The 57,671-nt window shown below is 59.8% G+C and carries 47 protein-coding genes (2 of these 47 cut by a window edge); 8 read left to right on the top strand and 39 right to left on the bottom strand.

Annotated elements, in window-relative coordinates; translation table 11 throughout:
- Positions 1 to 2,299: the 5' portion of an acyl-CoA dehydrogenase gene (locus J122_RS09405; RefSeq protein ID WP_061332000.1), read on the bottom strand. 206 nt of this gene lie to the left of the window's left edge; the window shows 2,299 of its 2,505 coding nt (coding positions 1-2,299); its start codon is at positions 2,297 to 2,299; the stop codon falls past the left edge of the window.
- 206 nt (positions 2,300 to 2,505) lie between these two features.
- On the opposite strand from J122_RS09405, the gene J122_RS09400 reads away from it, so the two are divergent.
- Positions 2,506 to 4,149: a methyl-accepting chemotaxis protein gene (locus J122_RS09400; RefSeq protein WP_061331999.1), complete on the top strand. Its 1,644-nt coding sequence runs from the start codon at positions 2,506 to 2,508 to the stop codon at positions 4,147 to 4,149.
- Between the two features lie 37 nt (positions 4,150 to 4,186).
- Here the strand turns inward: J122_RS09400 and J122_RS09395 are convergent, their stop codons facing one another.
- Positions 4,187 to 5,074, bottom strand: a complete 888-nt coding sequence (locus tag J122_RS09395) for an AEC family transporter (protein ID WP_061331998.1) — start codon at positions 5,072 to 5,074, stop codon at positions 4,187 to 4,189.
- Between the two features lie 197 nt (positions 5,075 to 5,271).
- Between J122_RS09395 and J122_RS09390 the strand changes: the two genes are divergently transcribed.
- Positions 5,272 to 6,453 carry a MalY/PatB family protein gene (locus J122_RS09390; RefSeq protein WP_061332083.1) on the top strand — a complete coding sequence of 394 codons (1,182 nt, stop codon included), beginning with the start codon at positions 5,272 to 5,274 and terminating at the stop codon, positions 6,451 to 6,453.
- On the opposite strand, the gene J122_RS09385 is transcribed toward J122_RS09390, so the two are convergent.
- Genes J122_RS09385 through J122_RS09375 form a run of 3 tightly spaced genes read right to left on the bottom strand, consistent with a single transcriptional unit; the run spans position 6,448 to position 9,405 of the window.
- On the bottom strand, positions 6,448 to 6,975 hold the full coding sequence (locus J122_RS09385; protein WP_061331997.1) for a carbohydrate-binding protein: 528 nt from the start codon (positions 6,973 to 6,975) through the stop codon (positions 6,448 to 6,450). The genes J122_RS09390 and J122_RS09385 overlap by 6 nt on opposite strands.
- Positions 6,972 to 7,940: a DMT family transporter gene (locus J122_RS09380; protein WP_061331996.1), complete on the bottom strand. Its 969-nt coding sequence runs from the start codon at positions 7,938 to 7,940 to the stop codon at positions 6,972 to 6,974. Before J122_RS09380 ends, J122_RS09385 begins: the two co-directional genes overlap by 4 nt.
- A gap of 46 nt (positions 7,941 to 7,986) precedes the next feature.
- On the bottom strand, positions 7,987 to 9,405 hold the full coding sequence (locus J122_RS09375; RefSeq protein WP_061331995.1) for a succinylglutamate desuccinylase/aspartoacylase family protein: 1,419 nt from the start codon (positions 9,403 to 9,405) through the stop codon (positions 7,987 to 7,989).
- A 191-nt stretch (positions 9,406 to 9,596) separates the two neighbouring features.
- Between J122_RS09375 and J122_RS21140 the strand changes: the two genes are divergently transcribed.
- Positions 9,597 to 9,755 (top strand): YqaE/Pmp3 family membrane protein, encoded by a 159-nt coding sequence (locus J122_RS21140; RefSeq protein ID WP_068351496.1) that lies wholly within the window; start codon positions 9,597 to 9,599, stop codon positions 9,753 to 9,755.
- 13 nt (positions 9,756 to 9,768) lie between these two features.
- Here the strand turns inward: J122_RS21140 and J122_RS09370 are convergent, their stop codons facing one another.
- Complete coding sequence (locus J122_RS09370) at positions 9,769 to 11,397, bottom strand: MBL fold metallo-hydrolase (protein WP_061331994.1); 1,629 nt, start codon at positions 11,395 to 11,397, stop codon at positions 9,769 to 9,771.
- 288 nt (positions 11,398 to 11,685) lie between these two features.
- Here J122_RS09370 and J122_RS09365 point away from each other — a divergent pair, with 288 nt between their 5' ends.
- Positions 11,686 to 12,114: a thioesterase family protein gene (locus tag J122_RS09365; protein ID WP_061331993.1), complete on the top strand. Its 429-nt coding sequence runs from the start codon at positions 11,686 to 11,688 to the stop codon at positions 12,112 to 12,114.
- Here J122_RS09365 and J122_RS09360 read toward each other — a convergent pair.
- From J122_RS09360 to J122_RS09315, 10 genes are all read right to left on the bottom strand, one after another.
- Positions 12,111 to 12,440 carry a Na+/H+ antiporter subunit G gene (locus J122_RS09360; protein WP_061332081.1) on the bottom strand — a complete coding sequence of 110 codons (330 nt, stop codon included), beginning with the start codon at positions 12,438 to 12,440 and terminating at the stop codon, positions 12,111 to 12,113. The two genes, J122_RS09365 and J122_RS09360, sit on opposite strands and share 4 nt — an antisense overlap.
- An 11-nt stretch (positions 12,441 to 12,451) precedes the next feature.
- Positions 12,452 to 12,721 carry a K+/H+ antiporter subunit F gene (locus J122_RS09355; RefSeq protein ID WP_058090815.1) on the bottom strand — a complete coding sequence of 90 codons (270 nt, stop codon included), beginning with the start codon at positions 12,719 to 12,721 and terminating at the stop codon, positions 12,452 to 12,454.
- Positions 12,714 to 13,208 carry a Na+/H+ antiporter subunit E gene (locus J122_RS09350; RefSeq protein ID WP_061331992.1) on the bottom strand — a complete coding sequence of 165 codons (495 nt, stop codon included), beginning with the start codon at positions 13,206 to 13,208 and terminating at the stop codon, positions 12,714 to 12,716. Before J122_RS09350 ends, J122_RS09355 begins: the two co-directional genes overlap by 8 nt.
- On the bottom strand, positions 13,205 to 14,734 hold the full coding sequence (locus J122_RS09345) for a monovalent cation/H+ antiporter subunit D (RefSeq protein WP_061331991.1): 1,530 nt from the start codon (positions 14,732 to 14,734) through the stop codon (positions 13,205 to 13,207). The genes J122_RS09350 and J122_RS09345 overlap by 4 nt, the downstream gene beginning before the upstream one ends.
- On the bottom strand, positions 14,731 to 15,069 hold the full coding sequence (locus J122_RS09340) for a Na+/H+ antiporter subunit C (protein WP_061331990.1): 339 nt from the start codon (positions 15,067 to 15,069) through the stop codon (positions 14,731 to 14,733). Before J122_RS09340 ends, J122_RS09345 begins: the two co-directional genes overlap by 4 nt.
- On the bottom strand, positions 15,069 to 17,876 hold the full coding sequence (locus tag J122_RS09335) for a monovalent cation/H+ antiporter subunit A (protein ID WP_061331989.1): 2,808 nt from the start codon (positions 17,874 to 17,876) through the stop codon (positions 15,069 to 15,071). The genes J122_RS09340 and J122_RS09335 overlap by 1 nt, the downstream gene beginning before the upstream one ends.
- A 123-nt stretch (positions 17,877 to 17,999) precedes the next feature.
- On the bottom strand, positions 18,000 to 19,331 hold the full coding sequence (locus J122_RS09330; RefSeq protein WP_227510156.1) for an MATE family efflux transporter: 1,332 nt from the start codon (positions 19,329 to 19,331) through the stop codon (positions 18,000 to 18,002).
- A gap of 247 nt (positions 19,332 to 19,578) precedes the next feature.
- Positions 19,579 to 20,076, bottom strand: coding sequence for a thiol peroxidase (gene tpx, locus J122_RS09325; protein ID WP_061331988.1), 498 nt, complete (start codon positions 20,074 to 20,076; stop codon positions 19,579 to 19,581).
- A 328-nt stretch (positions 20,077 to 20,404) separates the two neighbouring features.
- Complete coding sequence (locus J122_RS09320) at positions 20,405 to 21,625, bottom strand: multidrug effflux MFS transporter (protein WP_061331987.1); 1,221 nt, start codon at positions 21,623 to 21,625, stop codon at positions 20,405 to 20,407.
- A 311-nt stretch (positions 21,626 to 21,936) separates the two neighbouring features.
- The gene (locus tag J122_RS09315; RefSeq protein WP_061332077.1) at positions 21,937 to 22,848 is read right to left on the bottom strand and encodes a LysR family transcriptional regulator; all 912 of its coding nucleotides are present in this window, start codon (positions 22,846 to 22,848) and stop codon (positions 21,937 to 21,939) included.
- Positions 22,849 to 22,988: 140 nt separating this feature from the next.
- Here J122_RS09315 and J122_RS09310 point away from each other — a divergent pair, with 140 nt between their 5' ends.
- Positions 22,989 to 23,666: a haloacid dehalogenase type II gene (locus J122_RS09310; protein WP_061331986.1), complete on the top strand. Its 678-nt coding sequence runs from the start codon at positions 22,989 to 22,991 to the stop codon at positions 23,664 to 23,666.
- 135 nt (positions 23,667 to 23,801) lie between these two features.
- Here J122_RS09310 and J122_RS09305 read toward each other — a convergent pair whose 3' ends face one another.
- Positions 23,802 to 24,953 (bottom strand): alpha/beta fold hydrolase, encoded by a 1,152-nt coding sequence (locus tag J122_RS09305; RefSeq protein ID WP_061331985.1) that lies wholly within the window; start codon positions 24,951 to 24,953, stop codon positions 23,802 to 23,804.
- Positions 24,954 to 25,133: 180 nt separating this feature from the next.
- On the opposite strand from J122_RS09305, the gene J122_RS09300 reads away from it, so the two are divergent.
- Positions 25,134 to 26,033 carry an acyltransferase gene (locus tag J122_RS09300; protein WP_061331984.1) on the top strand — a complete coding sequence of 300 codons (900 nt, stop codon included), beginning with the start codon at positions 25,134 to 25,136 and terminating at the stop codon, positions 26,031 to 26,033.
- A 10-nt stretch (positions 26,034 to 26,043) separates the two neighbouring features.
- Here J122_RS09300 and J122_RS09295 read toward each other — a convergent pair whose 3' ends face one another.
- From J122_RS09295 to folE, 11 genes are all read right to left on the bottom strand, one after another.
- Positions 26,044 to 26,247 (bottom strand): hypothetical protein, encoded by a 204-nt coding sequence (locus J122_RS09295; RefSeq protein WP_061331983.1) that lies wholly within the window; start codon positions 26,245 to 26,247, stop codon positions 26,044 to 26,046.
- A 61-nt stretch (positions 26,248 to 26,308) separates the two neighbouring features.
- Positions 26,309 to 28,294 carry a ribonuclease R family protein gene (locus tag J122_RS09290; RefSeq protein WP_061331982.1) on the bottom strand — a complete coding sequence of 662 codons (1,986 nt, stop codon included), beginning with the start codon at positions 28,292 to 28,294 and terminating at the stop codon, positions 26,309 to 26,311.
- 72 nt (positions 28,295 to 28,366) lie between these two features.
- Positions 28,367 to 30,085 carry a sensor domain-containing diguanylate cyclase gene (locus J122_RS09285; RefSeq protein ID WP_061331981.1) on the bottom strand — a complete coding sequence of 573 codons (1,719 nt, stop codon included), beginning with the start codon at positions 30,083 to 30,085 and terminating at the stop codon, positions 28,367 to 28,369.
- Between the two features lie 157 nt (positions 30,086 to 30,242).
- A complete protein-coding gene (locus J122_RS09280; RefSeq protein WP_058090796.1) occupies positions 30,243 to 30,692 on the bottom strand; it encodes a DUF411 domain-containing protein in 450 nt (149 codons plus the stop codon).
- Positions 30,693 to 30,824: 132 nt separating this feature from the next.
- The gene (locus tag J122_RS09275) at positions 30,825 to 33,410 is read right to left on the bottom strand and encodes a heavy metal translocating P-type ATPase (RefSeq protein WP_061331980.1); all 2,586 of its coding nucleotides are present in this window, start codon (positions 33,408 to 33,410) and stop codon (positions 30,825 to 30,827) included.
- On the bottom strand, positions 33,403 to 33,846 hold the full coding sequence (locus J122_RS09270; protein WP_061331979.1) for a MerR family transcriptional regulator: 444 nt from the start codon (positions 33,844 to 33,846) through the stop codon (positions 33,403 to 33,405). Before J122_RS09270 ends, J122_RS09275 begins: the two co-directional genes overlap by 8 nt.
- 243 nt (positions 33,847 to 34,089) lie before the next feature.
- Positions 34,090 to 34,410 carry a hypothetical protein gene (locus tag J122_RS09265; protein ID WP_058090794.1) on the bottom strand — a complete coding sequence of 107 codons (321 nt, stop codon included), beginning with the start codon at positions 34,408 to 34,410 and terminating at the stop codon, positions 34,090 to 34,092.
- Between the two features lie 53 nt (positions 34,411 to 34,463).
- Positions 34,464 to 36,731, bottom strand: coding sequence for an EAL domain-containing protein (locus J122_RS09260; RefSeq protein WP_227510154.1), 2,268 nt, complete (start codon positions 36,729 to 36,731; stop codon positions 34,464 to 34,466).
- 151 nt (positions 36,732 to 36,882) lie between these two features.
- Positions 36,883 to 37,320, bottom strand: coding sequence for a CoA-binding protein (locus J122_RS09255; RefSeq protein ID WP_061331978.1), 438 nt, complete (start codon positions 37,318 to 37,320; stop codon positions 36,883 to 36,885).
- A 19-nt stretch (positions 37,321 to 37,339) separates the two neighbouring features.
- Entirely contained in the window at positions 37,340 to 37,714 is a 375-nt protein-coding gene (gene folX / locus J122_RS09250) for a dihydroneopterin triphosphate 2'-epimerase (RefSeq protein WP_061331977.1), read from the bottom strand.
- A gap of 25 nt (positions 37,715 to 37,739) precedes the next feature.
- Complete coding sequence (folE, locus tag J122_RS09245) at positions 37,740 to 38,309, bottom strand: GTP cyclohydrolase I FolE (protein WP_058090792.1); 570 nt, start codon at positions 38,307 to 38,309, stop codon at positions 37,740 to 37,742.
- Positions 38,310 to 38,487: 178 nt separating this feature from the next.
- On the opposite strand from folE, the gene J122_RS09240 reads away from it, so the two are divergent.
- Entirely contained in the window at positions 38,488 to 39,408 is a 921-nt protein-coding gene (locus tag J122_RS09240; RefSeq protein WP_061331976.1) for an alpha/beta fold hydrolase, read from the top strand.
- Positions 39,409 to 39,414: 6 nt separating this feature from the next.
- Here the strand turns inward: J122_RS09240 and J122_RS09235 are convergent, their stop codons facing one another.
- Positions 39,415 to 40,494 (bottom strand): GGDEF domain-containing protein, encoded by a 1,080-nt coding sequence (locus J122_RS09235; RefSeq protein WP_227510153.1) that lies wholly within the window; start codon positions 40,492 to 40,494, stop codon positions 39,415 to 39,417.
- Between the two features lie 139 nt (positions 40,495 to 40,633).
- On the opposite strand from J122_RS09235, the gene J122_RS09230 reads away from it, so the two are divergent.
- Positions 40,634 to 41,716, top strand: a complete 1,083-nt coding sequence (locus J122_RS09230) for a patatin-like phospholipase family protein (RefSeq protein ID WP_061331975.1) — start codon at positions 40,634 to 40,636, stop codon at positions 41,714 to 41,716.
- Here the strand turns inward: J122_RS09230 and J122_RS09225 are convergent.
- From J122_RS09225 to J122_RS09180, 10 genes are all read right to left on the bottom strand, one after another.
- Positions 41,704 to 42,720 carry a PAS domain-containing protein gene (locus J122_RS09225; RefSeq protein WP_061331974.1) on the bottom strand — a complete coding sequence of 339 codons (1,017 nt, stop codon included), beginning with the start codon at positions 42,718 to 42,720 and terminating at the stop codon, positions 41,704 to 41,706. The two genes, J122_RS09230 and J122_RS09225, sit on opposite strands and share 13 nt — an antisense overlap.
- 82 nt (positions 42,721 to 42,802) lie before the next feature.
- Positions 42,803 to 43,615: a zinc ABC transporter permease subunit ZnuB gene (gene znuB / locus J122_RS09220; protein WP_061331973.1), complete on the bottom strand. Its 813-nt coding sequence runs from the start codon at positions 43,613 to 43,615 to the stop codon at positions 42,803 to 42,805.
- Positions 43,602 to 44,375: a zinc ABC transporter ATP-binding protein ZnuC gene (gene znuC, locus J122_RS09215; protein ID WP_061331972.1), complete on the bottom strand. Its 774-nt coding sequence runs from the start codon at positions 44,373 to 44,375 to the stop codon at positions 43,602 to 43,604. Before znuC ends, znuB begins: the two co-directional genes overlap by 14 nt.
- A complete protein-coding gene (locus J122_RS09210) occupies positions 44,368 to 44,859 on the bottom strand; it encodes a Fur family transcriptional regulator (protein WP_061331971.1) in 492 nt (163 codons plus the stop codon). Before J122_RS09210 ends, znuC begins: the two co-directional genes overlap by 8 nt.
- A gap of 74 nt (positions 44,860 to 44,933) precedes the next feature.
- Positions 44,934 to 45,395: a chemotaxis protein CheW gene (locus tag J122_RS09205; protein WP_061331970.1), complete on the bottom strand. Its 462-nt coding sequence runs from the start codon at positions 45,393 to 45,395 to the stop codon at positions 44,934 to 44,936.
- Between the two features lie 11 nt (positions 45,396 to 45,406).
- A complete protein-coding gene (locus tag J122_RS09200; protein ID WP_061331969.1) occupies positions 45,407 to 46,459 on the bottom strand; it encodes a chemotaxis protein CheB in 1,053 nt (350 codons plus the stop codon).
- The gene (locus J122_RS09195; RefSeq protein WP_061331968.1) at positions 46,459 to 54,057 is read right to left on the bottom strand and encodes an Hpt domain-containing protein; all 7,599 of its coding nucleotides are present in this window, start codon (positions 54,055 to 54,057) and stop codon (positions 46,459 to 46,461) included. The genes J122_RS09200 and J122_RS09195 overlap by 1 nt, the downstream gene beginning before the upstream one ends.
- An 11-nt stretch (positions 54,058 to 54,068) precedes the next feature.
- Positions 54,069 to 54,968, bottom strand: a complete 900-nt coding sequence (locus J122_RS09190) for a CheR family methyltransferase (RefSeq protein ID WP_061331967.1) — start codon at positions 54,966 to 54,968, stop codon at positions 54,069 to 54,071.
- 27 nt (positions 54,969 to 54,995) lie between these two features.
- Positions 54,996 to 57,071, bottom strand: a complete 2,076-nt coding sequence (locus J122_RS09185; RefSeq protein ID WP_058090782.1) for a methyl-accepting chemotaxis protein — start codon at positions 57,069 to 57,071, stop codon at positions 54,996 to 54,998.
- A gap of 94 nt (positions 57,072 to 57,165) precedes the next feature.
- Positions 57,166 to 57,671, bottom strand: the 3' portion of a protein-coding gene (locus J122_RS09180; protein ID WP_061331966.1) for a chemotaxis protein CheW. It continues 40 nt past the right edge of the window; 506 of the gene's 546 nt are visible here — the last part of the coding sequence; its start codon lies off the right edge, out of view; the stop codon is at positions 57,166 to 57,168.

Here is a 57,671-nt window from a genome sequence, read left to right as displayed (position 1 = left end):
TCAGCAGGGCAATGCCGTCCAGTTCGTCTTCGTCGCGGCTGCGAATCGCTTCGTGCAGGCGCTGGCGCATCTCGGCGGTTTCGTTGGCCAGTTTGTAGGCATTGAGTACCCGGCCCAGCGGGTCGTCTGGATCCATGTTGATAAAGGTGCCGCGGCTAATGCGTTGGCGCACCGGGGTGTCTTTCACGATGGTGGCAGCCACCCTGGCGCCGAGCTTGTCATCCGGGCCGTTCAGGCCGGTGGCGCCGAGCGGGAACACCAGTATCCGCAGTGGCCAGCGCAGGGCCGGGACCGGGAAGTTGATGATGGCATCGCGCATGGAATCCTGCAGGTCGTGCAGGCAGGTTTGCAGGCACCATTCCACCAGGTCTCGCTGGTCGTCCGGGTAGCCTTCTTCATGCCATTGCTTGATCACCGCGGTGGCGTAATACAGATGCACCAGGCAGTCGGCCATGCGGCCAGACAAGCGCTGGCGGGCTTTCAGGCCGCCGCCGACGGTCAGCAGGGTGACGTCGGTCATTAATGCGAAGGCAGCGGAGAATCGGCCCAGCTGGCGGTAGTATTTCTGGATGTCGCCCTGGCGTGGCGCGGTTTCCAACCAGCCCTTGCTCAGGCCCAGTACGAACGCCCGCAGGGCATTGCGGGTGGTGTGGGCCAGGTGGCGGTAGAAGATGCCATCGAATTGTTTTGCAGCCTTGTCCTGGTCTTCCATGCCGGCGGCTTCGATTTCTTCCACGATAAACGGATGGCAGCGAATGGCGCCCTGGCCGAAGATCATCAGGCTGCGGGTCAGGATGTTGGCGCCTTCCACGGTAATGCCGATGGGCACGGCCTGGTAGGCCCGGGCCAGGAAGTTACGGGGGCCGGTGATCACGCCCCGGCCGGCCACTACATCCATGGCGTGGTTAATGACTTCCCGCATCAGGTCGGTGTTGCGGTATTTCAGTACCGCCGAGGGCACGGATGGGCGAACGCCCCGGTCCAGCATGCCGGCGGTGAGCAGGCGGGCGGCATCCATCATGTAGGTGTAGCCGGCGATGGGCTCCAGGGCTTCCTGAACGCCTTCGAACTGGCTGATGGTGCGGCCGAACTGTTCCCGGGTGTAGGCGTAGGCGCCAGTGGCAAGGCTTGCAAACTTGCCGGCGCCGGTGCCGAGAGCCGGCAGGGAGATGGAGCGGCCGATGGACAGGCATTCCAGCAGCATTTTCCAGCCTTTGCCGAGCATGTCTTGCCCACCAATCACCTGTTCCATGGGGATGAACACTTCGGTACCCCAGGTGGGGCCATTCATGAATACGGTGTTCATGGGCAGGTGGCGGGCTCCGGCGTTCACGCCGTCGGTCTCCCGGGGCACCATCACACAGGTCACGCCGATGTCGTCCTGATCGCCGATCAGGTGTTCAGGGTCATAGACCTTGATGGCCAGGCCAATCAGGGTCGCTACCGGGGCGAGTGTGATGTAACGCTTGTTCCAGGTGACCTTCAGGCCCAGCACTTCCTTGCCGTTCCATTCGCCCTTGCAGACGATGCCTTTGTCCGGAATGGCACCCGCGTCGGAGCCGGCCACCGGTGAGGTCAGGGCAAAACAGGGGATTTCCTTGCCCTTGGCCAGGCGCGGCAGGTAGTGGTGTTTCTGGTCGTCGGTGCCGTAGTGCATCAGCAGCTCACCCGGGCCCAGGGAATTGGGCACCATGACGGTCACCGCTGCCGATACGCTGCGGGTGGAGATTTTCATCACGATTTCGGAGTGGGCAGTGTTGGAGAAACCCAGGCCCCCGTCTTCCTTGGGAATCACCAGCCCGAAGAAGCCCTTGTCACGGATGAACTTCCATACCTTGTCCGGCAGGTCGTAGTGTTCGTGGGTGATCTGCCAGTCATCCAGCATCTTGCACAGTTCTTCCACCGGGCCGTCGAGAAACGCTTGCTCCTCGCTGGTCAGATGCGCCGGAGCGGCGTCCAGCAGCTTGTTCCATTCCGGTTTGCCGGAAAACAGTTCGCCATCCCAGTCTACGGAACCGGAGTTCAGGGCTTCCTGCTCGGTTGGCGAGAGCTTGGGCAGGCGGCTGCGGACCCAGCCCAGCAAGGGCCGGCTGAATTTGTCCAGGCGCAGGTCGCCGGGCAGGGTGATCAGTAACGCCAACGCTAACAGCAGGCCGCCGATGACAAAACTGAGAAGGTGCCAGCCGTCGTTGGCAACGCCGACGAGGGTGGCGACAGACATCACGATCGCAGCGGTTTTGCCGCCGATGCTGAAATAGATCAGCACCAGGGCACTGATAACCAGAAGCAGAACACTCATGGACAGACCTCCATATCATTACCAGATCAGGCAGATTTGCCTCTAACCATCGGCCAAAGTCCAGGCAGTTGCAAGGAAAACGGACGGTTCAATAGGGGGCTGAGTGGCAGACCGTTAAAGAATTTACAAAATCTTGCAAAAGCAATAAATCCATTCCTTTTTTTAATCGTAATTCTCTCCACTTAACCAATATGTGGAGTGCTTATATGACTGGCCAGCTCACGGTAGCAAAACGCCTGGCGTTGGGATTTGGTTTGATGGTAGCGCTGATGGTGCTGGTCAGCGTTGTAGGTAATCACCAGGTGGGATTCATTGACCGGACTCTGACCTCGGTTAATGAGGGCGCCTCACTCAAACAACGCTTCGCCATTAATTTCCGGGGCAGCGTGCACGACCGGGCCATCGCCATTCGGGATGTGGTGCTGGTGAACCGCGATGCTTCCTTGCGTGAGCATCTGCGCACCATTGATGACCTCGCGGCTATGTACCGGAAGAACGCCGAAGCCATGTCCCAGATGTTCCAGCGCCAGGGGGCCACGGATCAGGAGCGCCGTTTGCTGCGGGACATCGAAGCCACCGAGCAGCGAACCCTCGCCCTGACCGATGAGGTGGTGACTCTTCGAACCGCAGGCAATACCGAGCAGGCCCGGCGCCTGTTGCTGGATCAGGTTTCACCGGCTTACAGCGAGTGGCTGGCGCGGGTTAACGCGTTTATTGATTATCAGGAAGACACCGTTGCCGCTGACCTGGAAGAAGTGCGCGACGCCGCCAGTGGCTTCAACATCATGATTCTCTCCATCACCGGCTTTGCCGTACTGGTCAGTGTGCTGGTGGCCACGGTCATCATCCGCAAACTCAAGCGAATCCTGGGTGCGGAGCCCGAGGAAGTGGCGGCGGCCATCCGGCAGCTGGCGGACGGCCAGCTGGAGCAAAATCTGGAAACCCGTTACCCGGACAGCGTGATGGGCGCTCTGGCGGATACCATTGACCGGTTAACGGGCATCATCCGTGAGGTACGGTCTGCGGCCGAGGAGCTGTCCAACGCGTCTGGTGAGCTGGAAGATACCTCAGACAACAACAGCAAACAGATCCGTATGCAGGCTACCGAGGCTGAGCAGATGGCCACCGCGGTGAACCAGATGGCGGCCACGGTGAACGAGGTGGCGGGCTTTGCCGCTAACGCCGCGACAGCAACCCGCAAGGCTGATCAGGAAGTGGAAACCGGAAATCAGGTGGTCAAGGAGACCGCCACCTCGATCACCGAGTTGGCGAACAAGCTGGAGGACGCGGCGGCTTCTGTAAACCGGGTGTCGGAAGACAGCGGTAATATCGAGAAAATCATCGAAGTGATCAACGCCATCGCCGAGCAAACCAACCTGCTGGCACTGAATGCGGCCATTGAAGCGGCCCGCGCTGGCGAACATGGCCGGGGCTTTGCGGTGGTGGCTGATGAAGTGCGTTCCCTGGCATCCCGTACCCAGGATTCCACCCGGGAAATTCAGGACATGATTGGCCGGTTGCAGGCCGGTGCTGGTGAGGCCTCCGGTGAAATGGAACGAAGCCGGGATCTGGCTCGGGTGACGGTTGAGAAGACCGCCGAGGCAGAAACCGCGCTTGGGCGCATCCGGGAAGAGGTGGCTTCCATCAACGACATGAATGCCCAGATTGCCAGCGCTGCAGAAGAACAGAGTTCAGTGGCGGAGGAAGTGAACCGCAACATCGCACGGATTCACGATGCCACCATTGAAACCTCTGCCGGATCGGATCAGGTGGCCGGTGCCAGCCGGGATCTGGCCGTGCTGGCGGGTCAGTTGCGCTCACGGGTCAGCGTGTTCCGGTTCAGAGGCTGAGCCCTGTTACCAGTGTACGTGTTGAGCGAATTGGAGGTCAGGCGTAGCCAGCGGCGAACACCAGGCCCAGGACAATGGGCATGACTACCAGGCTGCCGAGGTTGCTCAATAATACCAGCGATGCCACCGCGTGGGGTTCCTGCTGATACTGCTCCGCCACCATGTAGTTCAGCACCGCGGGTGGCAGGGCCGCGAAGACCCACAGGCAGGCTACCTGAAGGCCCGGCAGGTCGAGCAGGGCAATCATTGGCCAGGCCAGCAGCAAGCCGCTGACCGGGCAGGCAATGGCGCCAATCAGCCCCAGTTTCCAGTCCCGAAAATCGACATCCAGCATCCGCACCCCCAGGGCAAACAGCATCAAGGGGATACACACGCCACCCAGCATGTTCAGGGTTTCCAGCAGCCAGCCAGGCAGGGCAACACCGCTGAAGTTAACCGTTAGCCCGGCGATGCTGGCGAACACGATCGGTAGCCGCAATCGCCGGATGATCGACGTGTGCGGGTCCAGCATGTACAGGCCAACGGAGAAGTGCAGCAGCATCTCGACGATGAACAGTACGATCGCTGCCGGCAGTGCCGCCTCACCAAACGCCAGTACCAGCAACGGAATGCCCATGTTGCCGGAATTATTGAACATCATCGGCGGCAGGAAGGTTTTCAGGTTCAGGTTCAGAACGCGGGCCACCGGGTACAGAATGATGCCAGAACCTAGCACCACCACTGTTGCCGCCAGGGCCAGCCAGCCATAGTCCTGCAGGGGCGCCTGCTGGTCGGCCAGTACGGCAAACACCAGCATGGGCACGAACAGTTCCATGTTGAGAACGTTCAGGCCTTGAATGTCTGGTGTGCGGTAGCGGCCATACAGGGCGCCGCAACCTGCAATCAGGAATACCGGCAGCATGGTAGCTAGGATCTGGCCGATCATGGGGAGAACTCCGACAAACGTTCGGGACGACAACCATCAACAAACGGTTAGGTTCGCAAGTATCGGCCCGTTTCGGCAAGCAAAACTTGCCCATGTTCGACCAAAGCGGGAGGCGCCTGCCACGGTTGGTTGCGGTCGTTGGCCGGGGCTACCACAATAGCCCTCGGCAGCCTTTCAACCAGTTGGGGAGTTCGTTTGTGGCCAGTGCGTTTGATCAGCCTGTTCGACGAGAAAATACCTGCTCGGTCAAATTTGATGCCCGCCAGGCGGTGTTTGGCCGGGAGGATGTCATTCCGGTGTGGGTGGCGGATATGGACTTTGCCGCGCCCGAGGCGGTCACCCGCGCCCTGACTGAACGGGCTCGGCACCCGGTTTACGGCTATACCCTGTTTCCTGACAGCCTCTACCAGGCAATGATCGACTGGTTTGCGCAGCGCCATGGCTGGCACATTCGCCGGGAGTGGATATTGATGGCGCCGGGGGTGGTGCCATCTCTGAATGCCGCCTGTATGGCCTACGCCGAACCCGGCGAGGGCGTGATTATACAGCCGCCCGTGTATCCGCCTTTTTTCAGCTCGGTGCGCCAGAGCGGTCGTGAAGTGATCGAAAACCCCCTGGTTCAGGATCCGCATACCGGGCAGTACCGGATGGATCTGGAGCATCTCGAGCAATGCGCTGCCCGGCCCGATGCCAGGGTGCTGTTGTTGTGCTCCCCCCACAACCCGGTCGGCCGGGTCTGGACGGAAGCGGAGCTCAAAGAGCTGCTGGCCATTGCACGGCGCCACAACCTGGTGGTGCTCTCAGACGAGATACATTGTGATCTGACTTATCCGGACGCGGCACCGCATACCGTCCTGGGTAGACTCGCCGGAGAAGAGGATGCTCTGGTGACGGCGGTGGCTCCGAGCAAGAGTTTCAACATGCCCGGTCTTGGTCTGTCGGCCCTGGTGATCACGGACCCGGATCGGCGCAAAGCCATGAAAGCGGTGTTTGAGTCCATGCACTTGCCCCAGTGCAACCCGTTCAGCATTGCCGGCTTTGAAGCGGGTTATCGCCACGGCGCCACTTGGCTGGATGAACTGCTCGGCTATCTGCAGGCCAATCGGGATTTTGTGGCCAACGCGGTGTCCCGGCGATTGCCAGGCATTGACGTCGCTGTGCCGGAAGGCACGTATCTGATGTGGCTCGACTGTCGAAGCCTGGAGCTGGATGACGCCGGCCTCAAACGATTTTTCGTGGAGGAGGCCGGCGTGGGCATGAACCCGGGTTTGTCCTTCGGGCAACCTGGCAGTGGCTTCATGCGCCTGAACATCGGCTGCCCGCGATCCGTGCTGGAGGAGGTGATAGCGCGGATCGAGGCAGCGTTGGCTGGCCTATAGTGCCGGTTGCGACTGAATGGCGCAGTGGTCTTCCACCAGCTTCCAGTGTGGTGGCTCCTGGATACCCGGCATGTCGCCCTTGGTATCCCGGATGGCTTCCCAGATCTTGCCGCCATGGCTGACTTGGCTGCCGACGGAGTAACTCTCAGCAAACAGCCATTGTTCCGGGCGTTCGCAGAACTCTGTGTTACTGCCCGTCTGGGTAACGCCTTCCTCCACATCAGCCGGGTCTATGGGGTCGGGCGGCCTGTTTTCACCACCACAACCTGGCACCGAATGTAAGCGTTTCCAATCGAATGTGATACCCGGCTCCATACCCTCGTGAATTTCACGGGACTCGTACCAGTTGTCGTTGTGAAACACCACAGACCCCGCCGGGTAATAGCGGCTGGGCACCCATTCATGGTTATCCGGATCACAGGCCTCGGCAGACGCCAATGCAGGCATGCCAAGTGCCAGGATCATCAACAACAGACCATAAAGTGTGTGGGCTCGCCCGATGCTGGTGGTGGCTTTCATCATGTGTCTCTCCCGTTTTGTTCCTGACTTCGAAGTGAATACGCAGCCTGTCGGCGACCGGTTCGCGTGGCCAACACCAGGCCTGCGAGAATCAGCAGGCCGCCAATCATGTGAAACGCGCCAAGCGACTCACCCAGAAAAATGCCGGCCAGTATGGATGCGAAGACCGGGGTCAGGTACATGAATATCGCGGCCCTGGCCGGGCCGATCGCATGCACGCCGTGATTCCAGAATGCGTAGGCAAGGATACCGGGGAATATGGCGAAATACAGTAGCGACATGGCCGTATTTCGGGTCAGCTCGAAGCCCCCGGCGAAGAAAAACAGGTCGACCAGGTAAAACGGCAGGATCACCAGCGTGCCCAGCAGAATCTGGGTGGTCAGGAAAGTAAGGGCCGGTAACGGCACCGCCTGCCGTCTGAGCAAGACCGAGAACAACCCCCAACTGAAGACGGCCGCCACCATGATCAGGTCACCGGGTTGTGCCTGAAGGCCGGTCAAAACCGAGAGCTCACCCCGGGCCACCACGGTCAGGATGCCTCCGATGGCCAGGGCGATGCCCAATGCCTGAATTGGCCGGGTGCGGTCGCCCAGAAGCATCCACGCCAGCAGGGCCACGAAAATAGGAATGGTGGCATTGATCAGGGCAATATTGGTGGCGGTGGTGGTGATGGCGGCGTAGTAGAGCAGTGAATTGAACGCGGCCACGCTGAAGGTGGCCAGTGCCAGCATCGAACCCAGGCGGGCACGGATGACCCGGCGATGATGCCACATGCCAGGGAAACCGAAGGGCAGCAATATGGCGAGGGCAATCACCCAACGCCAGAATGACATGGACAGGGGCGGTACATGCTCAACCGTGCCTCGCGCGACCACGGCATTGCCGGCCCAGAACAGCGGCGTAAGCACCAGGCCCACATAGGCCAGGCCGGGAATTCGGGATAATATGCCAGAGTTTGCCGAAGACACATGAACTCCTGTGGATCATAGGCTGTCGGGTAAAACCCCTAGCATACTACTCTCCTGGAACTTCTGCCTCCGTACCAATGTGGTAGGCGGCGAAGCCGGCCATCACCACCTGATCAACCGCCATGCCGATGATCCGGCCGTTGGAGGTGGAGCGTATCGGGTGTTGCTCATTGGTAATCGGATCAGCCACATAGCCCAAGACCTCCCCTTCGGAGACATTGGCACCCAGGTTAATCTCGCTGAACAGAATGCCGCCGTGCTCGGCGCGCACCCAGGTGGAATCATAATAGACCGGTTCCGGATCGCCCCAGACAAACATCCTGGAGATCATGCCGTGTTTCTCCAGCAGGCTGTTGAGGCTATTTACCCCGGCTTCGATCTGATGCTCCTGAATTCGCAACGACTCCCCGGCTTCCATGGTCACGGCACGGATACCTGCCTGGACGGCTGCCGTGCGCAGCATGCCTGGGGAGCCGGAGCTGTGCACCACCGCCATGCGGTCAAACCCACGGGTGAATTCCGCCACGTCCGGGTTATTCATGTCGGCCCGCAGCTGGGGCAGGTTGGTGCGCTTGAGGGAACCGGTGTGAATGTCCACCAGCATGTCGCAGTGCCGAATGACATTCTCAAACAACGAGTAGGCCACCCGGTCGGCAAGGTTGCCGTCCTTGCGGCCCGGGAAAAAGCGGTTCAGATCCCGACGGTCCGGCAGGTACCGACTGCCCTGCTGGAAGCCGGTTAGATTGACAATGGGCACGCCGATCACCCGGCCACTGAGTTTCTCCGGATTGAGGTCATACATGGTGCGGCGAATAATCTCGATGCCGTTAAGCTCATCGCCATGTACGGCGCCAGTCAGGCACAGGGTTGGCCCAGCATTCACGCCGTTGACCACCAGAACAGGGGTAATTTGTGACAGGCCGGCAATCTGGATCTGGGGGGACCAGGCCAGCCGCGTCGAGGTGCCGGGCAGCACTTCCTTGCCAAGCAGGGTGAAACTTTCTGCCGGCAGGGGTTCTACCGGCGCGTCGGCCTCGTCCTCAGGGGCAGACGTTTCCCCTTGTGCAGTATCCTGAACTACCTGAAGTTCCTCTGCAGACAGTTCCGCCCCCGGCAGGGTTTCCGGTTCCGGCTCGGGTTCCGGCAGGGGGGCCACTTCTTTCAGGTCGATGTTGGGGGCAATCTTGCGGGTAACGGGCACCACCACGGTGTTGACCGTTTGTGTTTGCTGGTCGGTGGCTGGCGCCGATGGTTCCTGCTCGTCGTCGCTGGCGTCGCCATCTTCGCCTGGACTGCGGCGGGGTTCAGAGCGCACCACATCCTCAACGTTTTCATCCTCTGCGAGTTGGGCCACCAGCACAGACGAATCGTTGGTGTCGGCCAAGGTGACCATTGGCAGGGCGGCAGCGAAAAGCCAGATCGGAAAATGTCGGATTGTGGAGTGTCTGGGCCTTTGAAACAGCATAAGTCCTCGAGTACCTGTCCAGTGGCCCCAAGGATAGGGCCCTGTATGGTTCATGAATACCGCTGTGACAGAGGTTTAATGCCACTTTCATGATCACGGGCCCATCTGTAATGGCCCGATGTGGTTGAATGTAATAACACTGCTATCTTTCAGAGATATGACTGTTATACGTGCCACGAGGAGAGAACTAAATGGACCTTTTGCGAATTCTGGTTGCGATTCTGTTACCGCCGTTAGGTGTTTTTTTACAGGTGGGACTGGGCAAGCATTTCTGGATCAACATACTGTTGACCATCCTGGGCTACATTCCTGGCATCGTGCACGCGGTGTGGATCATCGCCAAGAAGTAGCCCGGTATCCGGCTTAGTGAGTATGCCAGAGGTTGTCTGACTGATAGGCCCGGTGTTCCGCCTCAAGTTTGAGGAGGTGCGCCAGGGCTGATCGCGCAGCCAGTCCATGGATGGCCGCGGGCACGTCGTCGTAGGCTTTCGCAGTAAGGTCTTTCAGCGAAACCGGTGCCAGGGCTTCCAGTGCCCGGAAGATCTTGTGTTCCCGCGATAACCGGTGGGTGATCAGGTAATCAATGACCGCCTCCGGCTGGCCCATCAGGAAGCCATGGGCGGGGGCGATGAAGCGAAGGGCCTCATCCAGCAGGTCATACAGCGATTCCACATAGGCTTTCATGTCGCCGTCCGGCGGATTAATCACCACCGTCGACCCCTGCATGATGTGATCACCAGAAAACAGCAGCTCCTGGTCCGTCAGCAGATAACACAGATGGTTCGAGGTATGTCCGGGGGTATGAATTACCTTCAGGATGCCCGCCTCACTGACAATCAGATCGCCATGCTCCGGTTCATCGTCCGCCTTGAAGGACGGGTCCTGGCCGGCGCCTTCCGGGGCCGGCCAGCCAAACACCCGGCATCCCGTTCGCTCCTTCAGCACCGACACTGCCGGTGAGTGGTCCAGGTGGGTATGGGTCACCAGCACCTGGTCCACTAACCCGCCGGTTACCTCCAGAATCGCGTCAATATGGGCGTCATTGGCCGGCCCGGGATCAATCACCGTAAACCGCTCAAAGCCCAGAATATAGGTATTCGTGCCCGGCCCGGTCATCATCCCCGGGTTTGGTGCGGTCAACCTCACCACCCCGGCTGCCACCTCTACCGGTTGCCCCGGCACAACTTCCGCCCGGGTGGAGCCTTCCCCCTCCGGGTCCAGCTTCACTGCCTCATCGTAAGCCGGCGCGTTGGGTTCCAGCATCACCGGCTTACCCTTGCGAAGCGCCGGCCAGGGGTCGGTCGGGAACGCCTCCGGCGGATTGGCGTGGGCATAGCGCATCAACTCGGCGGTGGAACTGAAATCACACAACACCCGCAAGGTACGGATCGTCGGCAACCCCAACAACCGCTGCCCTGCCCGATGCTCCTCCAACGCCTGCGCCGGTGAAATCCACACGTGATCAATCGTCTCCTGACCATCGTGCCCGGCCACCTGCCCCTCCGGCGCCACCGCCACAAAAAACCGCGTATCAAACCGCCGAGGCGGCCCCGGCGGCGTCACCCAATGGCTTAAATACGCCAACCGGTCCAGCGGCACCACCAGCCCATGCTTCTCACACAACTGCGCCAGCGACACCTCATCCCGAAACAACGCCTGCCGCTCACCATGCACCGGATGGTCTGCGCCAACCAGCTTGCCATTCGCATCCTGAGCCAGCAGAACCCCCGCCTCCTCAAAACACTCCCGAACCGCCGCCAACATGAAATCCGCGCCACCCTCATCCAGACTCATGGTCTGACTGATATCCGCGTCTTCAACACCCACAACATGCGGCTGCGCCTCCGACTCCTGCTCATTCACCGCCCCGCCGGGGAACACATAGTAACCGGGCAGGAAAATAGCCTCCCAGGTGCGTTGCAGCAGAAGCACTTCAATGCCGTTTTCGGTATCGCGGGTAAGAACCAGAGTGGCAGCCGGGCGAATATCCATAAGTAACTCTTATTATGACGTTTTATTGGGCGCATGCAGGAAGTCTGGGCGGGGCTTGGGGCTGGGCTTTCCAGAACTGTGCGGAGCCATGGATGGCGGAGCCCAAGCGTCACAAGGATGTGCCGAAGGAGCGTGTTCTGGAAAGCCCAGCCCCAAGCGCCGCTTACTCCGAAACAAAAAGCGCAGGAACAAGAAGCAAGATACCCGATAGCACCATAAGATGAGAAGTCACAACCGGAAGCGTATGATTCAGCCCAATCCAATGTTGAACCAGATCAGGACACCCCCGTGGCAAGAATCAAACTAGACTTTCCCGACAACGCCTTCAGCTTCGAAACCCGAATGCCCGTCAGAATCACCGACATCAACGGCGCCAACCACCTCGGCAACGACGCCCTGATCTCCATGCTCTCCGAAGCCCGCGCCCAGTTCTTGGTTGAACACGGTATCGAAGAAGCCGACCAGAACGGCACCGGCATTATCGTCACCGACCTGGCCACCATGTACCAGGGCGAATCCTTTTACCCGGACATGCTGCGCTTCGAAGTGGGCCTGATGGATTTCAACAAATACGGCGGCGATTTCGTGTTCCGGGTTACCAAAGCCGACACCGGCCAATCGGTGGCCATGGCTAAATACGGTTTTGTGTTCTTCAACTACAAAACCCGGGAAGTCACCCCCATGCCCGAGAGCTTCCGGGCCAGGTTTGCCGGCTAACGGTCCGGGTAATTCCGGCTTGGGCCGCCCTTATCCACACCCCGGAACAGGGCGGCCTTCGCCATCATATGGGCGCTGACTGGCGCAGTCACAAACAGGAAAACGGTTACAATCGCCTCATGCACGGAAAGCGCGCCGCGCTGAAAACTGAAGTACAGCAACGAGCCGATCAGCAAACAGCCCAGGCCAAGGGTGCTGGCCTTGGTGGGCCCATGCAGCCGCATAAAGAAATCCCGCAACCGGGCCAGGCCAACAGAGCCAATCAGCGCAAACAAGGCGCCGGCCACCAGGAACAGCGAAATCACCAATTCAAGAACGAACGGCATGGTTGACGCAGTCATTCGATCACATCCCCCCGCAACAGATACTTGGTCATTGCCACGGTTCCGACAAACCCCATCAGGGCAATCAGCATGGCGGCTTCAAACAGGATGCCCAGGGACAACCGGATATCGAACAGCACAATCAACGCAATACTGTTGATCATCAGGGTGTCCAGCGCCAGGATCCGGTCCACGATGTCGGGCCCGATGGCCAGCCGGTAAAGGTTCAGCAGGATGGCAATCGCAAACACAGTGATCGCCAGGTTAACCGCCCATTCAATCATCAAAAATCTCCTGTAACGGCTTCTCGTAGTGCTCGCGAATGTCTTTGATCAACGCTACTTCATCCTCAAGATGCAGGCAGTGGATCAACAGGCAGCGGCCCTCGCGATCATAATGCGCGCTCACCGTGCCCGGGGTCAGCGAAATGGTACTGGCCAGAATGGTCACGGCAAAATCGTCGGTCAGGGTCAGAGGGTATGTGAAGAACCCCGGCTCCAGCTGCCGCGAATAGAACAGAATGCGCCGGGCGACAATCAGGTTGGATTTCAGGATATCCATCAATAACCGGCCAAGGTAGCGCAGCAACTTACCCGGATGCTTGACCTTTGAACGCTCCGGCCAGAACGGCTGGGTGACCCGGGAAATCACCACCGCCAGCACCGCGCCCAGCAACAGGTGGGCAAAGCTGAACTCATTCATCAACAGCCATAACAGCAGAAGAAAGCCGGCGAACAGGGGGTGTGGCACCCAGCGCTGTAACCAGTTCATGGGGTGAGCCCTCCCGTTATCGTGACGGGCTCGCCAAGCACCGCCTCAACATAGGCGGACGGATGATAAAGCTGGCCTGCGGTTGCAGTCATATACTCCATCACCGGCGCGGCAAACAGGGCCAGGGCGCCACTGATACCAATAAGCACGGATACCGTGGCCACGCGCGCCGGGTCCAGCTTGCGGCGCTGGCGGCCGGTGAACGGCTCCGGTTTCCAGAACCAGCCGGAGCCGGCTCGGCTGAGTGCGGCAATCATAAATAACCCGGCAATCAGGGTAATGCCCCAGAGCCAAAGGTAGTGCGGGTGCGTGATGGCGTTCTGCAGCAGCCAGGCTTTACTAACAAACCCAGAGAAGGGCGGCAGCCCCGCCATGCTGACCGCCGCCACCAGAAACAGCGTGCCCAGGGTCCAGCGATGGGTCAAGGGAGCGGTCACCGAAAGCAGATCGTAGCCGTCGGCCCGCTGCCGGCCGATGAGGTCGGCCAGCAGGAAAAAGACCGCCGCCAGGCAGGTGCTGTGCAGCAGGTAGAACAGGCTGGCGGCCAATACGGTGGTTTCGGCCATGGCAAAACTGGCCATCAGCAAGCCGCTGGACATAATCACCAGGTAGGCGGCCATGGTGCGCAGGCTGGCGGCCCCCAGCACGCCAATGGCGCCGAGGCCCAGGGTGGCCAGCGCCAGGGGCCAGAGCCAGAGGAACACCTCGGCATTGAGGGGCTGTGCCGGGTCCAGCCCGAACACAATCAGAAGCACCCGCACCATGGCGTAAAAGCCAACCTTGGTCATGATGGCAAACAGCGCCGCCACCGGCGCGCTGGAGGCGGAATAGGCCCTGGGCAGCCAGAACAGCAGTGGCAAAATGGCGGCCTTGATACCGAACACCACCATCAGCAGCAGGGCGGCACCTTTCAGCAGGGTTTGGTCATCGGGGCTGGCGGCGGCAATCCGCACTGCCAGGTCGGCCATGTTCAGGGTGCCGGTCAGGCCGTAAAGAATGCCAAGGGCCAGCAGGAACAGGGCAGAGCCGAGCAGGTTGATGATTACATAGTGCAAGCCCGCCCGGCTTCTGGCCCGGCCGCCGCCGTGCAGCAACAGGGCGTAGGAAGCCAGCAGCAGGATCTCGAAAAATACGAACAGGTTGAACAGATCACCGGTCAGGAAGGCACCGTTAATGCCCATCAGTTGGAACTGGAACAGGGCATGGAAATGGGAACCCTCCCGGTCGCTGCCCCGGCTGGCATAGAGCACGCAGAACAGGGCCAGTAAGGCGGCCAATAGCAGCATCATGGCACTCAGCCGGTCCAGCACCAGCACAATGCCGAAGGGCGGCTGCCAGTTGCCCAGCCAGTAGGTGTGGTAATCGGTTTGAGCCGCAATAACCGCCCACACGCCCAGCGCCACCAGCAAACTGGTGGACAGAATGCTCCACACCCGCTGGCGGCCGATACTGGCCCGGTGGTTTACCAGCAACCAGGCGGCGGCCAGCATGGGGATGACGACCGGCAGAATCATCAGGTGGGTCATGGCCGGTCCTCGTTCGGGTTTTCGCCGTCTACGTGATCATTGCGCAGTTCCACGGCGGCTTTCAGGGACAACACCACCACGAAGGCGGTCATCGCGAAACTGATCACAATGGCGGTCAGCACCAGTGCCTGGGGCAGCGGGTCTGCACTGGATTCCGTCAGGCCGACAATGGCCGGGGCGCCGGTTGTCAGCCGGCCCATGCTGAACAGGAACAGGTTGACGGCATGGGATAACAAGGTCAGGCCCAGCACCACGGAAAAGGTGCGGGCACGCAGAACCAGGAATACCCCACAGGTGGTCAGGATCCCCAGGGCGGCTGCGATCATCAGTTCCATCAGCCCACCTCCTTGCCTGGGCCGGCAATGGTCATCAGTTTGCCCAGGTTCGCGAGAATCAGCAGGGTTGCACCCACCACGGTGGTGTAAACACCCAGATCAAACAGCAGGGCGCTGGCCAGTTCAAACTCGCCAATCAGCGGCCAGTGCAGGTGGGCAAAGGTGGTGGTCAGGAACGGATAACCGAGCACCCAGCTGGCAACACCGGTCAGCAGGGCGATCAGCAGCCCCGCACCAATGAGCGAGCGGAAGTGCGTACGCATGCGCGCCTGGGCCCAGACCAGGCCACCGGCCATGTATTGCAGGGTGAGCGCAACGGCCGTGACCAATCCCGCAATGAAACCGCCCCCTGGCATGTTGTGGCCGCGCAGGAAAATATACGCCGATACCAGCAGGGCAATGGGCAAAGCCATGTGCGCCACCATCTGCAGGATGACCGGATGGGGCTCGGCTACCCAATGGGAGTGGCCGGATTCCGCCACCCGTTTTTTCAGGTTCAGGTTGCGGGTAAAGGCGAACACCGCCACGGCGGCAATGCCCAGTACCGTGATCTCACCCAGGGTATCGAACCCCCGGAAATCCACCAGGATCACATTCACCACGTTGGTGCCGCCGCCTCCGGGCACACTGTTGGCCAGGAAAAAGTCGGAAATGGAGTCTACCGGGCGGGTCAGCACGGCAAAGGTGAACGCGGCCACACCGCCGCCGGCGGCCAGGGCCACGAACAGATCTCGGGCAATTCGGGGAAAGCGGGATTCCTTGGGTGAGCTCTGTGGTAAGAACGACAGGGCCAGCATCATGATCACCACCGCCATCACTTCAACCGACAGTTGCGTCAGGGCGAGGTCCGGTGCGGAGAACCAGGCAAAGGTGAGGGTGACAAACAGGCCGGTGACCGACAGCAGCAACAGGGCCGGCAGGCGGTGACGATGACACAGCACAACGCCCACGGCAGACAGGCAAAGGATGCTGATGCCAAACACCACCAGTGGGTCCAGGGCGGTCATTGGCACAGGCCCGCGCCACCGTTCCAGGCCGCTCAGGCTCCAGGCCACCAGGGCGACGGTGGTTAACAGGATGAGTGCCAGGTAGCGCTGGAGGGAGCCGTTTTCCAGACGATAAACCAGCGTTTGCGAGAAGCGAATAGTGCGCTGCATGGCGGTTTCAAAAATGTCCTTGGCGTCCACCTCCGGTAACCGGGCATGAATGGCGAACAACGGCTTGCGGGCACTGTAAACCGCCAGCCCGCCCAGCATGGCCACCAGACTCATCATGGCAGGGGTGTGGGCGTCGGACAGGGCACTGAAATCATAGGCTGGTAAATGAGACACGGTGGTCTGCAGCACCGCCAGATGCACCAGGTGGTCGTAGATCCACTGGGGAACCAGGCCAACCAGCAACGATAACGTCGCCAGAATGGCCAACGGCAACAATGCGGCGGCTGGCTTACGCTTTGGCGGCCACACCGGCAGATCCCGTGGCTGGCCATTAAAGAAAACGTTGTGGAAGATGCGCACCGAATAGGCCACCGAAAACAGACCCGCCACGGTGACCCAGGCCGGGATCACCACATCCGCCCAGTGGGGTGCCGTCACCAGCAGGCTTTCGGAAAACAGCATTTTCTTGCTCAGATAGCCGCTCATCAGCGGTAACCCGGCCATGGCAGCCGCCGGCACCAGGGTGACGATCATCAGGGCAGGCATCCAGCGCCACAGGCCGTTGATCAATTGCATATCCCGGCTACCGGTGGCCTGATCCACATAGCCTGCCATCATAAACAGCGGGGCTTTGAACAGGGCATGGCAGACCAGATGGAACAGGGCCGCCGCCATGGCCATTTCACTGCCCATGCCAATCAGCAGAGTGATCAGGCCCAGATGGGAAATGGTGGAATAGGCCAGCAGGCCCTTGATGTCGTGCATGAACATCGCGACAAAGGCGCCCACCATCAGGGTGACCATGCCGGTGACGGTTACCAGCGCAAACCAGAGTTCGGTATCGCCCAGCGCCGGATGCAGCCGGGCCATCAGGAACAGGCCGGCTTTGACCATGGTGGCCGAATGCAGATACGCCGATACCGGCGTGGGTGCGGCCATGGCATGGGGCAGCCACAGGTGAAAGGGGGCCTGGGCAGATTTGGTGAATGCGCCTAACAGCACCAGGCTCAGCATCAGCGGGTACAGGCTGTGCTGTTTGAGCATCTCGCCCTGGGCGAGAATGTCAGATAACTGGAAGCTGCCGGCCATGTTGCCCAGCAGCAGAATACCCGCCAGCAGGGCCAGGCCGCCGCCACCGGTAATCACCAGTGACATCCTGGCACCCCGGCGGGCGCCCCGGCTGGACCAGTTAAAGCCGATCAGCAGGAACGACACCAGGCTGGTCAGCTCCCAGAACACCAACATGAACAGCAGGTTTTCAGACAGCACAATGCCGAGCATGGCGGTCATGAACAGCTGGATCAGGATAAAGAAGCGCGGCGCGTTGGCTTTGCCGTCAAAGTAATAGCGGGCGTACAGAATGATCAGGCAGCCAATGCCGGTGATCAGGGTGGCAAACAGCCAGCTCAGGCCGTCCAGCCGGAACGACAGGTTGAGCCCCAGTTGTGGAATCCACTGCACGGTGGTGACCAGCGCGTTCTGGTCCGATGCCTGCGGCCAATGCCCTGCCAGCAGAAGTAAACCGGCCAGGGGTGCCAATGCGGCTGTGATGGCATGAACACGTATGCTCGCGCCGGCAGCGTTGCGGCTCAGTAACCAGGAGGCAAAGGCTCCCAGCACCGGCAGCAAAATGATGAGTCCTGGTACCATAGTGAGGCCGGTAACCCGGAAGGAGTATTGGGGTTAATTGTTCATCTGCCCGCAGCGAACAGGCCGGGGCGCGATAGCCAAAACAGATTACCGAAGACTAGCACATTAATTCATTGTTAACCGTCAAGTGGCGGGGTACTTTTGTCGCAATCTGGTCATTCCTTGGCGGTACAGGCTGTACGCCATCAGTCCAGCAAACAGGTTGCCGACCAGGGCCCCGGACATCAATCCGGTGAGTCCGGACACCTGGGCGCCCAGCCAAAGCAAGGGCAGGTAACAGGCGAACAGCCGCAGGGTTGAGATCAACAGTGCCCGCATGGGTAATCCCAGGGCATTGTTGATCGAAACCATCAGCATACAGACCCCCAGGCCGCTATAACTCAGGGGCACCCTGAGCAGATAGCTCAGCAGGATGTCCTGGACATCACCATCCCGGCTGAACAGGGTGGAGACCAGCCCGGATGCAGCCAGCCACACCAGCCCCAGCACCAGTTGCCAGACCACCACAAAGCGCACGGCAATGCGCACCAGTTTGCGGATGTTGTCTAGCTCGCCGGCCCCGAGCATGCGGCCGATCATCGGCGGCATGGACATGGTCAGTGCGAGTACCACCACGATGGAGAAAAACTCGAGCCGGGTGCCCAGCCCCCAGGCGGCCACGGCGGCGGAGCCAAACCCGGCCACCAGCGAGGTGGCCAGCATGGCGGACAGGGGCGGCATCAGTTGGCTGACCATCGCCGGTGCCATGATGCCGCCGAGCTGCTTGATGGCTTTGGCCAGTTGCAGTTGCAGCAGGTCAAAGCGCAGCCATTGGCGTTTGACCAGTGCCGGGAAAACTACCAAAGAGCCAATCCCGAAGGCGGTGATGGTGGCCCAGGCGGCCCCGGGCAGGCCCCAGCCGAAGACAAAGATATACAGTGGGTCCAGGGCAATGTTGAGCAGGCTGGTGGCGATCATCATGTAGCCGGGTAACTTGGTGTCGCCGTTGGCACGGCAGACGGCGTAGCCGAAGTAGAGCAAGGCGCCAAGCCAGGCGGACATAAGCCAGGGCACCCAGTATTCCCGGATGGCGGGCCGGAGTTGGTCTTCGGCGCCGAGGAAGTTGAGTATGCCGGTTTGTAATAGCCAGACTGAGAGGCACAGGATCAGCGCCAGGCTGGCGCCGATGGTGACGACGAGGCCGCCGAGACGTTGGGCGCGGAGGTTGTCGCCCTGGCCCAGGGTTCTGGAGATGATGGCGGTGGTGGCGATGCCGAGGCCCACGTACATGCCGCTGACCAGTTGTTGCATGGGCACGGTGAAGCCCAGGGCGGCGAGGGGGTCGCGGCCAAGCTGGCCGACGAAGGCGCTGTCGGTGAGCTGGAAGGTCATCAGGGAGAGAACGCCGAACAGCATGGGCCAGGTCATTTGGTAGAGCTGGCGGGCCAGGCTTGGGCTTTGGGGTTGGTTCTGCACTTGGGGGTCGGTGCCTTGGGTTTTGGATTCTGGGCGTGGATTCTAACAGGTCTGGCTTTTGGTGCTTGCAAAGGGGAGGGGATGGCTTTCCAAAACACGCTCCTTCGGCACATCCTTGTGACGCTTGGGCTCCGCCATCCATGGCTCCGCACAGTTTTGGAAAGCCATCCCCTCCCCTTCGCCCCAACACAGGTGGGAAACCGTCATCACTCCAAAGCGGGAGGTGGTTCGGTCAGGGCTGGGAGAATCAAAGCACTTTCAACGCCGCTTCGTAATCCGGCTCGTTTTTGATTTCGTTGACCAGTTCGCTGTGCAGCACTTTGTTGTTCTCGTCGAGGACCACAACCGCACGGGCGCACAGGCCGGCCAGGGGGCCGTCCTGGATGGCGACGCCGTAGTCTTGTTGGAAGCTGTAGTTGCGGAAGGTGGAGAGGGTTTCAACGTTGTTCAGGCCTTCGGCTCCGCAGAAGCGGGCGGCGGCGAAGGGGAGGTCGGCGGAGATGACGAGGACGACGGTGTTGTCGAGGCTGCCGGCTTTTTCGTTGAATTTGCGGGTGCTGGCGGCGCAGACGCCGGTGTCGATGCTGGGGATGATGTTGAGGATTTTGCGTTTGCCGGGCCAGCTGTCGAGTTTTACTTCTTCGAGGCCGCTGTTGGTCAGGGTGAATGGGGCAGCGTTTTCGCCGGGCTGGGGGAATTTGCCGCTGACGTCGATGGGGTTGCCGTCCAGGGTGACGTTGCTCATGGTTTGCTCCTTGTCTTGTGGTTTTGGATCTCTGCAATCTACTCTGTGTAGCTTACTTTGGATGACTTTTCATCCCGGGTCACTCAAACCAGCGATTTCTTGCCCGCTAGATGTCAGGTTTAGGGAGTATTTTTAGAGCCCGCTTTGGGTGCTGGTCCGGGTAGGGGATGGCTTTCCAAAACACGCTGTGAATACGTCCCTGTACGCTCTGCTCCGCCATCCATGGCTCCGCAAGGTTTTGGAAAGCCATCCCCTACCCGAACCCTCGACTTGCTCGCGGGTTTTCCAGTCATTGAAGATTTCCGATTACTTTGTCCAAAAGACGGTATCAGTTTGAACCAGCACCTTGGGCCTCAAAGCCCGGTGCTGGGTATCGCTGCACTAGAAACAGGTAACCAATAAGTCCCAGTCCCGCACAAACGGCAATAATCGTGGCCATCACCAGTGGGGTGCCGTCGTGGAGGATGCCTACCAGGGCTCCGGCGGCGGCAGCGGCGGTCATTTGGATGAAGCCGAGGAGGGCGGAGGCGGAGCCGGCCATGGTGGGGTGGTTGGCTAACGCGCCGGCCATGGTTTGGGGCAGGACCATGCCGGTGCCGGCCATGAACAGGGCTTGCGGTAGCACCACGGCCCAGGGGCTGTGGATGTTGTGGTAGGCAAGCAATGTCATGGTGGCGCCGGCGGTGAGGGTGGTGGCCAGGCCGTAGAGCAGGATCTGGTCTGGGAGGTAGCGCCCGGCGAGGCGGATGGAGGCCATGTTGCCGATCAGGTAGCCGCCGGCCGTGATGGCGGTGTACAGGCCGAAGTGCTCGGGGGCGACGCCCAGGACGTCGATCAGTACGAAGGCGGAGCCAGACAGGAAGGCGAACAGGCCGCCGTAGATGGCGGCGCTGGTAAAGGTGTAGCCGATGAAGGTCATGTCGGTGCTGATTCGGCGGTAGTTGCTCATGAGCTGGCAAAACCTGAACGGTTGCCGGTGTTCCGGGCGCAGGGGTTCTGGGATGCCGAAGGCGATGACGGCCATCATGATCAAGGCGTAGGCCGCCATGACGATGAAGATCCAGTGCCAGTCCATGGTGGCTACGATTAACCCGCCGAGCGTGGGCGCCACTGCCGGTGCTAGGGCCATCATGCCGGCAAGCAGGGCGAGAATTTTTGCCGCTTCCCGGGGCGTATAAACGTCCCGCACCACGGCCCTGCCCAGAACCGGTCCTGCGGAGCCTCCCAGAGCCTGGAGGAAGCGAAATAGTTGTAAGGTTTCGATATTGCTGGCCAGGGCACAACCAATACTGGCGAGTGCAAACAGCAGCATACCCCCAATCATGACAGGCTTTCGGCCAAAACGATCAGCCAACGGCCCACAAACTAGCTGGGCAAGGGCAAAACCAATCAGATAGATGCTTAGAGTGAACTGAACCTGATCGGTACCGGCGTTAAAGTCAGCCCCAATCTGCGGCAGCGCAGGCAGGTACATATCAATGGCCATCGGCCCGAGGGCGACCGCGGCGGCGAGTAAAATGGTGGTCCAGATGCTGGTGAGTGCGAGCACGGTTATTCCTGACCCCGGAGTTGGGTGAGAGTGGGGTAGTGCCTCCCAAAACACGCTCCTTGCGGCACATCCATGTGACGCTTGGGCTCCGCCCCTCAGCGCTAATTGCTCCTGCGTCGCGCTGAGGGTCCTGGGCAGGCCATCCATGGCCAGCCCGTGAAGCGCTTCCGCGCTCCACCCCTGGCTCCGCACAGTTTTGGGAGGCACTACCCCACTCTCACCAGCGAACATATGGAGGGGGAGTCTAGGACGGCCGGCCCAGAAAAATAACGGCTTAACCTTTCATGCAATACATGAACAATATTGATTGATTAATCGTGCAAGCCGTTCATGGTGGCCGCCACCGAGTTCACCTGATTGCGAACCCAGCGGTGGGCGGGGTCTGTCTGGTGGCGTCGGTGCCAGAGCATGAGCAGAGTGAAGGGGTTGTATTCAAAGGGTAAAGGCACGTAGGCGAAGTCCCGCATCAGTTGATTGCTCATTCGTTCGGGTGCGGAGGCCAAAAGGTCAGTGCCGCGCAGAAACTCCGGCAGGCCGGAGAAGTTGGAGACCGTCACCACGCTTCGGCGTTTCAGGCCACGGGTGTCCAGAGTCGTGTCCAGACCGGGTTTCTCGCCGGTGGCGAACAGCACAGTGATGTGATCGGCGTTCATGTACTGCGCCAGATCTTCAGGTGCCTGTCGCTCGTTGGGGTCGTAGAACACCACCATCCGGTCCGCCATCAAACCCCGTTGCATGATGTCCGTGGTTTCCGGCGCAAACGGGCTGATAACAAGATCACAGGCCTCTTTGCGCAACAAGTCGGGGTTGGGAATTCCGGATGGAATCACTTGCAAATGAATACCCGGTGCCTGCTCTCGCAGAATTCTGACTAACCCCGGCAGCAACAAATCCCGCTGGTAGTCGTTGGCCGCGATGGTGAAGGTGAACTCCGCCGTCGCCGGCTCAAACGGTGGCCCCGAGGGCAGGGTGCGCAGGTCATCCAGCAACTGGCGAATGTGCGGCCCGGTGCGCAAAGCATAGTCCGTGGGGACAATGCCTCGCCCGGATTTCACAAACAGGGGATCGCCAAAGGCCTGGCGCAAACGCTCCAGAGTATGGCTTACCGCCGATTGGGTCACCCCCAACCGAACGGCCGCACGCGACACCCCGCCCTCGTCCAATACGGCAACGAAGGTGGCGAGAGATCTCAGGTCCAGGTTCAACATATCAACGGGCTTCATGGTTGGCAGTTTAGGCGAGCGCAAGGGCCAAGTCATCAGGAAGCCGGGCCTGGTTGATCGGTTTTTGCCACTAAAGTCCGGTTGGTCTAAATTGAGTAATCGTTCAATATTGAGGCACACTCCCCGGAACAGGAGCAAACATGAAAACCACTCTGGCGTTCGATGTTTACGGAACCTTAGTAGACCCGATGGGCATGTCCCGGCTGCTTGAGCAGGATGCGGGCGAGCAGGCAGCGGCGGTTGCCGGGCTCTGGCGGGAGAAACAGCTGGAGTTTTCCTTCCGGAAGGGCCTGATGCGAGTCTACGAAGATTTTGGCGTATGCACCCGCCAGGCGTTGCGCTATGCCATGGCAGTGCACCAACTGGAGCTAAGCAAGGCACGGGAAGACCAACTCATGGCTGCCTACTTGTCCCTCCCGGCGTTTGACGATGCCTTACCTGCTCTGCAGGCACTGAAAGGCCACTATCCCCTGTTCGCGTTCTCCAACGGCAGCTACCCGGCGCTGGAAAAGGTGCTCGACCACAACAACCTGCTGGAGCAGTTCGATGGCCTGGTGTCGGTGGACGACATCAAAAGCTTCAAGCCAGACCCCGCTGTTTACACCCATGCCCGCCGCGCGACCGGCGCCTGGGACAGCCCCCTATGCCTGGTGTCCAGCAACGCCTGGGACGTGATCGGTGCCAGAGCGGCCGGGTTGTCAGCGATTTGGGTAAAGCGGGATGAAAACCGGGTTTTCGAAGACTGGGGCATAGAGCCGTCAGCAGTAATACAAAGCCTTTCTCAACTTCCCGAGAGTCTTAAAGCACTAAATACCTGAAAGCAGCTCCCAACAGGGCAAATCGAACAGTCAGCGAAGGCAGGCGTTGGGGAGGGGTGCCAAAACGGAAAACGTGGTTTTCCTGATGGTTTTGGCACCCCTCCCCAACGCCTGCCGACAAACTCCGAAAACAGGTCAGTCAGACCGATCCGCCAACCACTCCGCCAGCTCAAGCCAAGAGGCCTTGGGCGCCTTGCTCCCCGCAAGAATCCCCATATGCCCACCCGGCGCCACCCGAAAGGTTTTGTCAGTAGAGCTGACATGATCCATCACCCGCTTCGCCGCCCCCGGCGTGGCCAGAGTGTCTTCCTGGCCGGCAATCGCCAGTAAGTTGGCATTCACATTCTCCAGCCGCGCAAAATCCTCACCGATCTGGATTTGCCCCTTGGCCAGCTGATTATCAATCCACACCCGCACCACCGTATCCTGAATCACCCCGCCAGGATAAGCCACCATCCGGTCCAGAAACGCCGACGTGGTGGCGTGATTGGTGACAAACTCCCGGTCACCCAGGCGCACAATCAGCTCCCAGTAGCCCATCACACTGCCAATCGGATTGGTCAGCTTGAAACCGATGGTATTGGCCCAGCCCGGGGTGTGAAACCAGTGTGGCTTCATACTGTGCAACTGAAACCCCGTGCGTTTGCGCACCACCCCGGCAACATCCGCAATGCGCTGGTACATCCAGCCGATGGCACCGGAGGCATGGCTGTCGATCGGCAGGCCCAGCACGATGGCGTTGCGAATGTGCTGGTCCTTGCTCAGGGCAGAGTAAAACAGCGTGAACATGCCGCCCATACTCCAGCCATGCAGCGACAACTCCTGTTCGCCGCTGTGCTCCCGCACCCGGTTGAGATAGGCCGGCAGCAACTCCGCCACATAGGTGTGCATGTTGTAGTGGGTGTGCTCCCGCTTGGGAGTGCCCCAGTCGATCAAATAAACTTCAAACCCCTTCGCCCGAAGGAATCGCACCAGGCTGCGCTGAGGGAACAGATCGTAGATCAGCATGTTCACCGCCAGGGGCGGGATGATCACAATGGGTGTGCGATGGGTTGTCCGCTCCACCGGAATCACCAGATCGTCCAGCTCGATGAAATCCTCTTTCAGGGGCGGGTAATAGCGCAGGCTGACCAAGCCGTCAGAAAACAGGGTTTCAAATGGGGTCTGGCCCGCCTGCACCAGGCTGGCGGCGCGAAACACCCGGTCAAAGGCGTTGCCGGCATAAAGGGTGCCTTGGCGAGCCAGGTCAGAGGTCAGGTTGAGGGCAGTTTTTACGGGGTTAAGCATGTGTGTTTCCGTTGGTACATCAATCACTGGTCCGGACAGGATAGGCGGGCGGTTGCTCGGGTACCATGGCAAAACCGTCACATCTGGCCGGCACAATGGTCACTTCAGGCCACTGCCCAATCCTGTATCTCATTGTTATGATATCGGCCCTTTGGTCAAACAATGAAAACAGGTTTCTCAATGCTCAGTTTCTTGCCCGCCCCCGTTGTCGGAATACTCAACTCCATCTTGCTGGGCCTCAACACCCTGTTCTGGTGCCTGCTGCTCTATATTCCGGCGGTGCTGAAACTGATCATCCCGCACAAGGGGTTCCGGGTGCTGTGCACCAAAGCCATCATCTGGATCTCGGAGTCCTGGGTGGCTTGCAATACGGGCTGGATGAAACTGACCCACAGTACCCGCTGGCAGGTGACCGGTGCAGACAACCTGAAACGGGAAAGCTGGTACCTGGTGCTTAGCAACCACCAGAGCTGGGTGGATATCTTTTCCATGCAGCGGGTATTCAACCGTCGGGCGCCGTTTCTGAAGTTTTTCCTGAAACAGCAGCTGATCTGGGTGCCAGTGATTGGTCTGGCCTGGTGGGGACTGGATTTCCCGTTTATGAAACGCTACACCCGGGAATACCTGATCAAGCACCCGGAAAAACGCGGTGAAGACCTGAAAGCCACCCGCAAGGCCTGCGAAAAATTCCGCTACACCCCGGTGAGTGTGATGAACTTTGTCGAAGGCACCCGCTTTACCAAAGCCAAACACGACAAGCAGAAATCCCCCTACCAGAACCTGTTGCTGCCGAAAGCCGGTGGCGTGGCCTTTGTACTGGATGCCATGGGCGATTCCATCGACACCCTGGTGGACGTGACCATTGCCTACCCCAACGGTGCACCCACTTTCTGGGATTTCATGTGTGGCCGTGTGCCGGAGGTCCAGCTGGATATCAACACCCAGCTGATTCCGGAGCACTTGAAAGGTCGAGACTATTCCAGCGATGCCGAACATCGTCGGAATGTGAAGGAATGGTTGGGAGAGTTATGGCAAAGCAAGGATCAGCGCCTGACTCAGGCGCTGACTGCGGGCAAGTGAACGAAACGGGTCAGGACTCGTCTTCGTCTTCCACCTCATCCGGATGTTCGCGCTTGTAGCGCTCCCATTCTTCCCAATCGTGAGGCGTCCCGGCATGGGGACGCTTCAGGTGTTTGGCGTGATCCAGCGCGTTTTCACGCAGACTGTGATCACGCTCTTCCTCTTCTTTGTCGAAGCCGTATTTCTTCAGAAATTCCTGGGGGCTGATGGTCATGGTGCACCTCCCGTCAAAGGCTGTTTCCTAAGGAGTACGGTGCGCCTGAATTTTCGGTTTTTCAACCGTTGTCGGTGCCATCACCACGGACAATCTCTTCAGCCTCAAGCAGCTTGAAGTTGATCTGCCGGCGCTCGTCGTCCACCCCGGCGAAGCTGACGGTAACCCGCTGCTCCAGCTGGAAGATACGGCCATTCTTGTTGTGCACCAGGCGCAGGGTGACCGGATCAAAGCCGTACTTGCCCTCCAGGTCCTTGCAGCTGACAAAGCCTTCCAGCCCGTTGCTGTCCAGGCGCACGAAGAAACCGGAGGGCATGGTGCGGCTGATGGTGCCTTCCATGGGGTCTTCCGGCAGGGTCTTGGCGTAGTCGGCTTTGAGCCAGGTTTCCAGGGTGTTGGCGGCCTGGCGAGCGCGGAACTGGGTGGCTTGCAGGGCTTCCAGTTGCTGGCTGTTCAGGGGTTTGATCGGGGTGTTCCAGAGCGCCGCTTTGATCAACCGGTGCACGTAAAAGTCCGAGAATTTGCGCAGCGGTGAGGTGAAGGTGGTGTAGGCGTCCAGCCCCATGCCCTGGTGGGGCGCGGCATCAAAGCCCAGCTCCGCCCGGGCCAGCTGGCGGGACAGTATGGCTTTCACCGGCACTTCGGCTTGCAGCTGGTCACTGTGTTTCATCAGTGCCTTGAAGCCTTCAGCCGTGTTGGCGTCGTGCCCGGCCAGGTGTGGCGCATGGCTTTCGAGCAATTTCCGGATGTTGTCGGCGCGGTCGTCCCGCAGGCCCGGGTGCTGGATAAACAGGCCTTTGCCCTGCCGGGTCAGGAAGTCCGCGGCACAGCGGTTTGCGGCCACCATGCATTCCTCCACCAGCCGGTGGGCTTCGTTCTGCACCGAGGGTTCAATCACCCGGATACGCTTGTTCTCGTCCAGGCGCAGGCGGAATTCCGGCCGGTCCTGGCTCAGCAGCGCGTGTTCGGCGCGCCATTTACGCAGGGCGGTGGCGGCCTGGTGCAGCTGGTCGAGGCTGTTGGCGACTTCGTCTGGCAAAGCCTTGATCTCGTCGTCTTCCCGGCCTTCAATCAGATGGGAAACCAGCTCGTAGCTCAGCTTGCCCTTGGAGCGGATCATGGCCTGATGGAAACTGTAATCGCCCAGGCTGCCGTCGTTATTCACCTGCAGGTCACACACCAGAGCCAGCCTGGGCACATCCGGCATGAGCGAGCACAACCGTGTGCTGATGCTGTCAGGCAGCATGGGCAGCGGCTCGCCCGGGAAATAGATGGCGGTGGCCCGGTTGAAGGCTTCTTCCTCGGCCGGGCTGCCCGGTTCGATCATCGCCGTCGGGTCGGCAATGGCAATGGACAGCGTCCAGCCAGTGGCGTTGGGCGTGGCCATCAGGGCATCGTCCATGTCCTGGGTGCCCGGGCTGTCGATGGTCACATAGGGTTGCTCGGTACGGTCTTCCCGGCCGTCGGTATGGGTCGCGACGGATTCTTCGCTCAGGGCATCGGCTTGTTTCTGAACCTCGTCCGGCCAGGCATCGGCGAGGTCGAAATTGGCCAGGGTGAACGCCCGTTCGATGCCCGGTTGGCCTGCCTTGCCAATGACTCGCAGGACTTTTGCCTGGCCTTTTCCATCCTTGAACGGGTGGCGATGGATCTGGCAGTAGATAAAGTCGTCAGGCTGGGCGCCCATGCGCTCTTTCGGTGGAATGAAGATCCAGCGGTTGATGCCCGGGGTTTCCGGTGCCACAAAATGACCCTTGCCCTTGATCAGGTAGCGACCCACGAAGGTGGTCAGGTGCGATTCCAGCAGCTCGTCTACCACGCCCTGGGTTTTGCCTTTTTCCACTTCCTGCTCGGTGACGTTCACCCGGTCTCCGGGCAGCACCTTCTGCATTTCTTCCGGTGGCAGGAACACATCCCGCCCCTCATCCAGGGCCACAAAGCCGAAGCGCCCGTTGGTGGGCTTGACCGTGCCCGGGAAGACCACCTTGTTCTGCTTGATATCGGTTTTCAGCTGGCGCAACTGATTGAGAGCGTCGGCATTGAGCATGGAGAAAAGACCTGGCTATAAAATGGATGATGCAGCGGAGTATAACGGTTATGCAGGTGGGAGTCAGATCTGTCAGGCCGGGTGTGTCTCCTCGCCGGGAGCAGCGTGGATGCAAACCTGGTTACGCCCTCCCCGCTTGGCCTGGTACAGGGCCTGATCGGCGTTACGGAGCAGGGTATCCATGTCATCGCCCGGCTGGCTGAAATAGCCGCCTAAGCTGATGGTGACGGATGTGCCTGTACGCTGGCTTTCCTGCTCCACGCTGGTTCGCACCCGGTTGGCAATCTGTTCGAGGGTGTCTTTGTCGCAGGGGGACAGCAGCACCACAAACTCGTCGCCACCCCAGCGGCCTGGGTGGTCATAGGGACGAACCGCTGCTTTCAGCCAGAGCGCCACCCGGCACAGAATGTCGTCACCGGCCTGATGGCCACGGGTGTCGTTGATGGTTTTGAAATGGTCGATGTCCAGCCAGATCAGCCCGAATCCCTTGCCTTCACGTTCGGCCCGCTGGATTTCCTGTTCGATGACTTCATCCAGTCCACGGCGGTTCTTCAGGCCCGTGAGGGCATCCACCCGGGCCAGCCGGTGCAGCTCGTCCGTGCGTTTCGCGACTTTGTGCTCCAACTCGGCGGTGGTATCCCGCATCTTGCTGGTCATCTTTTCAAAGTGGTCCACCAGCCGGCCGATTTCGTTGTCCGGTTTGGGCAGGTAGGGCAGGTCGAACCGACCCTCCCGCAGCCGCATCACGGCAGACTCCAGGCTCAATACCGGTTTGAGAATGCGTGACTGAATGATCAGGTGGAAAGCCGTCAGCGAGACCAGCAGCGCCACCAGGAAGACGGCCACCAGAGGCCACAGGTAGCTGGTCGGCACCAGGGCGTTCAGATCCAGCAAGGTGATTTCGAACCAGCCTATGGCCGGCAGGAAGGCCACTCCTGCCAGGTGCTTGCGGCCATCAATGGTGACAAACCCGCTTTCCACTGCGCCGTCCTCGCCGTTGCGCTGTTTGAGCATCTGCAACATGCCCAGGATCTGCTGTTTGTCCTGGCGATCCTCAAACAGCAGGTCCACCGTGTTCTTCTGGCCTTCGGGTTTGATAATACTGGCGAAGTCGATGTAATTGCGGTCGCGGTACAGTTGAATGGCGCCGTTGTAGTCCACGAACAGCGTGGTTATGCCTTCCTGGCCTATGTCGACAATGTCCTGCAGGAAGGTGTCGAGATTGAGACCGGTGCCGACCATGCCGAGAATCTCGTTGCGCTCATCACGCATCAGCATATCAATCCACAACTTGGTGACGCCCAGTTCCTGGTCCGGGTTTACGTTCAGGTGGAAGTCCCGGCCCTCCTCAATCAGCTGGAAAAACCAGGCATCATCCGGCTTTTCCGGATCCAGTACGTAACGGAACTGGTCATTGGCATACTGATTGTCGGAATTGTTGTAGTAATAGTGGCCATTCTCCCGCAGGGCAACAAAGTAACTGTTGTCCCGAAAGTTATTGCGGAAGCTCTCCATCTGGCGGATGGCGGCGGAGGTCAGCTCGGGATTGTCCGGGCTGGCGGCCCATTGCAGCAGGGTAGAGGATTGCGCCATTTGCCGGGCCAGGCCGATTTCCCGTTCCAGGGACTGCAACAGTCGGGCGCTGTCGTAGCGCACCTGAATTTCAGTAACCTGCTTGCCCCAGCGTTCGATGATGTCTTCTGACAGCTCCCGGTAGGCCAGCCAGGAGGCAGACGCCGCGAGAATGATCAGTATTGATGCGAGGCCGAGAAGGCGGGTTTTAAGGCTCAAGCTAAGTCCCTGCGAGTATGTGTTTTGTTTCCAACACTGAGGTTCATAATAGAACAGCCCGGAACGACAGTGTAGAAAAAACAGACAGACCCGCAAACTTCATGAGCGCGCAGCCTGGCCGGCTGCACGCGGAAATCCTGACCTGAGTGCAAAACGGTCAGTTGTGCTCGGCAAACACCCGGGTCTGACCTTCCTTGTTAAACAGGATGACCTTGTAGTGGTCCTTGCGATCACCCATCTCCATGCCGGGCGAGCCTATGGGCATACCCGGAACACTGATGCCGGTGGCTTTCGGGGCCTCGCTCAACAGGCGTTTGATATCATCCGCCGGCACATGGCCTTCCACCACATAGTCACCCACAAAGGCGGTGTGGCAGCTGCCCAGGCCTGGAATCAGGCCGGCGTCGGCCTTGATCTTGCCCATGTCATCGGTGTCGGTGGCGGTGACGTCGAACCCGTTTTCTTCCAGGTGGTCGATCCAGTCGCCACAGCAACCGCAGGTGGGCGATTTATACACGTGAATGCTTTGGGCGGCTCCGCCGGCGACGGCCGTGGTGCTGAACCCCAGGGCGGCCACCAGGCCAAGGGCTAAGGTGTGTTTTTTCATGGCGGTTACCTCGGTAATGCGTGTGTGAACAGGATCATTGGTTCTGCCCGGATTTGTTGCCGGATAACCAGAACCACCAAACCACGGCGGCCATCAGGGCCAGCCCTGCTGCGTTGACCAGAATCGTCTCCATCAGTTCCGCTCCTCTTGCCTTGCCGGGGTGTGGCTGCTTTTGAACAGGCGCAGCCGGTTGGCATTGGATACCACCGTCACCGACGACAACGACATGGCGGCACCCGCCAGAATCGGACTCATCAGGATGCCCCACACAGGGTAGAGCAGGCCGGCGGCCACGGGAATACCCATTGTGTTGTATACAAACGCTCCGAACAGGTTCTGTTTGATGTTGGTGACGGTTGCCCGGGAAATCTCGATGGCATCCGGCACCCCGTGCAGGGACCCGCGCATCAGGGTTATGGCTGCGCTTTCAATGGCGACATCGGTGCCGGTGCCAATGGCAAAACCGACATCCGCGGCTGCCAGGGCCGGGGCGTCGTTGATTCCATCGCCCACCATGGCCACGGTGTAGCCTTTACCGCGCATTTCGCTGACCACTTCGGCCTTGTTTTCGGGCAGTACCTCGGCCCGGTAGTCATCAATGCCGGCTTTCAAGGCGATGGCCCTGGCGGTGGCATCAACGTCCCCTGTGACCATCATCACCTTGATACCCGCGTCATGCAGGCGGCGGATGGCGGCTTCGGAATCCGGCTTGATGGCGTCGGCTACCCCGATAACGCCCTGTACCTGATCACCCAGCGCCAGAAATAACGGCGTGCCGGCCTCCTCGGTAATGGTGTTGGCGGCCGAATCCAGGTTTGTTACGTTGATGCCTTCGGCCTCCAGCCAGCGCCGGTTGCCGAGGCGCACCCTCTGGCCATCGAACTGACCTTGCACGCCCTTACCGTTGAGTGCTTCAAAGTCTGTCACTGTCTCAGGCTCTACGCCATCTTCACGGGCCCGGTTCAGCACCGCTTCTGCCAGTGGGTGTTCGGAATGGCGCTCCAGCCCGGCTGCCAGCGCCAACAGCGTGGCATTGCTATCAACGGCAGTTATCCGTGTGACGGCCGGGTGGCCCTCGGTGATGGTGCCGGTCTTGTCCAGAATCACCAGATCGATCTTGCCGGCGGTCTGCAACGCATCCCCTTGGCGAATCAGCGCGCCATACTCGGCAGCCTTGCCGACGCCCACCATCACCGACATCGGCGTGGCCAGGCCCAAAGCACAGGGGCAGGCAATGATCAGCACGGTGGTGGCCGCTATCATCATGTGAACCACCGCCGGCTCTGGCCCCACGTTGTACCAGACCAGTGCCGCGCCGATGGCAACCAGCATGACCGTGGGCACGAACACCGAGGAAATCTTGTCGGCCAACCGGCCAATGGCCGGTTTCGAGCCCTGGGCTTTTTTCACCAGCTTGATGATCTGCGCCAGCGCCGTCTCGCTGCCGACACGGGTGGCTTCGTAAATGATCGAACCGTGGGTGTTCAGAGTACCGGCCGACACCTCATCATCCTTCGCCTTGCTCACCGGCATGGGTTCGCCAGTCAGCATGCTTTCGTCGATGCGGGTGCTGCCTTCCACGATCACCCCGTCTACCGGCAACTTCTCTCCGGGCCGAACCCGTATGTGGTCGCCCTTGCGAACCTGCTCAACGGGAAGGTCCTGTTCTTCGCCGTTGCGAATCACCCGGGCGGTCTTGGCCCGCAGGTCCAGCAACCGCCGCACCGCCTCAGAGGTTTTGCCCTTGGCCCGTAACTCCAAGGCCTGGCCCAGGTTGATCAGGCCGATGATCATGGCGGAAGCTTCAAAATACACATGCCGCGCCATCTCCGGCAGCAGCTCCGGCACGCTCGACACCACCATGGAATACAGCCAGGCGGTACCGGTACCCAGGGCAATCAAGGTGTCCATGTTGGCGTTATGGTGTTTGAAGGCCTTCCAGGCCCCGGTGAAGAAATGCCCACCGGTAGCGATCATCACACCCAGGGTCAGAACGCCGAAATTGATCCAGGTAAGCTGATTGGCCTCGGTCACCATCATGGTGTCGAAACCCATACCCCAGACCATCAACACCAAGCCGAGGCCCAGACTGATGGCCATCTTCACCAGCAGCACTTTGTACTGCTTTTTATCCTCCGCTTGCCGGCGATCATCAGCGGCGTCGGCATCTTCAATCACACTGGCGCCATAGCCGGCACTTTCCACCGCCTTGATGAGCGCATCCGGCTCGGCCTTGCCGCTGGCCGTAGCCGTGTTATCCGCCAGGTTCATATGAGCATGGGTCACCCCCGGCACAGACAGCAACGCCTTCTCGATACTGGCAACACAGGATGCGCAGGTTGCCCCTGAAACCGACAGCGCAGTCTGATCATCCTTCGCTGCTTCGGCTGCCTGACCAGGTTCAGTTGCCGACTCGGCGGGCGCTTGGCCAGCGCCGGAAGTGCGGTTGTGCGAAGAGGCTGTTTTTGAAGCGCAACAAGACGCAGGCTCTGAATTCGTCAGAGGCTCTGCCGGATACCCCGTTTCCGTTACAACCCGCGCCGCCTCGACCAGATCCACCCCGTCAGGCAAGGCCACCGTCTGCGCGTCTATATCGACCTCAACCAGCTCGGTACTGCCGGTCATCGGCTCCAGGGCCGTGCGAATCTTCCTGGCACAGCCCTGACAGGTGGCACCGGAAATCGACAGCGCCGGTTTCAGTTCAGGTGCATCACTCATGCTTTGGCTCCTCGCAACAAGACTCGGCCGAGGGATCGTCCCAGTGCTCAATCAACCGACAAATGGTATGCCCATCCGGCGTCCCGTCCGGCATCTCCTGCCAGGCAGCCAACGCCGAAATCATCCGCTTGCGCAACTGCTGCAATTCGGCAATCTCCCGCTCAACCACCACCAACCGCTGCTGAAACACGTCCCGAACCATCGGGCAGGGCGAATGACGATCATCGGCCCGGGCCAGAATCTGCCGAATCTCCGGCAACGAAAACCCCAACTGCCTGGCTTTACGGGCAAACCGAAGCCGGCGCAGATCTTCAGCATCGTACTGCTGGTAGTTGTTGTCCGGGTTGCGGGTGGGTTGTAACAGACCCTCCCGGGTGTAGAACCGGACGGTATCGGGGTTCACCCCGGCGGCGGTGGCGATCTCTTTGACTTTCATGACGCGGTACTCACCAATATTCAAGAATACAAAAGGAATCCACGACTAAAGTTGGCGGAGTGCCGTGGCGGGGATAGCTTCCGAAAATGCTTGTAGCCATGGATGGCGGAAAGCAAGCGTACACGGACGTACTTGCAGCGGTTTTCGGAAGCTATCCCCGCCATGGCACGTCCATCTCCAACAGATGGAGATTAGACTAAAACCTTGGACCAACTCATAGGTCAAAGGTTTTCAGGCAGGATATCAGGAAGAGGAGTTTTTAGAGCGAAGAAACACACCACAAGACTTACACTGATCAGGCGCCATCAGCTTCGCCTGCCAGCCAATCTTCACGCCACAGGCCGGGCATTGAAGCCGCAACTGCAACACCACAATCGGAGCCACCAGCAACACCAGCAAAAACCCGAGCGAACCCCAATCATCGCCGCTGGAAATGCCCAGTTGACTGCTGAACACCAACACCACAATCAGTGCGACAAACGCAAAGATAAAATAATTCTTGTTCCAACGCTCCCAGCGGCGCAGCCTGGCATCCTGCTCCGGAGTCAGATATCTGGCAGACATAAACATCACTCAAAGAAAAAGTTAAAGAGAAGTTTGGGGATCAGAAGCCGCAATTACAAACCCGATTTAACAGTCTGGCCGGTAAACAGAATGCCCTCCGCAAGGGCCGTCTCCAGGTCTTCAGCCGGAATCGGCCGGCTGATCAGATAGCCCTGGGCCAGGTTGCACCGGTGCGTCTTGAGGAAGTTCAGTTGCTCCTCGGTTTCCACGCCCTCGGCCACCACCTGAATGCCGAGGTTGTGGGCAAGATTGATCACGGCCCGAGTGATGACCGCGTCGTCATGGCGCTCGGTCACATCGGTGATAAACGACCGGTCAATTTTCAGCAGATCTACCGGGAAATCCCGCAAATAGCCGAGAGACGAATAGCCCACGCCGAAATCATCAATGGCCAGGTGAACCCCCAGCTGATGCAGACGCGACAACTGATTCAGGTTGTGTTCAATGTTCTGGATGAAGATCTCTTCCGTCAGCTCCACTTCCAGCATGCTCGGGTCCACTTCTTCCGATAGCAGGGCATCCCGTACATGTTCCACCAATGATTCATCATCCAGCTCCCGGCCCGAAAGATTCACCGCGATCCGAAGTTGCTCGCAAGCCGTGCCGCGCCAATTGGCGAGCTGGCGACAGGCGGCAAGCACCACCCATCGGCCGATCTCGGTAATCCGACCGCTCTCTTCGGCCAGGGGGATGAACTCGATGGGTGCCAAAAGCCCGCGGCGGGGGTGCTGCCAGCGAATCAGGGCTTCCACACTGTTGATCTCGCCCGTTTGAAGGTTCAACTGGGGCTGGTAGAACAGCACGAACTCGTCGTTGGCCAGGGCCTGGCTCAGATCCTTGTCCAGCTCCAGGCGCATCACCTCACGGTCCTGCATGCCTTCGGTGTAGAACTGGTAAGTATTGCGGCCCTGCTCCTTGGCACGGTAAAGGGCAATATCGGCATTCCGGAGCAGGGTGTCGGCGTCCAGTCCGCTCTGGGGATACACGGCGACACCCATGGTGGCGGTAACGCTGTGGGCATCGCCCTGAACCTCGAATGGTTCGGCAAAGCACTGCTTGATCTGGCCAAGCAGGTGAATTACATCATCAATGTCGTCGACGTGTTGCTGGCAGATCATGAACTCGTCGCCGCCTGAGTAGGCCACCAGAATCCGCTCATTACTCAGGCTGTTCAGCCGCTCAGAGACCTTGATCAACAATTCGTCGCCAAACTGATGGCCGAGGGAATCGTTGAGCATCTGGAACCGGTCCAGGTCAATCATGACCAGCCCCACCTGGCGCATTTGCCGGTCGGCGATGTTCAGGGTGTGAGCGAGGTCTTCCATGAAGAACCGGCGATTGGCCAGGCCAGTGAGGGTATCGGTGGATTCCAGTCGCTCCAGGTCCACCTGCATGGCGACACGCTGATCAATCTCCCGCTCCAGCTCCCGGCGGGTTTTCAAAAGCGCCTGGTTACGCTTGAGGATCAACTGGACAAGCAAAGTGGTCAGGCTGGTAAGCAGGCCCATAAAGACCAGGCTTGCGAAAGTAAGCATCGGCCAGGAACTGCGTTGGCTGTCGACCCAGGATTGATTGGGGCGTAACGTCAGGGTCCAATCCAGAGTGGGGAACTGCACGGGCACAGTGAAGCTGAAGTTCCTGGCAATCTCGGTGTCTGAGTTGAGAACGTAGGCAGGCTCTCCGGAGTCCCGGATTTCAATCTGAAAGTGTTCCAGTACCCGGCTGGTCAGTAACTGCTCGGCCAGAACTTCCATCCTGAACACACCGGCCATGTAGCCGTTATTGGTGTCTCCGGCGCCCACGGGGTAATAAATCACCATGCCCTTGCCGCCCTGGCGAAGATCGATGATACCGGACAGATCATAATCACCGGTGGCTGCTGCTTTATCCAGTGCTTCGCGGCGCTGGTCGTTGAACGCCACGTTATAACCCACCACGTCCTGATTGCCAGCCAGCGGTTCCAGCCATCGGATGATGTAGTTGGAATCAATCCACTCGATGGCCTGGTAAACACCAAAATCTTCCAGGTAGTTGCGTGCGTCCACACGCCATTGCGATTCCGGGGTGTCGGGCTGGGTATACAGTCGATAGGCCATGCGCCCGATGGCCTGAACGTGCACCAGGAATTCCCGCTCCAGGTTATCCGTCAGCGCCCTGGCTTCATTACGGAGGTTGGCTTCGATCTGACGGTTATCCTGCTGGATAAGCCCTTCCCGGAGGCCTGCGGCAATGGCAAGAAAAACCAGAAAAATGACCAGTACAAACACCGGGCTCATAAGCCATCGGACAACAAGGCTGGTACCGGTTTCGGGTTTTGCCACAGTGTACTCCAGATCGTTAAAAGACAGGCTGAACAGGTTTAACGGCCAATCGCGCTTGATTATGAGCCATAGTTATCCTGTTTGGCCATGCCCCATTGGGTCTGGTACTCCGGAAGCGGGTTGGAGCAGCGGTGATTGCGGGTACACGGAGTCAGGCTCGTTCGGCGATCGGCCTTATACCAAGCTTCGGAATTTCCTGCTTCGGGCAGCGGTCCATAACCACCCTCAATCCGGCGGCTTCGGCACGGGCAGCACCGGATTTGTTGATCACACCGATCTGCAGCCAGAGCACCGGAATCTTCTGTTCAATGGCCTGGTCGATCACCGCGTCGGTGCGTTCCGGGGCCAGGAACAGCTCAGCCATGTCTACGGGTTCCGGGAGTGATGCCAGGTCAGCATACACTGTCTCACCGAGCACTTGCTGGCCGGCCAGGCGCGGATTTACCGGGATCACACGGTAGCCCTGGCGCTGCAGGTATTCCATCACTTCGTGGGAGGGGCGGTTGGGTTTCTCGCTGGCACCAACCAACGCAATGGTACGCACAGATTCGAGAATATCCCGGATCTGGTCAGGGGCATTGCTAGGCATCGGGGCAGACCTCGAAGAATTAACGGTGGGCCTCAAGGCAGACAGAGACCGATTCCGCATAGCGTAACGCGTGCGGCTTGTCGATTTCCACCTGTGCCCACTGCACGGCATGATGTTCCATCACAATTTCGAGAACTTCGTGGGTCAGCCGTTCCAGCAGGGCAAAACTGTTGCCGTCCACATGCCCGATGATTTGCTTGGTGATGGTGCGGTAATTCAGGGCAGCGGAGATTTCGTTCCGGTCAATGGCGGCGGAGGCATCGTAGCGAAGGGTGACGTTGATCACCACATCCTGCTGGTTGTTGATCTCTTCTTCCTTGATGCCAATGTAGGCACGGAGCAGAAGGTTCTTGATCCTGACCGTGGCCAGGTGATCACCAGTCATGGTTGTCATGATGCCTCCGTTTTCGGCGTCTGGTTCAGCGATTGTTGCCAATCAGGGTAAGAAATTCGGTGCGTGTGGCCTGTGATTTCCGGAACTGTCCCAGCATCATCGAGGTTTTCATGCGGGAGTTCTGTTTCTCCACGCCCCGCATCATCATGCACATGTGCTGGGCCTCGATAACCACAGCGACACCTTTGGCATTGGTAACGCTTTCCACCGCTTCCGCGATCTGGCGGGTCAGGTTCTCCTGAATCTGCAGGCGGCGAGCATACATATCCACAATGCGAGCAAACTTGGACAGGCCCAGTACCCTGCCCTGGGGCAGATAGGCGATGTGGCATTTGCCGATGAACGGCAGCATATGGTGTTCACACATGCTGTACAGCTCGATGTCCTGGACCACCACCATTTCATCCATGGCGGATTCGAACACAGCATTGTTGACCAGGTCAGCAAGATCCTGCTGGTAACCCCGGGTCAGGAACTGCATGGCCTTGGCGGCCCGCATCGGAGTGTCCTGAAGACCTTCGCGGTCGGCATTTTCGCCGAGGCCTTCAATGATGGCGCGGTAATGACCAGCAAGGTCGTCCAGAGGTAAGGTCATAATCGTTTCCGGTTTGTGTCTGATAAAGGGCGCAAGCTTAAGGGAATTTTCAGGCCATCTCCACGGTTTACGCCGGTTTGCCCATTATGGACCAGTTCACGGGCAGCGTTTAGTGATCTGGCAGCCAGTACGGCTTTGGACTAAAGTGGAGGTTCCTCAGGTAGATCGGGACGAACAAATGGAGCAGGTGATACCCGGTTCACAAATCAGGGCAGAAAGCCGCCAGGATACCTATACCCTCGAGGCGTGGCAGCAGGCCGGTAAATGGTTCAGCTACGATGGCCATGCCATCTTCAGTCGCATGGCTGGAAAAGGCTCGCCGCTGGTGCTTCTGCACGGGTTTCCGACCGCCAGCTGGGACTGGAGCCGGTTATGGCCGATGCTGGCGTCTGGCCACCAACTGCTGGCTGTCGATATGCTAGGCTTCGGGTTTTCCGACAAGCCCCGCAACTATGTTTACAGCATTGAGGACCAGGCGGATCTGATCCAGGGCTGGATCGAAGGCCTGGGACTGGATTCGGTGCACCTGTTCGCCCACGATTATGGATCTTCGGTGGCACAGGAACTGCTGGCCAGAGACCAGGAAGGATCATTGCCCTTCGCAATCAACAGCGTGTGTTTACTCAACGGAGGCCTGTTCCCTGAGGTGCACAGCCCGCTGTTTATCCAGAAAGTCCTGAAGAGTCCCCTGGGTGGGCTGATCAGCCGTGGGCTTACCCGGGGTAGCTTCGAAAGGAATTTCCGCCGGCTGTTTGGTGACCGGAATCCTCCGGCCCAGCAGGATCTGGAGGATTTCTGGCATCTTCTCACTTACAACAATGGCCGTGGGATCCTGCATGAACTGATTCAGTTTATGGAGGAACGTCGTTGCCATCGAAATCGCTGGGTCGGAGCCCTGCAGAATGCTCAACAGCCGATGCGCCTGATCTCCGGCGCTGCGGATCCGGTTTCGGGCGCGGCCACGGTGCGGCGCTACCGGGAATTGATCCGGAACCCGGACGTCATCAGTCTCCGGAATATCGGCCACTACCCGCACTTCGAATCGCCCTGGGATGTATTCAGTGCTTACCGGGATTTCCGCACCGGGCTTGAGTCCTGACCTTGTTCAAACTACAGCGCTGGTATCGCCGGCCGGGGTCGACGGCCCCGCAGCGTGGGCTGATTCATTGGAAGGCCGGGCCGCATTGACCACCTGATTGCGGCCCTTTGCCTTGGCGTCGTACAGCGCCTGATCCGCACGGTTCAGCCAAACCGACCAGGTCTCGCCACGGCACACTTCCGCTACGCTGGCACTGGCGGTCAGCTTTATGTCATCCAGAAACGGCCTGGCACTGATGCTGGTCAGTAACTGGTGGGCCAGGGTGTCGGCATCCTTCTGGCGGGTTTCCGGCAACACCACCATGAACTCTTCGCCGCCAATACGGAACAGCTGATCACTTTCCCGCAGTCGCTTCCGCAGCCGGATGGTCATTTCCTTAAGCACCCGGTCGCCGGCCAGGTGCCCCCAGCGGTCATTGATGGTCTTGAAATAATCCAGATCAATCAGCACCAGGCTGGACACCCTCTCATAGCGCTCCCGCAGCTGAATCTGGCTGTTCAGAATGTCGGCCAGCTGAGACCGGTTCAGGCAGCCGGTGAGCGGGTCAGTCGTGGCCAGCCGGGTCAGCTCCTGTTGGAGCCGGCCCACCAGCCAGGCGAAGATCATGGCAAACAGGCAACTCAGCCCCAGGGAGAAGGTGATCCGCCAGAAATCGGCTTCGGGAAACTGAAGGAATGACACCACGGCCATGACGCTGACAAAAATGATGTTGCAGACAATGGCTTCTTTCAGCGGTAACAGGAAAAACAGTGCGATAGCCGCTGGATAGGCCCAGTAAAGACCGGCGTGACCGTTAATGGATGTCGAGTAGGCCGCGCAGACCACGGCCAGAATCGGAAACAGGCGCCCTTTCAGGAAATAGACACTGCGCAACCGCAGGAACAGGATCACGAGGGCTGCGTTGACACAGAACAGAATCAGCAGGGCAGACAGCAGAAAGTTACCGTGTTGCCATTGCACCATCACCAGAGGCGCCACGGCGATAAAGGCCCAGATATGCAGGTGGTACACCAGCTGACGTTTGAAACCCAATACTGCAAGGGTTGGATTGGTCGCCATGGTATCCGGCGAGGCAAAAAGGTTCACAGCCTACTCCTGCAGCTCATGGCTGGCATACATCCCTGAAACACTGATGGCTCAAGTCTAGCACGGAGTTATTGGCTGGCCACTGCAGGTTTCGATAAACTCCCGGGACTTTGACCAGAACCGTAAGCAGGAACACGCGATGACCGCAATCCAGATCCGAACACCGGCGCTGACCATCCGGGCTGGGCGACGGGCCCTTCAGCGCCTGAGGGACAAGCCGTTAACACCGGCGGACGTCCACGTGATACCCGGCGCCGCCGGTGGCCCGAAAGCCCTGGGAATCAGCGGTCTGGACAAGGCCATCTTCGGTGACTGGTTGCCCCGGGCACCGCAAGAGCGGGTGCTGATCGGCTCGTCCATCGGCAGCTGGCGGTTCGCGGCGATTGCCTCATCCGACGATCCGAAAGGCCAACTGGCCAGGCTGGCGGAACTCTATACCAGCCAGCGTTTTGCCAAGGGTGTCAGCGCTGCGGAGGTATCCAGAAAAAGTGTTCTGTTTCTGGAAGAGCTGTTGGGTGGCCGGGAGCAGTATATCCTCAATCACCCCTGGTACCGTTTGAACGTGGTGGTTGTACGCAGCCTGGGCTTGCTGGAACACGACGCCAGGGGCCGCCTGGGTCTGGGCCTGATGAGTGCAATCAGCGCCAATATGGTCAGTCGTCGCCACCTTGGCCGATTCATGGAGCGGGGTATCGTGCACGATGCCCGCATCAGGACGCCGGTGTCAAAGCTGGTGGATTTTCCCAGCCATGAAGTGGCGCTGTCTGCGGACAATCTGTTGCCCGCGCTACTGGCCTCAGCTTCGATTCCGCTGGTTATGTCCGGTGTTCGGAATATTCCCGGAGCTCCGGATGGCGTCTACCGGGATGGCGGGCTGCTGGACTACCACCTGGATCTGCCCTACGAGCAACCGGGCATCATCCTGTACCCGCACTTTACCGACAAGGTAGTGCCGGGTTGGTTTGACAAGACCTTGCCATGGCGCCGGGGCGATGCCACCCGATTGCAGGATGTGTTGCTGGTTTCCCCGTCCCGGGCGTATCTGGACAGCCTGCCGGACCGCAAACTGCCAGACCGGAAAGACTTCGAGAAGTACCTTGGCGACGATTCAGGCCGTGAACGATCCTGGCGCGCATCCATTGCCGAGAGTGACCGACTGGGGGACGAGTTCCTCGAACTTGTGGAGAGCGGGCGCCTGCTGGATCGGGTTCAGCCATTGTAGCCATTGGCAATCTTGATTGCGCTCAGTCTGAAGCCTGTTACTCCGTGGATCGGGTCCTTCAATACCATCACCCGCACCACCACCGGGACCGTCTGCTCGGCGCTCCGGTGCAACAGATTCACATCTACCCTGGCCAGGGTGGCCTCTTGCCGGGCTGCGGCCAGGCACTGGTCGAAGCGTTCACGGTCGGGCTCGGCGACCAGTTCGCTGAACGGCCGGTTGGCAAGGTCTGACGGCGCCAGTCCCAGCACATCCGCTACCTGTGCCGATACGAATCCGATCTGCCCCTGTTCATCCAGTTCACTGACAATCGCTCCCGAAAGCGTGACCAGGTCCCGACTGCGGGATTCGCTGTCATTCAGTGCCTGGCGCAGCACGTTCTTCTCGACCTGCAAGTTGGTGATCCGTTGGTCAGCGATCCTGTTCAGCCCGGCCAACCTATGGGCGCTGTCGTCTTTCCGGGCAGCCTGCCGGCAGAGGGTCAGGGCGAGCAGCATTGCCACCGTGGTAACCATCACGCCACTGGCAGCGGCGAGCCACCCCAGACGCCGGGCCGGCGATGCCAGCATCCGGGTATCCGGCCAGGTGGTCACCATCCAGTGCCGGCCGTTGGTCTGCAACTCGGTTCTCAGGGCGTCATTACCGGCCGGATGGCGTGAGCTGCCCAGCTGTATCAGTGGTTTCTTGGTGTGGCGTTCCAGGGTATCGATCCTGAGACTGATGCCATCCTGAAGTCCGGTTGCCAGGGAAGCCCGGAGCTCTTGAAGCTGTTCGTCTTCCTGCGATAGCCGGGCAAGATGGATGACAACCTGGCTGACCAGGGATTGATGCAGGGCCTGATAACGCTGGTGGGCAAGCTGATGAGCCATGTCTGAGGCGAGGCGGGCCGTCAGGAGGCTCAGAATGACGCCGCAGACCAGAATGACGGCCGGACCCCAGAGCCCCGGCCAGAGGCCAGGCCGGCGCGGGCCCGGATAAGGGATGTCAGAGAGGTCGCTATCCATGCTGAAAGCCTCTGGAGCTGTTACGGAAAGTGTGTCCAGATTACTCTAGACCAGCTCCGGCACTTTCGAAAGACGGAAGCAGTTATCGGCTGGCGTTCCGGGCGGTACCGTACACCAGCAAAAAAGCCAGGAAGGCTGTCACCACCACCGACGGCCCGGCTGGAGAATCCAGGTGCCAGGACAGCGTCAGGCCGCCGGTCACGGCGATAAAGCCGAACACCACCGCCAGTGCCATCATGTGTTCCGGATTTCTGGCCAGGCGTCTGGCGGTGGCCGCAGGAATGATTAACAGGGCGGTAATCAGCAGGACCCCGACAATCTTCATCGCCACGGCAATCACCAGGGAGAACATCAGCATCAGCGCCAACCGCAAACGCTCCACGGGTATTCCCTCCACCCGGGCCAACTCTTCATGAATGGTGCTCATCAGCAATCCGCGCCAGAGTATTGCCAGCAGGGTCAACACGAAAGCCGCGCCGCCGTAAATCCACAACAGGTCCTGGCGGCTCATGGCCAGCAGGTCACCGAACAGAAGGCCAGTCAGGTCAACCCGCACATCCGGCATGAAACTCAGGGTAACCAGACCGATGGCCAGTGCACTGTGGGCGAGAATGCCCAGCAAGGTGTCGGTGGCCAAGGCCCGGGTGCGCGAGAGCAAGACCAGAGCGACAGCAATGGTGACGCAGGTAATGATCACGCCCAGGTTCAGTGGAACACTGATCAGGAAACTCAGGGCGATGCCGAGTAACGCGGAATGGGCAAGGGTGTCGCCAAAATACGCCATTCGCCGCCAGACCACGAAGCAGCCCAGGGGGCCAGCCACCAGTGCAACACCCAGTCCACCCAGCAGTGCCCGCCAGAAAAAATCCCCGAGCACAGAATCAATGATGCTCATGGTCACAGGCTCCCTGAACGTCCGTGCTGATCACAACGTCACCGTGCAGGTTATGGCGGTGGTTATGATTGTGGTGATAGACCGCCAGAGATTCGGCCACCTGGTGGCCAAAGGTCTCGATAAACGCGGGGTCGTGAGAAATGTCGGCCGGGTAACCGCTGCAACACACGTGCTGGTTCAGGCAGATGACCTTGTCAGTGGCCGCCATGACCAGATGTAAATCATGGGAAATCATGATCACGCCGCAATTCAGCTCATCCCGGAGTTGGCGGATCAGGTCATACAGGGCTGCCTGGCCGTTGATATCCACACCCTGGGCGGGCTCGTCCAGCACCAGAAGGTCCGGTCGTCTGGCCAGTGCCCGAGCCAGCAACAAGCGCTGTTTTTCGCCGCCGGACAGGTGATGCACCGAGGCATCCAGCAGGTGCCCGACACCGGTGCGCTCCAGTGCGGCTTCGCATTCTGCGTCGGAGCGGCCGCTCAACAGCATGAACCGGCGCACGCTAAGGGGTAGCGTTGCTTCCAGGGACAGGTGCTGGGGCACGTAGCCAATGACCAGGCCGTTGCCCAGCGAGACCTTGCCGGAGCTGGGCTTCTGGATGCCCAGAACGGCTTTGATCAGGGTGGTCTTCCCGGCTCCGTTGGGGCCGATAATGGTGATGATGTCGCCCCTGCGAACCGTCATCTCAACCCGGTCCACCACCGGGCGGTCATCAAACTGCACAGTCAACTGATGCAGGCGCACCAGGGCGTCAGGCATGGCCGGGTTCTCCCTGGCATCGGGGGCAACGGCCGGCGACTTCCATGGTGATTTCTTCGGGCCGGAAGGCTACGTCCGCCGCCGCGGCTTCTACCGCCCGAGTGACCTCCGGTGCGTCCAGCTCAAGCACGTTGCCGCATTCTCGGCAGATCAGGAAGGTGCCCCGGTGGTGCTCACCGGCATGGGTGCAGCCGGTAAATGCGTTCAGGGAGGCAATCCGGTGTACCAGACCGTATTGCAACAGGAAGTCCAGAGCCCGGTACACGGTGGGTGGGGCAGCGTTATGGCCCTCGGTGCCCAGCATGGCAAGAATGTCGTAGGCCCCGAGAGGCTTGTGAGATTGCCAGATCAGTTCCAGAACCCGCTCACGGATGGCGGTGAGGCGGGCATTCTGTTGTCGGCAAATGGCCCGGGCATCCGCCAGGGCCTGGCTGACACAGGCCTCGTGGTTGTGCGGGCGATAAGGAAGCGCGCGTTCCGGCATAGTCTGGATCCTGCAAAGTTTGCAACATTATAACATTTGCAGGCAGTACTGCTACGGCTGTGACCGGGTGGTCATCAGTGCCTGGCGGTTATCGCCAGTGACTCCAGGTACTCGAGGTTGGGAATCCAGGCGGCTTCGCCGTCGACTTCCACCTGCATGAGATCGGCCGGTCCAGCTTCGCCGTCCAGTTTTCGGATCTGCTCTTCCACCAGTCGGGCCTGGCTGGGAATGCCCTGGGTGACCAGCGCCATGAACGGGGCCTGCTGATGGCTGTCACCGATGGTGTTGAGCACAATGATTCTGCCCCGGTTGTCTCCGGGTACGGTCAGGGTTCCGCCGTTGGCTGCGTCATAGGATATGACTGGCAGTGTCAGGCCGCGCCAGTCCAGGAAGCCCACCAGCCATTCCGGGGTACTGGCGCCGGCGTCGGTACTGTTAAAATCCACCACTTCCGCGATCGACACGTTGGGTAGCAATAGTTGCCGGTCGCTGACCGGAATCATGACACAGGAGAGGGACTGGCTGTTCTCTTTCATGACGTGTTACCTCAGGCGGAATCCCGTTTCTGCCGGTTTTTGAGCAGGCAGTTGTTCTCAATGGTTTTCACCAGTTCCTTCGCCAGTTGCTCCGGTGTGCCGCAGAAGCTGCTGCAGCCGGTAGCGGCGACCGAATCCGGCATCGAACTGTTACCGCAACTCTTGCTTTCCTGCACCCAGATGCGGCTGCCGTAGGCTTTGAGCATGGGCGCTGCGATGGCGCCATCATTGCCCATGCCGGAAAACAGGATGGCATGGCAACGCTTGCCGTAGTAATCGGCAACGTTAAGCAAGACCTGGTCGATGGACGGGCCATAGGGTCCAGGCCAAGGCGTGTTGCGTTCTGTCAGTTGGCCCTGGGTGTCGAACGTCCATTCCCGTTCAACGGGCATCAGCACCACATCACCGTTTCTTACCCGGTAGCCTTCTTCCGCCCGTTTGAGCTGGTAGTGGGCATGCCGGCCCAGAACCCGGGTCAGTACCTCAGTGAAGTTGCCATCAATATGTTGAGCGTACACAAAACCCACCGGCAACCCTGGTGGCAGATTGTCCAGAAACGTTTTGACGGCAGCGGGTCCGCCCAGGGAAGCGCCCAGCACCCAGACATCCTCTGCCAATGAGCCTGGCGCTGCCGGAGCAATCCAATGAGGCAGTTCCGGTGCCGAATGAGGCGCCGGTGTGGTCTCCACCAATTCTTCCAGATCACTGGCGGTGTCCAGTGTCTCCAGGTGGCCAAGTTGTTGTTCCAGCTTGTCCACCAGCCGTCGTTCCCAACGGAAATAGTCTGTACTGCCGGGTTTGGGCGCCTGATCAACCCCGAAAAGTACCGGGGCGTCGGTATTTTCCAGCAAATGATCAAACAGCGCTGGATGGTCAGCCTCGTCTTCCAGGGTGACCAGCCACAGGCATGCATCCGGGAATTCCGGATAGTCCATCAGTCGGGACGGATCGCCGGAAAATGACACTTCCAGGCCGAATTTACCGGTGGCGGCCTGCAACCGGTGGCGTTGCAGGACCACATCGGAAACAATCCCGACCCCGGGCCGGCCAGGTTGGCCGGCCATCACTGATTCCCGGTCAACCGCTTGATGGTGTCAAGCAGTTCGGCTTCCTGGAACGGCTTGCCCAGATACTCGTTGACCCCGATCGACAGTGCCCGTTCCCGGTGTTTCTCGCCGGTCCGGGAGGTGATCATGCAGATCGGTGTTTCCTTCAGGTTGTCGTCGTGGCGCACGAAACTGGCCACCTCGAAACCGTCCATCCGGGGCATTTCGATGTCCAGCAAAATGATGTCCGGGCGATGATCCTGAAGCTGCGCCACCGCATCCAGACCGTCCTTCGCGGTGATGACTTCCATGCCGTTTCGTTCCAGCAAGCGGGAGGTAACCTTGCGCACGGTTACCGAGTCGTCCACCACCATAACCGTGGTGATCTTCTCCTCGTAGCGGCTGGTTTCCCGGGCTTTCTCGAGGTTGGCCAGGCGTTGCCGTTCAGACAGAATGTCGGAACGGATCATTGCTGGCAGGTCAAGAATCACCACCACGTTACCGTCACCCAGAATGGTGGCACCGGACACACCGCGCACGGTACTGAACTGCGGGCCCAGGGATTTAACAACGATTTCCCGGCTGCCCATCAGGTGGTCCACCTGCAAGGCCATGGGCTGTTCAGCCCCGCGCACCAGAATCACCGGTAACGGCAATGCCTGGCCCTGCAGTTTCGGATGGTGATCGCTGTTAAGCAGGCTGCCCAGATACTGCAGGCGGTATTGCTGGCCGGCGTATTCGTACATGGGGGCATCCGGCTTGTAATACTCTTCCAGCTCGTAGGTGCTGACCCGCACGATACCTTCAATGGTGTTGAGCGGGATGGCATAGAAGTCTTCGCCGGTAGCTACCATCAGGGCGCGGTTGACCGACACGGTAAACGGCAGGCGCACGGTAAAGGTGGTGCCGCGGCCCAGGGCCGAGTCAATATCCAGGCTGCCGCCCAGCTGCTTGATCTCGCTGCCGACCACATCCATACCCACACCACGGCCAGAGATCTGGGTAACTTGTTGGGCGGTGGAGAAGCCGGGCTGCAGGATAAACTGCAGGATTTCCCGCTCTGACAGCTCTTCATCGGCCCGCATCAGCCCCTGACGGACGGCTTTGTCGCGGATCACGTCGGCAGGAATGCCCTTGCCGTCGTCCATCATACGCAGTACCACATCGCCGCCTTCACGGGTCAGCGACAGGACAACTTCACCGGTGGCGGGCTTGCCGGCTTTCTTGCGTTCTTCCGGAGTTTCAATGCCGTGGTCCAGGGCGTTACGCAGCATGTGTTCCAGGGGCGCGATCATGCGCTCCAGAATATTGCGGTCCATTTCGCCTTCGGCGTTGCGAACATCAAAGTCCACTTTCTTGCCCAGCTCGCCGCTGATCTGGCGCACGATACGGCGCAGGCGTGGCACCATCGAGGCGAACGGAATCATCCGGGTCTTCATCAGACCCTCCTGGAGTTCCGTGTTGATCCGGGACTGCTGTACAAGCAGAGTTTCGGTATCCCGTACCCGGTCGGCCAGGGTTTCCCTCAGGTCGGCAAGGTCAGAGGATGACTCGGACAGTGCCCGGGACAGCTGTTGGATGGAGGAGTAACGGTCCATCTCCAGCGGATCGAAGTCGTCGCCGTAGTCTGGGCCGTGTTCCTGTTCCGCCCGGAACAGAATCTGGGCCTCTGTCTCGATATCCATCCGGCGCAGCTGTTCACGCAAACGTTCGATGGTGGCGGCCATTTCATCCAGGGTGTGGCTGAAATCGCTGGTTTGCTGCTCCAGGCGGCCCCGGGTAATACTGGTTTCACCGGCCAGGTTGACCAGTTCATCCAACAATGGCGCAGAAACCCGGATGGTTTCCTGAGCCGCACGCTGGGCTTCGGCCGCCTTGTTGCGGATCTTGGCCGGTGCTTTTGCTGGCTTGGGCTGTTCCGGGGCTGGTTTGGCCGGCGCTTCTGGTTGCGGGGCCGGTACCTCGGCTGGCTGCTCAGCCGCCGGCTCTGGCTGCGTTGAATCGGCCTGTGTCTGTGACGGTGCGATCACCGGTGCACCCGACTCAAAGCGAGTGCGGATAGCCGACACCAAACCAATAATGGCGTCGTGGTCCTCGGTAATCGCCTGCCACTGGCTGTCGTCCGGAGCGTTTCCACCCAAATCAATCAAGCGGGTTTCAAAGGCGTGGGCTTTGTCACCCAGTTCGCTAAGTTGCGACAACCGTGCGCCACCCTTGAGGGTGTGCAGGGCTCGTTGGGCCTCCTGGTTGAAATGATGGTTGGCTGGCTCTTTGCGCCAGTCATCCAGCAGCTGCTCGAGCTGGTCCATGATCTCGCCGGCTTCCTCCAGGAAGATCTCCAGCACTTCTGGATCTACCACTTCCGAGCCGGCCCCGGCGGATGCCTCCGGGGTCTCCGCCAGGTCGTCGGACACCTGGCCGGTGGCCTGGAAGTCGGCAATCAGGTCGCTGTCAGACTTAGGTTTCTGGCCCGCTTCAATGGTATCCAGCATGGACTTGAGGCTGGCCAGGGCCCGGTCGCTGAGCGTCAGCAGACCTTGCTGATCGTTACCGCCGGAGACCAGAGTATCCAGCGCGTCCGACCAGGCCTCGGCAAGGTCGGCAATCGGGTCGACATCGGACAGGCGGGCGCCACCCTTAAGGGTATGCAGTTCCTGCTGCAATCGGGTGATGCCGGCCAGTTCGTCCGGTTCTTCACGCCACTGGTCGAGGCATTCGGTGATGGCTTCGTGGATCTCCAGGCCTTCGTCCAGGAAGATGCCAATCAGGTCGTCATCGGAGGCCGCTGCCAGAGTCCCGGTTGGTTCTTCATGGTCATCAGTGCCGGCCTCGGCGATGGTCTCCGGGCTCTGATCCTTGGCGCCTGGCTCTTCCGCCTCCTCCACCTCTGCCGCAGGCAAGGTTTGTACTGGCGCCGGGGTCTCGCCCCGCAGAATCGCTTCCACCTGCTGAACCAATTCATCGGCCGGCGGGCAGGGCTTCTGGGTGGCGACCTGTTCAACCATCTGAGCCAGACGATCGTGGCAGGCAAACAGCAGGTCAGTCATTTCGCCGCTGGCGTCGAGCTGGCCTTCCGCCACTTTCTCGAAAAGGTCTTCCAGCACGTGAGTCAGGTCGCCGATGGCGTCGACACCGGCCATGCGGGCGCCACCCTTGAGGGTGTGTACTTCCCGCTGCAGGACAGCTGCAACCTCACGATCCGATGGATCTTCGCTCCAGGCATGTAACGAGCTGCCGGTGGAGTTGATCAGGTCATAGGCTTCCTCGAGGAAAATGCCTACCAATTCAGGATCAAGGTGTGAAAGGTCTGTGGCCTGTAATTCGTCTTCCGCAGTGGTCTCTTCTGGTGCCTCGTCAGTCTCGGGCAGCGGCAGCTCCTGGTCTTCGGACACGTCTACGGTGTCAGAGAGGCTGACGTCGGTGACCGGCCGTGAGCCCCGTGCGGTATCGATGTAGGCGTGGATCTCGGCAATCAGATCCGGTGCCGGCCTTGGTGGCTCCTGGGTTTCCAGGGCCTCTACCATGCCTGCCAGACGGTCATGGCAGCGGAACAGCAGATCAGACAGGGTGTCGGTGACGGCAAACCTCTGCTCGGTCAGTCCCTCGAACAGGTTTTCAAGTTCATGGGACAGGTCGCCCACCGAGGGGATGTCGGCAAGCCGTGCACCGCCCTTAAGGGTATGCAGGTCACGCTGCAGCAGGCGCAGGATGTCCAGGTTGCCGGTGTCTTCGCTCCAGCTCTGCAAGGCATCGGCGGTGCTGTTGATCAGGTCGCGGGCTTCCTCGAGGAAGATTTCTGCCAGTTCCTCGTCAATATCGCTGTCATCCGAGGACAGTTCCGGCAGCGGTGGCTGCTCGCTCTCGGCGGGTTCGGGCGCACCCTGGTCCAGTTCTTCCAATTCGAGGCTGAGGTCGATTTCTTCCAGATCCTCGGTGAACTGCTGGTCAAACTCGCTTGGTTCCTGGCTGACTTGTGATGACGCGCTGGTCAGTTCGTCGAGTTCTTCGATCAAGCCGTCGCTGGGTTCGGTGGCGAGACCGGCAGCCACTTGATCCATCAGGTTGATCAGTTGTTCCTGGGCTGGGCGAACGGTGGCGAAGAAGTCGTCGCCCGGTGTCAGCTGGTTTTCTGCGACCGCCGTGTAGGTGCGGGTCAGGGCAGCGGCCAGGTTGGCCACATCCGTCAGGCCGGCATCAGATGCTCCCTGAGTCAGTTGTTCCAGTTCCTCACGCAAGGTGGCCAGTGAGTCGGTGCGCTCCGGGTGCTGTGCCCAGTCGTCGAGGATCGATTCAGCGTCCAGAACAATGTCCAGACCTTCACCGAGGAACAGCTGAACGAGTTGCGTTGGAGCCTGCTCAGACTGCTGCTGGTCGTCAGACATGGCATGTGAAAGCAGGGTTTGCTGGCTGATCTGTTGCAGTCTTGCCAGATATTCATCGGTGCCCTCGAGCGACCCTTGCGGGTTGCTTCTGAGTTGGGCCAGGCCTTCGGTCAGGTAGCGGCTGGCCTGTTCGATCAGTTCCAGAACGTCCCGGTCCGCACGTTTGTTCTGGGCCCTGGACTCTTTAACAAAGCGTTCAAGCGGCGTAATAACCTCGGCAATCGGGCCGATACCGGCAGTATGGGCGCTGCCCTTGAGGGTGTGGAGGGCCCGGGAAAGGTCATCGGTGTAGGCGGCCGAGGTCTTGTCACCGGCTGCGGCCAGATAATCCTTGAGGGTTTGCAGGTGGGTTTCGGTTTCGTTCTCGAAAATCTCGAGAAGAACGGGATCGACGTCCTGATCTGGCTCACCGGCGCCCGCATCGAATTCCGGTTCGGCGTGTTCCAGACCGGTATCCTGGGCTGTCTGGCCTTCATCACCTATCTCGGCTTCCGCCGGGGGCATGGAGGTGGCGTCTGGAATCTCGCCGTTGGCCAGGGCGGTTGCCCGGGCCTGCATGACCGAGGTATCGACGCTGGCGGGGCGACGTTGCTCGAAATCAGACACCAGGGCAGGGACGGCGTCGGTCACGTCCTGAACCAGTTGTGCCACGTCGTCGTTCATGAAAATGCTACCGTCGATAACCCGGTTGAGCATGTTTTCCACAGACCAGGCCAGTTCGCCGATCACCTCGGCACCCACCATCCGGCCACTGCCCTTCAGGGTGTGGTAGGCGCGGCGCACTTCCGCCAGGGCGGTGCGGTCGTCGTGCTGGCGCAACAGCATCGGCAGGTATTCGCGGATGGTGTCGAGCACTTCCCCGGCTTCTTCGATGAAGATTTCCAGAATCTCATCGTCGATCAGGTCATCACTGTCACCGGCGTCGGTGGCGGCCGGCTGTGCAATCTCTTCCGACAGAGACTCATCCGGTTGCGCAGATTCGGGAACAGAACTGGTCTCAGGCTGCTCTGCTGGTGCGGGGGCTTCGTCTGCCTCGGCCCGGCGAGTAGTGGCCAGGGCTTCGGCCCGCTCGATCAGTTCGGCAACGTCACCGCTGCTGTGGCCATCCCTGAATTCGTTAATCAGTGATGGAATTCGGCTGTTAACTTCGTCGACCAGCGCAAACAGGTCGTCACCGGGCTTGATGGTCTGATCGATCACCCGGTTCAGCAGGTTCTCTACCGACCAGGCCAGTTCGCCGATACTGGAAGCCCCTACCAGACGGCCACTGCCTTTAAGCGTATGGAACGCCCGGCGCACTTCGGTCAGTGCCTCACGATCGTCGTGGCTCTGGCGCAGGCGGGGGTAGAATTCATGGATGGTCTGGAGAACCTCTTCGGCCTCCTCCACGAAAATGCCCAGAATTTCGTCATCGACCAGCTCGTCATCCGATGCCTTGGCCACATCTGGCGTCTCGCCTGGCTCCTGAACTTCCACAGTCGGCACGGAGGTGGATTCGGACGCCTGCTGGTCGAGGTTCCAGGTTGGCTCCTGTCCTACCGGGAAACCAAGCCCTGCCAGGCTGTCTTCGGCCACTCTCAGAATGGAGTCGTTATCGCTGATGCCTTCCGCCAGGCGCTCCAGATAATATTCGATACTGGTGACGGCATCGGCCAGGGTGTCCAGCTGTTTCCAGTCAGGCACCTGCTTGTTACTCAGCAGGACATCGGAAACGTAACGCTCAGCCGAGGCCAGCATGTCTGCCACGCGATCCAGCGGTACCAGGCTCAGCCCGCCGCGAATGCTGTGCAACAGGCCGGGAACATGGTCGATTTCCCGGGTATCCCATTGTGAGGCAATGAAGTTGACGATGGCCGACTTGACCTGTTCGAGGGTGTTGCGCGACTCCCGGAGCAGGGCTTCACTGGCGTCGCCCAGCTCGAGACTGCCCATGTTGGGGCGTTCGCCATCCTGGCTGCCCGACTCAACGTCAGTCCGTCGGTCACTGTCCAGGCCGGCAAGGCTGGCTTCGACATAGAGCAGTGCCCCGGCGATGTCCATCAGGGTGCCATCGTCGGCGGGCTCGGCCTGGCCACACAGTTTTTCGACCAGTTCAACCTGCTCGGTTACCACCTTGCGGGGGATGCCGAGGCCCAGAACGGCCAGGGTATTGGCAACCTGGCGAAGGCCCGGCAGCAGCTCGTCAAGCTCGGTGTTCTGACGCAGTTCGGCCCGCACGAACAGATCGAGCTGATCTTTCAGGCGGGCCAGCTCCTCGTTCAGGGCGCTGACAACAGAATGGATGGCATCACGGCCCGGGCCGGACACGCGGGTGCGGGCCGCGTCCACGTCGTCTTCGGACGGTAACGCGCTGGTTAGCTGATAGGCGTCCCGGAGTGCATTGACCTGCGGGCTGTCCAGGTCACGGGCACGTGCCACGTAATACAGCAGGTGCTTGAACAGGGCTTCCGGTACTGGTTGCTGCAAAATATCGGCGTGCTCGTCGGTCAGCCGTCGAATCTCGGCGTCCAGTTCCCGTAACAGGGATTTAACGGCGGTATTGACCGGGTTCACGTTGGCCCGAAGGGTCTCGACAAAGGCGCTGGCGGCTTTCCAGAGTTCACCGCGGGGTGTTTTCTGGCACAGGCGGATCAGGCGCTGGATGACCTTTTGCATGTAATCGAAATGGGCGGCCAGGTCGGCCTCCCGGACCACGCCGGCAAGGGCAAACTGATACATCTGCCGCAGCTTGCGCAGGTGGCCGAGAACCTTGGGGTCATGCAGTCGTTCGGAGACTTTGCTGCTTACCCGGATCCGGGATGGGCTGAGATCCGGTTTGAACAGTGAGGTGTCCGACAGAAGGGCTTCGCCCCGGGCGGCCCGGAGATCGTTCAGCAGCGGCAGCAACACCATCGGAAAATCGTCACGACTGCTGCCGAGGTGTTCGAGGTACTGGGGCAACTGCAGGATGGCCTGCATGAGGACATCAACGGCTTCGTCAACATTGGTGACGGTTTCGTTCAGGATGGCCTGGGTCAGCTTTTCCATCTCTTCGGTCAGCAAGGCCGCACCGTAGAGTTCCACCATCTGCAGGGTACCGTGTACCTGATGGAGGTAGTTCAGGCAGAAGCGCAGGCGCGCGGTATCGTCACGATTATCGACGTACGCTTCAAGTGCATGCTGGCCCTGGGTCAGCGTGTCCTGTATTTCGCCCCGAACCCAGTCGAGGGCGATACTGTCATGGTGATTGCCCATAACCACTCCGGTTATTCTTCGTCGGACTGACGTTTGATCCACGCCAGCACATGTTCCGAGGGAAGCCTCTGCAGGCCCGGTGGCTGCCAGTCGGTCAGTTCACCCTGGCCAAGCACCAGTAACCCCCCCGGTGCCAGACGCTCTGCTAGCCGTTTGACAATTTCCCGCCGGCGCCAGCGGCGGAAGTAAATCAGCAGGTTCTGGCAGAAGATAATGTTCATGCCGTGCATCGGTGCCTTGTCCAGGTCCAGGACATTGAGCCTGGTAAAACAGACGCGGTCACGGATGCTGTTTACAATCTCAACGGTATTCCGTTCTGATGGACGGAAATACCGGGCTTTCATGTCTTCGTCCATGCCCAGCAATTTGCGGGCATTGAACTGGCCCTGGCGTGCCTTTTCGATGGCGGGCAGGCTGATGTCAGAGCCAGTGACGCCAAACAGGGGCTGCAGTGCCAACTGCCCCATGCATTCATTGAGGATCATCGCCAAGGTGTAGGGCTCTTCGCCGGTTGAACAGCCAACACTCCAGGCTTCCAGGGCACGTTTTCTGAACTGTTCCCGGGGGCGGGTCAGAACATAGTCTGCAACCAGCCGGAAGGCGTCAGGGTCCCGGAAAAACCGGGTTTCCTGAACCGTCAGACGATCAACCAGTGTTGCCCATTCCCTGACGGCATCCGGGCCGTTAACGATTTTCTCGTAATAGGCCTGATAGCTGCTGCAGCCGATTTCCCGCATTCGTATACCCAGATTGGTTTCCAGGAACGAACGGCGTTCGGCCGTCAGGGTGATGCCGGTGCGATGCTCCAGCAGGGTCTGCCACTGGCTGAACTGCGCCTCATCCATATCCGGGAGTCGGCGCAGTGCCCAAATGCCTTCGGCGGGTGACAGTTGGTTATGCATCTGAGCCATAAACCGTCATTCGCCCCGGGCCGGTGATCAGCTGACCACCGGAACGTCGTTGTCTTCCTCTTGCTCCTGATCTGCAAGCTCTTCGTCTGGCAGGGTGAAGCCGGCAACGGAGGACCGCAGTTCAGACGCCATCTCGGCCAGGTTACCGATAGACTTCGCGGTTGCGTTGGTACCGGACGAAGTCTGCGAGGTGATTTCCTGGATGACGTTCATCGTGTTGGAAATGTGCGCCGCAGAGGACGACTGCTGGCGGGCCGCGTTGGAGATGTTCTGGATCAGTTCCGCCAGAGACATGGATACGTTCTCGATTTCCTCGAGGGCGATACCCGCGTCCTGAGCCAGGCGGGCACCACGGACCACCTCGGCGGTGGTGTGTTCCATGGAGATAACGGCTTCGTTGGTGTCAGACTGGATCGTCTTAACCAGCGCTTCGATCTGCTTGGTCGCTGCAGAAGAACGTTCCGCCAGGCGCTGAACTTCGTCCGCAACCACCGCGAAGCCCCGGCCCGCGTCACCGGCCATGGAGGCCTGGATGGCTGCGTTCAGGGACAGGATGTTGGTCTGGTCGGCGATGTCGTTGATCAGGGATACGATGTCACCGATTTCCTGGGAGGACTCACCCAGGCGCTTGATCCGCTTGGAGGTTTCCTGGATCTGCTCACGGATGTTGTCCATGCCGCGGATGGTGTTCTGTACCACTTCCGCGCCTTTCTTGGCGATCGCAACCGACCGCTCCGCAACCGCTGAGGATTCGGCGGCGTTGGAAGATACCTGGTCGATGGACACCGCCATCTCGTTAACCGCGGCAGAGGCGCCGGCAATTTCCTGGGCCTGGTGCTCGGATGCATCGGCCAGGTGCATGGCCGTGGCCTGGGTTTCCTGGGCGGCTGAGGCTACCCGTACCGCCGTGCCACGAATCGCCTGTACCAGTCCACGCATCTGGTCGATCGCGTAGTTGATGGAGTCCGCGATGGCACCGGTGAAGTCCTCGGTTACCGTGGCCTCGGTGGTCAGGTCACCATCCGCCAGGTCGGCGAGTTCGTCCAGCAGTCGCAGGATCGCGTTCTGGTTCTGTTCATTCTGCTCCTGAGTCGCAGAAAGTCGAGCCTGGGCATCGCGATACAGGGCCACACCGATGATGACCACGATCGCCACCATGGCTGCCAGCAGGAAGAAGGCCAGGGTCGGGCTGATGAAGCGGGAGCTGGACTGACGGGCAAAACCGTCGGCCAGAACGGAGAGCTCAGACAGCAGGATCTCGGAGTTCTGGAAGATGTCACTGGCAGCGGTACGAACCTTGAAGAGGTCGGGAGAGGCTTCAAGGATCGCATCAACGTTCTGGGAAACGAATTCGAACAGCTCGTCTACCGCCTCCAGGCCGTAGATAGCGTCTTCATCGGCTACCCTGGAGATGCCCATGGCGGGGTTGCCGTTAAGCTGACCGTCCAGTACCCGGCCAAACAGGCTGGCGTCACGGCCGAAACGGTCAGCGGCGATAACCGCGTCTTCGTCACCGGACAGTACGTTGTTGACAGAACGCACGATACGCTCTGCCAGCAGCGACTGGCGCTGTGCCAGGGCGATCTGCTCCGCCGGAGCGTTGTTGTCCAGCAGGATCTGTACGATGTCATCGTACTCCACCTGCAACTGGGGAATGGTTTCGTTCAGGGTCCGGGCTACTTCGTGCAGGCCAAGTACCGCATCCCGGGTAGACAGGATGCTGTCGGCGTTGTCCCGAACCGTGTTCCAGTTCTGCTGAACGCCACTGCGCTGGGCCATTTCACTGGCAGGCAGGCCGGTGGCCGGATTACCTTCTGAGACGAATGACCAGAGCTGCTGGAAGTCATCCCGGGAGCGACGAAGCTGGTCGAAGGCTTCGGCGGTACCGCCGGCGGCCTCGGTGGCGTTCTTCGCGATCTCCTGGGAGAGCACCCGCATTTCGGCGGTGTTGGCGATGTATTCCTGGTCGTTCTGGCTATCCCTGTTAATAATGAACAGGACCACAACGAGCAGGACGGTGAGTGCAATCAGCGCAGCGATCAGGCCGGCAACCAGTCTGTTGCCCCCCTGTCCCATGCTGAGTCTTCCGGCTCTGTTTTTCATTTTCTGGCTCCCGGCCTCTTTCTTTCTGGAAATGGCAAGTTTTTGTAACGGGTTTCAGACGGTCAGGGTGATGTTCCTGCCAGTGCTCACACCCTTACCACTGTGCGACATCGAGAAAACGCTCATCTTCCACCAGATCGGCGGCAGAGAACACTTTCCAGACCTCCTCGTTGCGCTCATAACCTCCGGTCACGAACGGACGAATGCTGTCGGGTACTCCCTCGGGAGTCGCCCTGAAACTGTCTTTTGCAAAGTACTGCATGCCCAGCACGGAATCGACCACCAGGCCGCTGAATACGTCGCCTTCCTCAATGACCAGAACCCGACGCTCGCGCATACTGCGGGAGGATCGGGGAACATCGAAGAAGCCAGCGAGATCAACCAGGGGCAGAAGGCGGCCGCGAACATTGGCAGCACCCATCAAAAACGAGCGAACCCCCGGGATATGAGTAAACCGGGGGACGTGCAGGATTTCGGTGACTTCACCCATGGGTGCGACATAGCGCTCACCCGCCAGAACAAAACCGATGCCGTTCCAGAGTTCAACGGCCTCCTGTTGTTCCGGAAGGCCGGCGGCTAATGACCGGCTGCGCTGGGCGA

The organism is Marinobacter excellens LAMA 842 (assembly GCF_001574445.1).
Classification (GTDB): Bacteria; Pseudomonadota; Gammaproteobacteria; order Pseudomonadales; family Oleiphilaceae; genus Marinobacter; species Marinobacter shengliensis.
Note: the sequence above shows the minus strand (reverse complement) of the source record. Positions and strands in the feature narration are given on the sequence as shown.

Coding starts and splice junctions, on each gene's coding strand:
- J122_RS09385 (WP_061331997.1), bottom strand. CDS start 6,975: ATGATGAAAGCCACCACCAGCATCGGGCGAGCCCACACACTTTATGGT.
- J122_RS09230 (WP_061331975.1), top strand. CDS start 40,634: ATGACCGCAATCCAGATCCGAACACCGGCGCTGACCATCCGGGCTGGG.
- J122_RS09335 (WP_061331989.1), bottom strand. CDS start 17,876: ATGGTACCAGGACTCATCATTTTGCTGCCGGTGCTGGGAGCCTTTGCC.
- J122_RS09370 (WP_061331994.1), bottom strand. CDS start 11,397: ATGGATATTCGCCCGGCTGCCACTCTGGTTCTTACCCGCGATACCGAA.
- J122_RS09225 (WP_061331974.1), bottom strand. CDS start 42,720: ATGGATAGCGACCTCTCTGACATCCCTTATCCGGGCCCGCGCCGGCCT.
- znuC (WP_061331972.1), bottom strand. CDS start 44,375: ATGCCTGACGCCCTGGTGCGCCTGCATCAGTTGACTGTGCAGTTTGAT.
- J122_RS09270 (WP_061331979.1), bottom strand. CDS start 33,846: ATGAAAGTCAAAGAGATCGCCACCGCCGCCGGGGTGAACCCCGATACC.
- J122_RS09395 (WP_061331998.1), bottom strand. CDS start 5,074: ATGATCGGCCAGATCCTAGCTACCATGCTGCCGGTATTCCTGATTGCA.
- J122_RS09275 (WP_061331980.1), bottom strand. CDS start 33,410: ATGAGTGATGCACCTGAACTGAAACCGGCGCTGTCGATTTCCGGTGCC.
- J122_RS09210 (WP_061331971.1), bottom strand. CDS start 44,859: ATGCCGGAACGCGCGCTTCCTTATCGCCCGCACAACCACGAGGCCTGT.
- J122_RS09355 (WP_058090815.1), bottom strand. CDS start 12,721: ATGATTGAATGGGCGGTTAACCTGGCGATCACTGTGTTTGCGATTGCC.
- J122_RS09185 (WP_058090782.1), bottom strand. CDS start 57,071: ATGAAAAACAGAGCCGGAAGACTCAGCATGGGACAGGGGGGCAACAGA.
- J122_RS09195 (WP_061331968.1), bottom strand. CDS start 54,057: ATGGGCAATCACCATGACAGTATCGCCCTCGACTGGGTTCGGGGCGAA.
- J122_RS09290 (WP_061331982.1), bottom strand. CDS start 28,294: ATGCTCAATGCCGACGCTCTCAATCAGTTGCGCCAGCTGAAAACCGAT.
- J122_RS09305 (WP_061331985.1), bottom strand. CDS start 24,953: ATGCTTAACCCCGTAAAAACTGCCCTCAACCTGACCTCTGACCTGGCT.
- znuB (WP_061331973.1), bottom strand. CDS start 43,615: ATGAGCATCATTGATTCTGTGCTCGGGGATTTTTTCTGGCGGGCACTG.
- J122_RS21140 (WP_068351496.1), top strand. CDS start 9,597: ATGGACCTTTTGCGAATTCTGGTTGCGATTCTGTTACCGCCGTTAGGT.
- J122_RS09400 (WP_061331999.1), top strand. CDS start 2,506: ATGACTGGCCAGCTCACGGTAGCAAAACGCCTGGCGTTGGGATTTGGT.
- J122_RS09340 (WP_061331990.1), bottom strand. CDS start 15,069: ATGGAACTGATGATCGCAGCCGCCCTGGGGATCCTGACCACCTGTGGG.
- folE (WP_058090792.1), bottom strand. CDS start 38,309: ATGACCTTACCTCTGGACGACCTTGCTGGTCATTACCGCGCCATCATT.
- J122_RS09345 (WP_061331991.1), bottom strand. CDS start 14,734: ATGACCCACCTGATGATTCTGCCGGTCGTCATCCCCATGCTGGCCGCC.
- J122_RS09375 (WP_061331995.1), bottom strand. CDS start 9,405: ATGCTGTTTCAAAGGCCCAGACACTCCACAATCCGACATTTTCCGATC.
- J122_RS09240 (WP_061331976.1), top strand. CDS start 38,488: ATGGAGCAGGTGATACCCGGTTCACAAATCAGGGCAGAAAGCCGCCAG.
- folX (WP_061331977.1), bottom strand. CDS start 37,714: ATGACAACCATGACTGGTGATCACCTGGCCACGGTCAGGATCAAGAAC.
- J122_RS09265 (WP_058090794.1), bottom strand. CDS start 34,410: ATGTCTGCCAGATATCTGACTCCGGAGCAGGATGCCAGGCTGCGCCGC.
- J122_RS09315 (WP_061332077.1), bottom strand. CDS start 22,848: ATGAAGCCCGTTGATATGTTGAACCTGGACCTGAGATCTCTCGCCACC.
- J122_RS09190 (WP_061331967.1), bottom strand. CDS start 54,968: ATGGCTCAGATGCATAACCAACTGTCACCCGCCGAAGGCATTTGGGCA.
- J122_RS09200 (WP_061331969.1), bottom strand. CDS start 46,459: ATGGCCGGCCAACCTGGCCGGCCCGGGGTCGGGATTGTTTCCGATGTG.
- J122_RS09360 (WP_061332081.1), bottom strand. CDS start 12,440: ATGCCGTTCGTTCTTGAATTGGTGATTTCGCTGTTCCTGGTGGCCGGC.
- J122_RS09310 (WP_061331986.1), top strand. CDS start 22,989: ATGAAAACCACTCTGGCGTTCGATGTTTACGGAACCTTAGTAGACCCG.
- J122_RS09295 (WP_061331983.1), bottom strand. CDS start 26,247: ATGACCATCAGCCCCCAGGAATTTCTGAAGAAATACGGCTTCGACAAA.
- J122_RS09280 (WP_058090796.1), bottom strand. CDS start 30,692: ATGAAAAAACACACCTTAGCCCTTGGCCTGGTGGCCGCCCTGGGGTTC.
- J122_RS09300 (WP_061331984.1), top strand. CDS start 25,134: ATGCTCAGTTTCTTGCCCGCCCCCGTTGTCGGAATACTCAACTCCATC.
- J122_RS09205 (WP_061331970.1), bottom strand. CDS start 45,395: ATGAAAGAGAACAGCCAGTCCCTCTCCTGTGTCATGATTCCGGTCAGC.
- tpx (WP_061331988.1), bottom strand. CDS start 20,076: ATGAGCAACGTCACCCTGGACGGCAACCCCATCGACGTCAGCGGCAAA.
- J122_RS09350 (WP_061331992.1), bottom strand. CDS start 13,208: ATGAACTGGTTACAGCGCTGGGTGCCACACCCCCTGTTCGCCGGCTTT.
- J122_RS09255 (WP_061331978.1), bottom strand. CDS start 37,320: ATGCCTAGCAATGCCCCTGACCAGATCCGGGATATTCTCGAATCTGTG.